Here is a 57,671-nt window from a genome sequence, read left to right as displayed (position 1 = left end):
TGCGCGACACATCGGGCACGTTCAAGCTGAGCGGCCAGCGCATGGAAGTGGGCGTAAAGCAGGGGGCGGCCTTTTTTCCCTCCGGCCGGTCCGTCGCGCTCAATGGCGGCGATTTCATCATTCCCGATGTCTACACCAAGCCGTTGATCGCGGAAATGAAGATCGAAGTTGGCGGCGAGGCAGACGCGATCGCCGAGCTCGTCACCTACAAGCCGATTCAGGCGCTGCAAAAGACACCGTTTGTCCCAGGCGACTTTACCGGCCCGCTAACCGCACAGGTCGGAGCGCGGTTTGGCCTTGTCACCGACCAGCACCCGCCACCGCCGCTCTGGCAAGTGGAGATGCAGCTTGAGGACGTCACCGTCACGCGCCCGATCGCCGGACGCGGCGTCTCCAATCTTTCCGGCACGTTCCGGGTCGACAACGAGCAAGCGGTTCTCGATGCCGATGCGGTTGTTGAAGGCGCAAAGGTCAAGATCGCGCTCACCGAACCGGTCGACAGCAAATCGAAGGTCAAACGCAAACGCGAAATCAGCGGCACACTCGATGCGGCAGCCCGGGAGAAGCTGACCCCCGGCCTGTCGAAGATCATCTTCGGGCCGATGGACGTCGATCTGGTGATCGACGAGGCTGATGTTCAGCACGTTACCGTCGATCTGACCAAGGCCAGGCTCTCGCTTCCCTGGATCGGCTGGAACAAAGGTGCAGGCATACCAGCCGAGGTGCGCTTCACATCCGACATCAACGACAGCGTTACAACCATCAAGGACTTTGCAATCGCCGGTGACGGTTTCGGCGCACGCGGTAATCTGCAGGTCGATGGCGCCGGCATCGTTAATGCAAAGCTCAGCAATGTCCGTCTGGCGCAGGGCGACGATTTCAACGTTGCCATCGATCGCCGCAAAGGCATCCATGTCGTGACGCTGAGCGGTGCCGCGGCAGACATTCGTCCGATCCTTGCCCAGATGAAGAGCGGCTCGAACGGCGACGGTGGCGCCGGTGACGACATCACCATCCAGGGTCAGCTCGGTCGCGTCGCCGGCTTCAACGGCGAAGTGCTTTCGAATGTGAACCTGGTCTATTCGGAGCGTGGCCAACAGATCGAAGACATCAATCTGTCGGCAGTCACCGGAAGCGGCCAGGCAGTAGTGGCGCGGCTCGCCAAATCCGGTGCCGACAACATTCTTGAACTGACCACCGGCGACGCCGGCTCGCTTGCTCGGTTCGCCGACATCTATAGCAACATGCGCGGTGGTCTGTTGAACATGAAGTTGCGTGATCGTGGCGGCCGGTCATGGCGCGGCTCGATCGACATCCGCAAGTTCCAGCTGGTCGGCGAGCAACGGCTGCAGTCGATGGTGTCGACGCCGGCTGGACAGGACGGACGGAGCCTCAACCAGGCGGTAAAGCGCGACATCGATGTCAGCACGGCGCGATTCGAGCGCGGTTTTGCCCAGCTTGCCCTCGACCGCAGCGCCATTCGGGTCGATGGCGGCGTCCTCAGGGGAACCGATGTCGGCGCGACTTTCCAGGGAACAGTGCGTGACGGCAACGGCATCATGGATATGACGGGTACCTTCATGCCCGCCTACGGTTTGAACCGAATTTTTGGCGAACTGCCGTTGATCGGCGTCTTGCTCGGCAATGGCCGCGACCGTGGCCTGCTCGGTATCACCTTCAAACTCAATGGCCCATTCAACCAGCCGAAGCTGACGATCAACCCGCTTTCGATCATCGCGCCCGGCGTCTTCCGCAGCATCTTCGAGTTTCAATAATAAGGCCGGCACAATGGCCGGCCTTCGAGATTCTCTAGGAGTGCACCGGCTTATGCGGGGCGAACGAGGATATGCTTCTTCTTGCCGAGCGACAGCTTGACGATGCCATCCGAGGTCACATCGCCACTGCCGATCAGGCGGCGCTCATCGCTGACGGCCTCGTCATTGATGCGCACGGCGCCGCCCTGAACGTGACGGCGGGCTTCGCCGTTGGACGAGGCAAGCCCCGCACGTACGACAAGCGTCAGCAGGCCGATGCCGGCTTCGAGTTCCGACGCAGGCACGTCGACCGACGGCAGGTTTTCGGAGACTGCCCCTTCCTCGAAGGTCTTGCGGGCGGTCTCAGCAGCTTCCTCCGCTGCCTGCCGTCCGTGCAAGATTGCGGTCACTTCCGTTGCCAGAATCTTCTTGGCATCGTTGATCTCCGATCCGCCTAAGGCAGCGAGACGATTTATTTCGGCCATGGGAAGAGTGGTGAACAATTTCATGAAGCGGATGACATCGGCATCCTCGGTATTGCGCCAATACTGCCAGAAGTCATAGATCGGCAGCAGGTCCTTGTTGAGCCAAACAGCGCCATTGACCGACTTGCCCATCTTCGCACCGGACGACGTCGTCAGAAGCGGCGAGGTGAGGGCGTAAAGCTGGGTCGTTCCCATGCGGTGGCCCAGGTCGATACCATTGATGATGTTGCCCCACTGATCCGAGCCGCCCATCTGCAATCGGCAGCCGGTGCGCTTGTGCAGTTCGACGAAGTCGTAGGCCTGCAGGATCATGTAGTTGAACTCGAGAAACGACAGCGACTGCTCGCGATCAAGCCGGGTCTTGACGCTGTCGAACGACAGCATGCGGTTGACCGAGAAATGGCGGCCAACGTCACGCAGGAATTCAAGGTAGTTAAGCCCGCGCAACCACTCAGCATTGTTGATCATCAGTGCCGGGGTCTCGGACTTGTCGTAGTCGAGGTAGTTGGCGAAGACATGCTTGAGAGAGGCAATATTGTCCTCAATTATCTCAACGGTCATCAGCTTGCGCGCCTCTTCCTTAAAGGAAGGGTCGCCAACCATGCCTGTACCGCCGCCCATCAGCGAAATCGGCTGATGGCCGGTTGCCTGGAACCAGTGCAGCAACATGATCTGTGTCAGGTGGCCAACATGCAGGCTCGAAGCGGTCGGATCGTAGCCGATATAGGCAGTCACGGTTTCCTTGCGCAGCAGTTCGTCCAAACCAGATTCGTCGGAAATCTGATGAATGAAACCGCGCTCGCTGAGGGTGTGGAGGAAATCGGACTTGAACTCGGACATGACCTGTCTCTTTCGGCTGGGTAGAACGTCTGCGCGCGGCGTTTAGCACTGTTTGGGCAAAAGTGCACGTCTTTGCTTGGCCGATGTTTTTGCTATGTAGATGGGCAACGCCTTGGAGGAATGCATGGGCAAGATCATGACCGCGATCGGCTTGATGAGCGGGACAAGCATGGACGGGATCGACGTGGCGCTGCTGCGCACCGACGGCGATGCGATCGTCGAGCAGGGACCTTCGGCGGGATACGCCTATGAGGCACGCTTCCGCGACCGGCTGAAACAGGGTCTCGAAGACGCAAAGTCGATCGCCAGCCGCGAGCAACGGCCAGGAATTTTGGCCGATCTCGAGCGGGAACTGACGCTCAGGCATGTCGAAGCGGTTCAGGCATTTCTCCGGCAGAACAACATCTTGCGCGAAAGTGTTGATGTTATCGGGTTTCACGGCCAGACCGTGCTTCACCGGCCAGACGATGCCCTGACCGTCCAGATCGGCGACGGGGCGCTGCTTGCCCGCGAAACGGGCATCGATGTCGTCTATGACATGCGCGCCAACGACATGGAGCATGGTGGCCAGGGCGCACCGCTCATTCCGGCCTATCATGCAGCACTCGCCCGGAACGCCGCAGCGAATGGCGAACTGGTTCAGCCGGTCGTTTTCGTCAACATCGGCGGCATCTCCAATCTGACATTCATCGGCGCCGACGTCGGACTGGTTGCCTACGACAGCGGGCCCGGCAACACGCTGATCGATCAATGGGTGGAGGCACATGCCGGCATTCCCTTTGACCAGGGCGGCATGATTGCCAGCGAAGGCAGCGTGCTGCCGGATCTTGCCGAACGCTATCTGCTCAATCCCTTCTTCTCCTCGGACAGGCGCCGTTCGCTCGATCGCAACGATTTCGCACCGCCAAAGGGAAAGGACGCCAATCTCGAAGACGGAGCGCGAACGCTCGCCTATGTGACGGCGGCTGCGATCATCAAATCGGCCAGTCATCTGCCAGCAGCGCCCCGAACCTACATCGTGTGCGGCGGCGGCCGGCTCAATCCGGTGATCATGCGGGATCTGGCATCGGAGGCGACAGCCCATGGTGCAAACGTGCTTGCGGCCGAAGCGGTCGGCTTCAACGGTGATTCGATGGAGGCAGAGGCCTGGGCCTATCTCGCGGTGCGTGCGCAGCGGGGGTTGCCGCTCACCTATCCCGGCACAACCGGGGTGCGCCAACCGGTCACCGGCGGCAAATTCGCATCCCGCACCGCAGGCTGACGGCAGGTACCGCCTGCCGCGATTCCCTTTGCCCGATTAATCAAATTTTCGCCTGCCACCGATAGTATCGTCCGGTGCTGCCACATGAGGTGGCACAAAGCGGCCCTGCCGTGGCAACAGACAATTCGGGTTCGTCGATGGGTGGTGCGATTTCTCTGCTGGCTGTGAACTTCGTTATCGCCCAGATATTCACTGCAGCATTTCTTGTCATTGCCGCCAAGAGCCGGTCCAGAAGGGCCGCGCTCTTTTGCGCCGGCGGCTTTGCCGTTGCCTCGCTCGCGGCGGTATTCGAAACCGTCGTGCCCTTCACATCCTTTCCCCGTTTTTTTGCCATCGGTGCATTTGCGAGCGTGCTTGCCGGTTTCTGTCTGCTGCGCTTCGGCCTTGGTCTGTTCTATCGCGTGCCAGCCAACTGGCAGGTGCTTGTCGCCTTCTTCCTGGCCTCGGTGACGCTCGACCTCGCGATCTATGATCTTCCTAGGGGAACGCTGCAGCATGCCGCCCCCTACCAGTTGCCATTCTTTGTCATCCAGGCGTGGTCGGCCTCCGTCGTCATCCGCTCCAAACGGCGCTCGGCGGCGGACTGGATCCTGCTCTCGCTGCTGGTACTGACCTCTGGCTACTATCTCCTGAAAATCTACGCGGCCGTCGCGGCCGGTTCCGGGGCAACCGCGCAGGATTATGTATCGAGCCCGTTCGCGCTGATTTCCCAGGCGCTTGGCGCCGTGCTGATCGTCAGCACCGGTCTTGCGATGCTCGGCGTCATGGTCAAGGAGATCGTCGATGATGCCCGCGCACGCTCGGAAATAGACCTCTTGTCCGGGCTCTATAACAGGCGTGGCTTCACCGAACGCGTCATCCCTATGCTCCAGCTGCGCGAGGGCCGTCAGCCGGGCACCTTGATTCTGGCCGACCTCGACCGTTTCAAACTGGTGAATGACAGCTACGGACACCACACAGGTGACGAGGTGATCCGCCAGTTTGCGCGCGTCCTGAAAGATGTCATGCCCAACCGCGCAGTTGCCGGTCGTCTTGGCGGCGAGGAGTTTGTGGTTTTCCTGCCCTCCACAGATCTGGAGGAGGCGCGGGTGGTGGCGCACGGAATGCGCGCTGCGATGATGTCGCAAAAGATCGACGGTCTTGCGGAGCAGGCGAGAGTGACGTCAAGCTTCGGCGTTGCGGCGATTGCCAAGGGTGAACCGCTCGAACAGGCGATGCAGCGGGCCGACAAGGCTCTCTATGCGGCAAAAGAAAACGGGCGCAATCGTGTGGAATGCGCCGAGGCGCTACAAAATGTGGTCAACCCATTGCCCCCACAATGGATCGGGCGGCCTTAAGAGCCGCCCGCATCGGTATCAGCGGATGCGCTTGGCAGCCGGCTCCGGCGTCAGTTCGCCGTTGAGGCGGCGGTCGAGATAATCCTCGCATTCCGCCATCAGGCCTTCGACCTGGCCGTTGAAGAAGTGGTTGGCTCCCGGCACGGTCTTGTGGGTGATGAGAATACCCTTCTGCGCCTTCAGCTTTTCGACAAGTCCGTTCACGTCCTTCTCGGGTGCCACCTTGTCCGAATCACCATTGATGATGAGGCCGGAGGACGGGCAGGGCGCCAGGAACGAGAAGTCATAGGTGTTCGGCTGCGGGGCGACGGCCATGAAGCCTTCGATTTCCGGACGGCGCATCAGGAGCTGCATGCCGATCCAGGCGCCGAAGGAATAACCGGCAACCCAACAGCTCTTCGAATCGGGATGCAGGCTCTGCACCCAGTCGAGCGCAGATGCGGCATCCGAAAGCTCGCCGGCGCCATGGTCGAACTCGCCCTGGCTACGGCCGATGCCCCGGAAGTTGAAACGCAGCGTCGTAAAGCCGCGCTTCTGGAACATGTAGAAAAGCTGGTAGACGATCTGGTTGTTCATCGTGCCGCCGAACTGTGGGTGCGGGTGCAGGATGATGGCGATCGGGGCGCTCTTCTGCTTCGAAGGCTGATAGCGGCCTTCGAGGCGGCCGGCAGGTCCGTTGAAGATAATTTCGGGCATTGGCTCTCCGGGGGTGTTCCTGGTTCGAATCTTGGTTTCGGATCGCGATGAGTCTTGACGAAAGCACTCAGCTTTTCTAAAACCTAGTTTAGAACCGTTCAAAACTTCTGTGCGGGCATTCCGCCGTGTGCTTCGTCTCATAAGGCAAGCGGTGCGGAAAATTCAAGGAAAATGCATCGTCGGTGGTTGTCGGCGGTGAGCCTATTGTTCTAGCGAAGGAAATTATGTCGACCTCGCGCATCTATATGGACTGGAACGCCACGGCGCCGCTTCTTGCCGAAGCGCGCGACGCGTGCCTGTCTGCGCTCGATCTGGTCGGCAATCCTTCCTCCGTCCATGGCGAGGGCCGGACGATCCGCACGCTGATCGAAAATGCCCGCCGCGACGTGGGCGCGCTTTGCGGCGCCAAGGCGGCAAGCGTGATCTTCACCAGCGGCGCGACCGAAGCGGCCAACATGGTGCTGACGCCCGATTTCCGCATGGGCCGCACGCCGCTGAAGATTGGCCGACTCTATGCCTCGGCGATCGAGCATCCTGCATTGCGCGAAGGCGGGCGGTTTGCGCGCGAGAACGTTTCGGAAATCCCGGTGACGACCGCCGGTGTCGTCGATCTCGAGGCCCTGCGTGCGCTTCTCGACACCCACGACCGCGAAAGCGGCCTGCCGATGGTCGCGGTGATGCTGGTCAACAACGAAACCGGCATCATTCAGCCGATCTCCGAGATTGCCGCGATCGTTCGCACCCATGGCGGTATTCTCCTCGTCGACGCCGTACAGGCGGCCGGTCGGCTGCCGCTATCTATCGAAGAACTGGGTGCGGATTTTCTCATCATCTCCTCGCACAAGATCGGCGGCCCCAAGGGCGCTGGCGCGCTTGTCGCCCGGGGTGAGATCATGATGCCGGCACCGTTGATCCGGGGCGGCGGCCAGGAAAAGGGCCATCGCTCAGGTACCGAGAACGCGGTTGCGATCGCAGGCTTTGCTGCAGCGGCGCGCAAGGCTGCCGACAACCTCGATGATCGCATGGCATCGGTCGCAGCGCTTCGCGATCGGCTGGAACAGGATATGCAGACCTCGGCGCCGGATGTGGTGATCCATGGCCGCGACGTTTCGCGCGTTGGCAACACCATCTTCTTCACGCTTCCTGGCATGAAAGCGGAAACCGGACAGATCGCCTTCGACCTCGAGGGTGTCGCACTTTCGGCGGGTTCCGCCTGCTCATCCGGCAAGGTCGGTCAGAGCCACGTGCTGACTGCAATGGGTTACGACCCCCGTCAGGGGGCACTGCGCATCTCGATCGGCCCGGCCACCACGGAGGCCGAGATCGAGCGTTGCGCGGCGGTGTTCGCCAAGGTCGCCGCAAGGCGCCGAACGACAGGTCAGGCCGCGTGAGAACGCGCGGTTGAACGAAATTGCGGAAAAGCAATTTTCCGCTTGGCAAACGGGGTGAAAAGCGCCTTTTAGCCATTACATAAGCGGTGCGCCAAGTTCGCATCGTGTTGACAAGCTACCGGACCTTGGATCCGGCAAGATTGGAGAACGACATGCCTGCCGTGCAGGAGACCATTGATCAGGTCCGTCAGATCGACGTGGACCAGTACAAATACGGGTTTGAAACCACCATCGAAGTCGAAAAGGCGCCGAAGGGCCTTTCCGAAGATATCATCCGTTTCATCTCTGCCAAGAAGAGCGAGCCGGAATGGATGCTGGAATGGCGTCTTGAGGCCTATCGCCGTTGGCTGACGATGGACGAGCCGACTTGGGCGCGCGTCAACTATCCGAAAATCGACTTCAACGACATCTATTACTACGCCGCGCCGAAGGGCACGACGGGTCCGAAGTCGCTCGACGAAGTCGACCCGGAAATTCTGAAGGTTTACGAAAAGCTCGGCATCCCGCTGAAGGAACAGGAAATCCTCGCCGGCGTGCAGAAGTCCAAGATCGCCGTCGACGCCGTCTTTGACAGCGTTTCGGTGGTGACGACCTTCAAGGAAGAGCTGAAGAAGGCCGGCGTGATCTTCATGTCGATCTCCGAGGCGATCCGCGAGCATCCCGATCTGATCAAGAAGTATCTCGGAACTGTCGTTCCGCCGACCGACAACTACTATGCGACGCTCAACTCCGCCGTCTTCACCGATGGTTCGTTCGTCTACGTGCCGAAGGGCGTTCGCTGCCCGATGGAGCTGTCGACCTACTTCCGCATCAACGAGAAGAACACCGGCCAGTTCGAGCGCACGCTGATCATCGCCGAAGAAAGCGCCTACGTTTCCTACCTCGAAGGCTGCACGGCGCCGCAGCGCGACGAAAACCAGCTGCACGCAGCTGTCGTCGAACTCGTGGCCCTCGATGAAGCCGAGATCAAGTATTCGACGGTCCAGAACTGGTACCCTGGCGACAAGCACGGCAAGGGCGGTATCTACAACTTCGTCACCAAGCGTGGCGATTGCCGCGGCAAGAACTCCAAGATCTCCTGGACCCAGGTGGAAACCGGCTCAGCGATCACCTGGAAGTATCCATCCTGCATCCTGCGCGGCGACGGTTCGCGCGGCGAGTTCTATTCGATCGCCGTATCGAACGGCCATCAGCAGATCGACAGTGGCACCAAGATGATCCACCTCGGCAAGAACACGTCGAGCCGCATCGTCTCCAAGGGCATCGCTGCCGGCGTTTCGGAAAACACCTATCGCGGCCAGGTTTCGGCCCACCGCAAGGCCGAGAACGCCCGCAACTTCACCCAGTGCGATTCGCTTTTGATCGGCGACAAATGCGGCGCGCACACCGTGCCCTACATCGAGGCAAAGAACTCGACGGCACAGTTCGAGCACGAAGCGACGACCTCGAAGATCTCCGAGGACCAGTTGTTCTACTGCCTGCAGCGCGGCATCCCGACTGAAGCGGCGATCGCGCTGATCGTCAACGGCTTCGTCAAGGAAGTGATCCAGGAACTGCCGATGGAGTTTGCCGTCGAAGCGCAGAAGCTGATCGGCATCTCGCTCGAAGGCTCGGTCGGCTGAGGCCTTGAACTGATTATTGAATGGCGCGCATCCGCTTTGCGCGCAAACAGACGTTCGTTTCCCAAGAGGACGATATAATGCTTGAAATCAAGAACCTGCACGCCCGCATCGCCGAAGACGGCACTGAAATCATCCGTGGCCTGAACCTGACGGTGAAGGCCGGCGAAGTCGCCGCCATCATGGGGCCGAACGGCTCCGGCAAGTCGACGCTGTCCTACATCCTGTCGGGCCGCGAAGACTACGAAGTGACCGAAGGCGAGATCCTTTACAACGGCGAGAACATCCTTGAGCTGGAGGCTTCCGAGCGCGCCGCCAAGGGCATCTTCCTTGCCTTCCAGTACCCGGTCGAAATCCCGGGTGTTGCCACCATGCAGTTCCTGAAGGTGGCGATGAACGAGCAGCGCAAGTATCGCGGCGAAGACGAGCTGACGACACCGGAATTCATGCGCCGTGTCAAGGAAGCCGCTGCCGAGCTCAAGATCGCTCCGGAAATGCTGCGTCGCCCGCTCAACGTCGGCTTCTCCGGCGGTGAGAAGAAGCGCGCCGAGATCCTGCAGATGGCGTTGCTCGAGCCGAAGCTGTGCGTGCTTGATGAAACCGACTCCGGCCTCGACATCGATGCGCTGAAGATCGTCGCCGACGGCGTCAACGCACTGCGTTCGCCCGACCGCGCCGTCATCGTCATCACCCACTACCAGCGCCTGCTCGACTACATCGTTCCGGACACGGTGCACGTGCTCTACAAGGGCCAGGTCATCAAGTCGGGCGACAAGGCGCTTGCACACGAACTCGAAGCCAACGGCTACGCTGATATCATCGAGGCTGCAGCCTAGGGCCTGTTGAAGGAGTGTTCGAATGAATATGCAACAGGCAATCAAGATGACGGCAGCCGAAACGGCGCTCGTCGATGCCTATACCGCGCAGATCGGCGATCTACCCGGCGACGGCTCGGTGCTGTCGGTTCGTGACACCTTGGTGCACGAACTGCGGACATCAGGCCTGCCGACGCGCCGCGTCGAGTCCTGGCACTATACCGATCTTCGCACGCTGCTGCGTGCGGTACCTGCCGCCGACCCGACGGCTTTTGCTGATCGCGTCGAGGCGCTTGTCGCCGGCTCGACAGTACTTGCGGTGCGCAACGGCCATGCCGACCTCAAGGGCAATGCGCCCGAGGGCGTGACGATGCGCTCCTACACCGACAGCCTGCTCGACGGGTCGGCTGCTGCCGGCCTTGCGGTGCTCGGCTCGGACGACGCAATCGGCCGCATCAACGGCGGCCTCGTGCGCGGTGGTATCGAGCTTGCGATCGCAGACGGAACCGAGCTGGAAGACCCGCTTGAAATTCAGTTGGTGCAGAGCATCGGCCAGTCGCACACGCGCTTCCCGGTTTCCTTCGGTGCGAACACCAAGGCGACTGTGATCGAACGTCACCTGTCAACCGATGCCGGCGAGAGCCTGGTCTCAACGGTCAGCGACGTTGCGGTTGGCGAGGGTGCCGACATCATCTGGATCATCCTGCAGCAGCAGGGAGCCGCAGACACCCATCTCGGGCAGATGCGCTTCGATCTCGCCAAGGACGCCAAGCTGTATCTTTTCGTCATCAATGCCGGCGGCAAGCTGGTGCGACAGGAGATCCACGGCAAGACGAGCGGCGAAGGCGCTGATTTCAAGCTACGCGGCATCAACCTGCTCGGCGGCGAAAGCCACACGGACGTCACCTTCACGCTTGGCCATAACGTGCCGCACACCACATCGACGGAAATCATCCGCAACGTGGTCTTCGATCGCGCCAAAGGCGTCTTCCAGGGCAAGATCCTGGTTGCCAAGGACGCGCAGAAGACTGACGCGCGGATGGCGTGCAACACGCTGCTTCTTTCGGACGATGCCGACCTTTCGTCCAAGCCCGAGTTGGAGATCTTTGCGGACGACGTGCAGTGCGGTCACGGCGCGACGGTTACTGACATCGACCACACGCAGCTCTTCTATCTGCTTGCGCGCGGTATTCCGGAAAACAAGGCGCGGGCGATGCTCGTCAACGCCTTCGTCGCCGAAATCGTCGAGGAACTCGACGACGAGCCGCTGGTCGAGGCGCTGGAAGGCGTAATCTCGGCCTGGCTCGTGAAGCATGCCTGACAGGCGCGACTGATTGGATTGAAAGACATGGAACACACTGTGCCGGTGCCAGCCTATGACGTCGAAGCGATCCGCAAGGATTTTCCGATCCTGTCCCGGACTGTCTATGGCAAACCGCTTGTCTATCTCGACAACGGCGCATCGGCGCAGAAGCCGCAGTCAGTCATCGACGCGGTGAGCCATGCCTACGCCAACGAATACGCCAACGTGCATCGGGGCCTGCATTTCCTCTCGAATGCCGCCACCGAGGCCTATGAAGCGTCGCGCGAGAAAGTGCGCCGCTTCCTGAACGCGCCATCGGCCGACAACATCATCTTCACAAAATCCTCCACCGAGGCGATCAATACAGTCGCCTATGGCTACGGTATGCCGAAGCTTAGCGAGGGCGACGAGATCGTGCTGTCGATCATGGAGCACCACTCTAACATCGTGCCTTGGCATTTCATCCGCGAACGCCAGGGCGCCAAGCTGGTCTGGGCGCCGATCGACGACGATGGCGTGTTCCACATCGAAGATTTCGTCAAGTGCCTGACGGAGCGCACCAAGCTCATCGCCATTACCCACATGTCGAATGCTCTGGGCACCGTTGTACCGGTCAAGGAGATCTGCCGGATTGCCCGCGAGCGCGGCATTCCGGTGCTGGTCGACGGCAGCCAGGGCGCAGTCCACATGCCTGTCGACGTGCAGGACATCGACTGCGACTGGTACGTGATGACCGGCCACAAGCTCTACGGTCCCTCGGGGATCGGCGTGCTTTACGGCAAGATGGACCGCCTGAAGGAAATGCGCCCGTTCATGGGTGGCGGTGAAATGATCGAGGAAGTGACCGAAGACCGCGTCACCTACAACGATCCGCCGCATCGTTTCGAAGCCGGAACGCCGCCGATCGTCCAGGCGATCGGGCTTGGCTACGCGCTCGACTACATGGAAAAGATCGGCCGGGCGGCGATCACCAGGCACGAAGCCGACCTGACCGCCTATGCGCGCGAGCGCCTGTCGAGGATCAACTCGCTGAAAGTGTTCGGCAATGCGCCTGATAAGGGCAGCATCTTTTCCTTCGAGATCGCAGGCGTTCACGCCCATGACATCTCGACGGTGATCGACCGCGCCGGCGTCGCAGTTCGCGCGGGCACCCATTGTGCGCAGCCGCTCTTGAAACGCTTCGGCGTCACCTCCACATGCCGCGCATCCTTCGGCCTCTACAATACGCGGGCTGAAGTGGACGCATTGGCTGACGCGCTTGAGTACGCGCGCAAGTTCTTCGCCTGATCGGGTTTGGAAAATGGTTCAGAGTTTCAACTCAAGCATCTGAACTGAAAGAGAAAGTCTAGGAGGCCGACATGAGCCTGGATGCAACGGAAGACAAGATCGACGTGCGCGAGGGCATCGTGCATTCGGAAATCCCGTCCGAAGAACTGGCACGTCTGAGCGACGATATCATCAGCGCGCTGAAGACCGTCTACGACCCGGAAATCCCCGCCGACATCTTCGAGCTCGGCCTGATCTACAAGATCGACATCGAAGATGACCGCATGGTCAAGATCGACATGACGTTGACCGCGCCGGGCTGCCCCGTCGCCGGCGAGATGCCCGGCTGGGTCGAAAATGCGGTGGGCGCCGTCGAAGGCGTGTCGGGAGTCGAGGTCTCTATGACCTTCGATCCGCCGTGGACGCCTGACCGCATGTCGGAAGAGGCACAGGTGGCCATCGGTTGGTACTGACCGCAAGGCGCCATATTGATCCGTTAAGCTGCGGACACTACATTTGATTCTGGAAGGCGCCGGGCCTTTACCCCGGTGACGACAAGGAGAAAAGGCCGATGGGCTTTGCCGTGATGAGCTTGACCGATGCAGCCGCCGGGCGCGTCAAGTCGATCGTTGAAAATGCAGGTGGCGATGCCCTGGGCATCCGCGTCGGCATCAAGAAGGGCGGCTGTGCCGGCATGGAGTATGCCGTGGATCTCGTCACCGAGCCCAATCCAAAGGACGATCTGATCGAGCACGCTGGTGCCAAGGTCTGGGTTGCGCCGGAGGCGGTGCTTTACCTGCTCGGCACCCAGATGGATTTCGAGGTGACGACGCTTCGCTCCGGCTTCACCTTCCACAACCCCAACCAGACGTCAGCTTGCGGATGCGGCGAATCGGTCGAGCTGAAGCCGGCCGATCTGGCAGCGCTTGCGGAGCGCGGCGACGCCGTGGTGCGCGCGAACTGATACGCTCCTTGTGTTTCGAGAGATGGCAGGCCCGGGTTTTCGCCGGGCCTTTTTTCTGCTGATATGCGGTCGCGTAACTGGGGGAGATGGGCGTGACGGCGTTCGACGAGGAACTTGTCTTCAATGCGCTCTATGAGACCTTTCCGGATCCGGTGATCATCCTCGACGCTGAGCGCATCATTCGCTCCGCCAACCCAGCTGCACTCACGCAATTCGGCTATGCGGCCGACGCGTTCATCGGCCAACCGGCGCGCCTTATCTATGCTGACGACGACGAATACTTGAGGCGGCTGCGCAATCGCGCGGCAAGGGTCGACGAGACGATCGCGCGCACCTCGACCTACAGCTATATCCGGCGCGACGGCTCGACATTCTCGGGCCATCTGCGCACCACGCCGCTGATCGATGCCGCCGGACGGGAACTGGCCCTGATCGGCATCATCCGCGACGTCTCAGATCTCGCCAAGGCCGTGCTTGAGAGACAGCGGGCGTCCGACATGCTCGACGCAGCATTCGACGTTATGCCGGAAGGTTTCGCAATCTTCGATGCCGAGGAAAGGTTGCTGGTCTACAATCGCGCCTATGTGACGATCTGCGGCCCAGCCGGCCCCTTGCTTCACCCTGGCATGACCGCCGAAGAGATCCTTCTGCTTGCGCAGAAGGAGGGGCACTATCCCGAAGCCTTGCCCGGTAACCCGGATTGGCCCGCCTGGGTGGCGCATCGGCTGCAGGACTTTCGTCAACCGGACAACAGGGCGAAGATCTACCGCTACGCCGGCGACCGCTGGCTGAGGGTTGAAAATATCAAGACCAAGGACGGAAACACCGTCGTCCTGCGCGTCGATGTGACCGAACTGAAGCGCGCGGAACTGACGCTCGAGCGCCAGCGACAGGAGCTCGAGCACAAGAACGAGGCCCTCGATCAGTTCACGGCAACGGTCTCCCATGACCTGAAGGCACCCTTGCGGCACATTTCGATGTTCTCCGAGATGATCGAGGATGAATTGGCCGCCGGCAATCAGGATGAGGTTTCGGCCAGCGCCCGCCATCTGCGCGACAGCGCAAGGCGGATGAACCGGGTGATCGACAGCCTGCTCGATTATTCGCAGATTGCCTATCAGATCAGCACATGGTCCGATGTCGACCTCGGCGACATCGTCGCCGATACTCTGGGCGTTCTCGGCGGTCACGCGCGCGAGGCGAATGTGGCCTTCGAGATCGGTCCGCTGCCGAAGGTCCAGGGCGATCCGGAACTGTTGCGCCGGCTGGTGCAAAACCTTGTTGGCAATGCCATCAAGTATCGACATCCGGATCGCGGGCCTATCGTGCGCGTCAACGGCCGCGCCGTCGGCCAGCAGGTGGAGCTTGCGGTCGAGGACAATGGCATCGGCATCGACCCGCGATTCGCCACGCGCATCTTCGAAGTGTTCCAGCGCTTGCACCACGACGAAAGCACCTATGGCGGCACGGGCATCGGCCTTGCGCTTGCCAAGCGGATCGCCGAAAGCCACAACGGATCGATCCATCTTGACACGAGCTTCACCGAAGGCGCACGATTTGTGGTGACGCTTCCCAAGCGCATGCGGAAGACCAAGTAAGGCGACAAGATTGGCCAAGTCACCGAAGCGATTGCTTGTGGTGGAGGACAACGTGCACGACGCGCGTTTCGTCACGCGTGCCCTTTCACAGACCGACGACACGCTCGACATCGTCCATGTCACCCACGCCGACGAGGCCGTGGCGCGCCTCGGGCACGAGCACTTCGACTATGTGCTTCTGGATATCAAGATGCCCGGTGTCGACGGGATGGAACTCTTGGAGCGCATTCGCAGCAATGAGGGCACATCGGTGGTGCCGGTCATCGTGCTGACGTCGTCCACCAATCCGAGCGACGTTTTCCGGTCCTACAAGGCCGGTGCAAACGCCTATGCGGCCAAGCCGTCGTCGCTTTCGGGCTACAGGCAATTCGCCGAGGCCTTCGTCCGCTTCTGGATAGAAAACACCCTGCCGCCGCGCGGCGTCGTGCTTGATCAGTAGGGTAAGATCGGGGCGCACCATCGGGCGCGCCCCGCTTGTCATCGGTTTATTCCGCTGCTTCCGCGTAGCTTTCCAGCGGCGGGCAGGTGCAGACCAGGTTTCGGTCACCGAAGACGTTGTCGACCCGGTTGACCGGCGACCAGTACTTGTCGACCCGGAAAGCGCCTGGCGGGTAGCAGGCCTGTTCGCGCGAGTAGGGACGATCCCAATCGCCGACCAGGTCTTCGACCGTGTGCGGAGCGTTCTTCAGCGGGTTGTTGACCTTGTCCATCCGGCCTTCCTCGATGGCGCGGGCTTCCTCGCGGATTGCCAGCATTGCCTCGCAGAAGCGGTCGATCTCAGCCTTGGTCTCCGATTCCGTCGGCTCGATCATCAGCGTGCCGGCAACCGGCCAGCTCATGGTCGGAGCGTGGAAACCGCAGTCGATCAGGCGCTTGGCCACGTCGTCGACGGTCACGCCGGCGCTTTCGACCAGCGGGCGGGTGTCGATGATGCACTCATGCGCGACACGACCCTTGGACGACTTGTAGAGCACTTCGTAGGCGCCCTTCAGCCGAGCAGCGATGTAGTTGGCGCTGAGGATCGCCACCTTCGTCGCCTGGGTCAGGCCTTCTCCGCCCATCATCAGGCAGTAGCTCCAGGAGATCGGCAGGATCGAGGCCGAGCCGAAAGGAGCAGCCGAAACCGCACCGTCATTGCCATCCGTTTCCGGGTGACCCGGCAGGTAGGGTGCCAGATGCGCCTTGACGCCGATCGGGCCCATGCCAGGACCGCCGCCGCCATGCGGGATGCAGAAGGTCTTGTGCAGGTTCAGGTGGCTGACGTCGGAGCCGATGTCGCCGGGGCGGGCAAGGCCGACCATGGCGTTCATGTTTGCACCGTCCATGTAGACCTGGCCGCCGTGCTTGTGCACGATCTCGCAGACCTCACGGACGTTCTCTTCGAACACGCCGTGCGTCGAGGGATAGGTGATCATGCAGCACGAGAGGTTTTCCGCGTACTGCTCGGCTTTTGCACGGAAATCATCCATATCGATGTCGCCGTTGTCGCTCACCTTGATGACGACGACCTTCATGCCGGCCATCTGGGCGGACGCCGGGTTCGTGCCGTGCGCCGAAGTCGGGATCAGGCAGACGTCGCGATGGTCGTTGCCCTGTGCCAGGTGGTATGCGCGGATCGTCAACAGACCGGCATATTCGCCCTGTGCGCCGGAGTTCGGCTGCATGGAAATCGCGTCATAGCCAGTGACGGCGCAGAGCTTATCCGACAGGTCTTCGATCATGTGCTGGTAGCCGGCCGCCTGATCCTTCGGAACGAAAGGATGGATTTCGGCGAATTCGGGCCAGGTGATCGGCAGCATTTCCGCCGTAGCGTTGAGCTTCATCGTGCAGGAACCGAGCGGAATCATCGCCCGGTCGAGCGCCAGGTCGCGGTCCGAAAGACGGCGGATGTAACGCGTCATTTCGCTTTCGGCGCGGTTCATGTGGAAGATCGGATGCGTCAGGTATTCGCTGGTGCGCAGCAGCGGCTGCGGCAGGCGATAGCCCGGCTCGAACTCTTCTACCTTGAAGTCACCACCAAAGGCGCGCCAGACGGCTTCGAGCGTGACGGGGCGCGAGCGCTCGTCGAGGCTGATGCCGATCTTGGTTTCGCCGATCTTACGCAAGTTCACTTCCTCGGCGACGGCAGTCTTGAGGATGATGCCCTGCAGCTTGCCGACATCGACGGTGATCGTGTCGAAAAACACGTCCGGTTCGACAGTGTAGCCAAGCTTTTCGAGGCCCATGGCGAGGCGAACGGTCTTCTGGTGAACGCTCTGAGCGATCGCCTTGATGCCCTTCGGTCCATGGAAAACAGCGTACATCGAGGCCATGACGGCCAGCAGCACCTGCGCGGTGCAGATGTTCGACGTCGCCTTTTCGCGGCGGATATGCTGTTCGCGGGTCTGCAGCGAAAGGCGATAGGCGCGGTTGCCGCGTGCATCGACCGAGACGCCGACGAGACGGCCGGGCATCGAGCGCTTGTGCGCGTCCTTGACGGCCATGTAGGCAGCGTGCGGACCACCGTAGCCGACCGGAACGCCAAAGCGCTGGGTGCAGCCGATGGCGATATCGGCACCCATTTCGCCGGGCGACTTCAAGAGGGCAAGCGCCAGCGGGTCGGCCGCGACCGTCGCGATCGCGCCGGCCTGGTGCAGGCGGGCGATCAGGCCGGTAAAGTCATGCACGTGGCCGTAGGTGCCCGGATACTGGAAGATGGCGCCGAAGACGTCGACCGGATCGAGATCGGTGAACGGATTGCCGATGACGATCTGCCAGCCGAGCGGCTCGGCACGGGTCTTCAACAGAGCAATCGTCTGCGGGTGGCAGCTCTCGTCGACGAAGAAGGCCTTCGCCTTGGACTTCGACACACGTTCGGCCATCGCCATGGCTTCGGCGGCAGCCGTCGCTTCGTCAAGCAGCGAAGCGTTGGCAACGTCGAGGCCGGTCAGGTCGCAGACCATCGTCTGGTAGTTGAGCAGCGCCTCGAGACGACCCTGGCTGATTTCCGGCTGATAGGGCGTATAGGCCGTGTACCAGGCCGGATTTTCCAGGATGTTGCGCTGGATGACCGGCGGCGTGATCGTGCCGTAATAGCCCTGGCCGATCAGCGACACGAGCTTCTGGTTGCGGTTGGCCGTTTCGCGCATCTTGTCGAGCGCTTCACGCTCGGTCATCGGCGCGCCCCAGGCCAAAGGCGTCTTCTGACGGATCGACGGCGGCACGGTGTCATCGATGAGCGCGTCGAGCGACGGATAACCGACGACCTTCAGCATCTCATCCATTTCCGCCGGCGACGGGCCGATATGACGCCGGTTGGCAAAGTCATACGGCTTGTAGTCGGTAAAGGTGAAGTCCTTGGGCATGCTCATCAGGCGACGAGCTCCTTGTAGGCCGCTTCGTCGAGAAGGGCGTCGGCTGCGTTCGGATCGGCGAGTTTCAGCTTGAAGAACCAGGCAGCGCCCTGCGGATCGCTGTTGACCAGCGACGGGTCGTCGACGATCGCCTGGTTGACTTCGACGATTTCGCCATCAAGTGGACAATAGACGTCGGATGCCGCCTTGACGGATTCAACCGTTGCCGCCGTGTCGCCCTTGGCAAAGGTGGAGCCAGTTTCCGGCAGTTCCACAAAAACGAGGTCGCCGAGCTGGCCGGCCGCGTGTTCGGTGATGCCGACCGTTGCTACGCCAGCTTCGACCTTCAGCCACTCGTGTTCGTCGGTGAACTTCAACATTTGCGCTCTCTCCTGATCAGCGTTTGTAGGTTTGTTTGACAAAGGGCAGGGCGGCGACGACGACCGGCAGATATTTGCCGCGCACCTCCGCATAAACCGTCGTGCCGTTGTCGGTATGGGTGGCGTCGACATAGCCCATGGCAATCGGGCCATCGACGGTGGGGCCGAAGCCGCCCGAAGTCACCTTGCCGACGAGCGTCTTGCCCTCGGTGTCGGCAAAAAGATTGGCACCACCGCGCACGGGCGCGCGGCCCTCTGGCTTCAGGCCGACGCGACGGCGCTTGGCGCCGTCTGCGAACTGGCCAAGAATCCGGTCCGCACCGGGAAAGCCGCCCTCGCGGGCACCGCCGGCGCGCCGCGCCTTCTGCATCGCCCACTCGATCGCGCCCTCGACCGGTGTGGTCGAAGTATCGATATCGTTGCCATAGAGACAAAGTCCGGCTTCGAGACGCAGCGAATCGCGCGCGCCAAGGCCAATCGGCTTGACATCAGGGTGTTCGAGCAACCGCTGCGTGACGTCGGCGGCCGATACCGAGGGAATGGAAATCTCGAAACCGTCTTCGCCGGTATAGCCGGACCGGGAGATGATGCAGGCTACATCGTGCAGGTCGGCTTCGGCGACATCCATGAAGCGCATGGCCGAAACATCGGCCCACAATTCGCCAAGAACTGCTTCTGCGTGGGGGCCCTGCAGCGCGATCAACGCACGGTCGTCGAGCATCGTGACTTCACAGGTGTCGGCGAGGCCCTTCTTCAGGTGCTCGAAATCGGCATCCTTGCAAGCGGCGTTGACCACCAGGAAGAGGTGGTCGCCGCGGTTGGCGATCATCAGGTCGTCGAGAATGCCGCCTTCGGCATTGGTGAAGATCGCATAGCGCTGCCGGCCTTCACCAAGGCCGAGCACATCGACGGGCACCAGCTTTTCCAGCGCCAGCGCTGCGTCCTCAATCTTGCCGGACTTTGGCCGAACGATGACCTGGCCCATGTGAGAAACGTCGAACAGACCTGCCGCGGTGCGCGTATGCAGGTGCTCCTTCATCACGCCGTCAGGGTACTGGACCGGCATGTCGTAGCCGGCAAAGGGCACCATGCGGGCACCCAGCGACAGATGCAACGCATGCAGCGGCGTATGTTTCAAATGGGAAATCTCTTCCAACTCCGGCCTCCAGGTCTGGCGCGCACGCGCGCCGGCTCACACTTCCGGCGTCAAACGCCGTCAAATTCGAGCCCCCTCTGTCCCTTTGCCTGAGATTGTTATCCCTTCGGCGAGCGCAAAAAAACGCTTCTCTCCAGAGTCCTACCGGCACCTTGCTGGTCCTTTGGCCTGAGAGTTTCCGGGGCGGTTGCTCCTTCGGCACCGGAACGAACCGGTTTCTCCCAACAAGATCGCCTCCAAATAACGGCGAACCTGTGAACTTGGCAAGGGGGCGGTGTCGCGGTCAAACACATTTTTGTCGCAGCACTTCCCATCGCCGGACTGGGGGTGCGTCAATTCTGTCTTTGCATTCTCCTCCGCTTGAGGATAACTCAGGATCGATACCGGGGACGACAATGACTAGGTGTAAGGGACATTTGCGGATCGCTGTGCGCATCGTCGCCGCTTTCGCGCTTGTTTTCCTGTCCTTCGCCCACAAGCCGGCGATGGCAAAAAGCCTGACGCCTGCAGAGATCGCAGCCTATCAGCTACCCGATGGCACCATCGCCGATATCTGCTTCGGCATGGATGGCATCGACAACGGCAAATCGCCATCGATGGCGCCGGTCTGCGAGGCCTGCCGGCTTGCGGTGGCTGCCCTGCTGCCGACGCCGCCGCAACATAGCGAACGCGCCGAGACCGGCAACTGGCTTGCCGATTTGCACCGCGCGCAAGACGAAATTACCGTCCGGCATCTGCGCCTTCTGCCGCCGCCGCGCGGACCTCCCCACCAGTCGTAACGCTTCCCCACGCATTCAATTTCAATGCGCCGCGATGGCGGCATCGACCACGACAGAACCGGGCTCTGACCGGCACGTGGTCAGGAGTGTACGACATGAACAAGACCGCACTGACTATATTTTCCCTCGGCCTGGCGCTTTCAACCGCTGGCGTCGCCCACGCCCATGCGACGTTCGAAACCGACAGCGCGCAATCCGAAAAGAGCTTCAAGGCGGTGCTGCAGGTTCCGCACGGTTGCGATGGCAAGGCAACGACCGAGGTGCAGATGAAGCTGCCGGAAGGCTTCGTCTTCGCCAAGCCGCAGCCGAAACCGGGTTGGGAGCTGGAGATCATCAAGGGCGACTACCAGAAGACCTATGACAATCACGGCGAGAAGGTCTCTTCCGGCCCAATCGAGATCCGCTGGAAGGGCGGCAATCTGCCCGAAGAGTTCTACGATACCTTCGTCGTCAAAGGTAAGATCTCGGGCTTCGACAAGGAAACCGTGCTTGCCTTCCCGACGGTTCAGCTGTGCGGCACGGACGGCAAGGTGGTGTGGGACGAGGTAGCAGCCGAGGGGCAGAGCGCCCATGACCTGAAGAGCCCGGCGCCCACGGTGACGGTGACGCTTGCCGCCGGTGGCGACGAGCATGCCGGACACGGCGGGCAGATGGCCACGGACGGCCCGGTCAAGCTGGGCGACCTTGAAATCTTTGGCGGCGCGGCCAAGGCGATGCTGCCGGGCGCCAAGGTTGGCGGCGGCTTCCTGACGATCAAGAACGGCGGCAGCGCCGACGATCGCCTGGTCGCAGTCGAGAGCCCGGTCGCGGGTCGCGTCGAGATCCACGAAATGGCGATGCAAAACGACGTGATGAAGATGCGCAAGCTCGATGACGGCGTTGCCATCCCGGCCGGCGAGACCGTCGAGCTCAAGTCCGGCGGCCTGCATCTGATGTTCATGCAGGTGTCGAAGCCGTTTGCCGAGGGTGAAACCGTGCCGGTTACGCTGGTCTTCGAGAAGGCTGGCAAGGTCGATGCCACGCTTGCCGTGGGAACGGCGGCCGGCGGCGCTGCGGCAACCGGCGGGCACAAGCACCACTGAAGGACCTGATGAGACGAAGGGCTTTGCCTCAGGCGGCGCCGTTCTCATCCTCTTGGCCGGCGGGATCTTCCTGCCGGCTTTCGTTTTCGCGCCATTCTGGCATGTCCCCGTCGTCGCGCATGTATTCGAGATATCGGCGTAGCGTTTCCGCCTCGCTCTGCTGCGGCAGGCGGCCATCGGCGCTCATCAGCATCAACGACAGGGGCAGGGCGCCCTTCATCTTGGGAATAGATGCCTGGGTGATCGTCGGCTCGCTGGAACGGCGGGTCGAAAGCAAGGTGATCGCCTCATCGGCCGGGCCATCGCCGGACACGCGCGCCTTCGGCTTGACGGCTTCCGCCGCATAAGCCGCTGTGGTCGCGGATACCGTGACGACCTGTACCACCTTGTTCCCCTGCCTTCCTTGCTATTAATCCTTTCCTTTTTGCGCTGTTTCGCTTGAAGCTGGGTGAAAATTGGCGGTCGCCTTTTAGTCGAATCCTAACGATTGCTTCTAAGGGCGGTGCGGATCGGTTTTCGAAGAGTCTATGTCGGGATGCGCCCATGCGATCCATCCCTCGGGCATGAAGGCCGGACACTTCGGGCATCCCCGACGGGGGAACGCACAGGTTGAAGACCACCCTGATTGCTCTCTTTGCCTCGACGCTTGGGTCAGTCGCCCGGGCGACGGCAGGCGTTGCCACCACAGGCCAGCAAAGACGAACGCCAGGCTGAGGTTGTACTGCAGCCTTCGCATATACTTGCGACATGCCTTAAATACGCGCACACTCACCCCGGATACAAAAGGCGTGCCCAGATTTCACAAGGGAGCAATTTGATGCCAGATCGCACCGCGCTCGAGCAAACCGTGCACTCGCTCTATGCAGCGCGCGATGCCAACGACCTTGAGGCCATGCTGGCCTGTCTGCATCCAACCTTCAGCTTCCGTATCGTCGGTAGCGGCCGTCTTGGGGCCATGACCCAGAAGGTCAGCAATCCGGAAGCAGTGCGCTCCGCTTTTCGCGGCCTGGTCGACGCCTGGGATTTGAGCCAGATGAAGACGGTTCAGCTCGACGTCGACGGTAACACGGTTTACGCCCATCGGGTTGGGCCCATCCGCTTCGTTCCTTCCGACACATGGTTCGATACGGAAATCCTGGACAGGTTCAGCTTCAGCGACGACCGGATGGCTGACCTGACGGAATTCGTCGACACCTTGCTTGTTGCCGAAACCGTCGGTCTTGTCGCGATGCCGGCGATCGCGGTGGATTATTCGTCGTCCACACGAGACAGTATCAGCCTCTGAATATCCGGATCCTGGCTGCGGATTGCCGTCATCAACGCACTCAACCGGCCGCGTAGGCCGTGAATCTGATCGAGCAGTTGCATGGCGACGTCGACGCCGTCGTCGTTGACGCCCATGGGGCCAGTCAGGTCCTGGATCAGGCGGGCGCGGGCAAGATCATCGTCTTCGAATATCCAACCTCTGTCGGCATGGCGCGGCACAAGCCAGCGCTGCTCGACCCAGACCCGTAGCACCGTGACCTCGATTTCGAGGTGTTCGCAAAACTCGCTGTCGTTCATGCGTTGCCTCCCAGGTTCTTGCGTGGATCCTCCGCCTTTCCGGCTGCCCAGCCCTCGACGAAGGCGGCGAGCGCCGGATCGGCCTGCGGCGCAAGCGTGATCTTCAGCGTCACATAGGCATCGCCGTGGCCACCGCCCGGCTTGCGCATGCCCTTACCCTTCAACCGCAAGACCTTGCCGGTGTTGGAGTTCGGCGGGATCGTGACGTTGACGGCGCCATCCATGGTCGGAACGCGGATCTTGCCGCCAAGCACGGCTTCGCTCAGCGAAATCGGGATCTCATAGCGCACATCCTCACCATCCACCTGGAACAGCGGATGCGGCCGCACACGGATGTCGATCAGCGCGTCACCGGCAGCCGCGCCGTTGGAGCCGGGCTCTCCCTTGCCGCGCAGGCGCAACGTCTGGCCGTCGCGTGTGCCCGGCGGAATCGTCAGATCAAGGGCCGGCCCGCCCCCCGGCAGGCTGATCTGCTTCTTGGCACCATTGACCGCCTCGAGCAGACTGATCTCCATCGAGAAATGTGCATCGCGCCCGCGCATCGATTGTTGGCCCCGACCACGACGAGAAAAGAAGTTGGAGAAAATATCGTCCGAATCGCCGAAATCCGAAAAGCCGTGAGCGCTTTCGTAGCGACCGGCGGTGTCGTTGGCGCCGGCATAATCGCGGTAGAAGTTCCGAGGCGCCGTTTCCGCGCCGGTTTCGTCGATCTCGCCGCGATCGTATTTGCCGCGCTTCTCCTCGTCGCTTAAGAGCGCATAAGCGGCCGAAACTGACTTGAAGCGATCCTCGGCTCCCTTGTCCCCGGGGTTGAGATCGGGATGTAGTTTCTTGGCAAGCTTGCGGTAGGCGCTCTGAATATCTTTCTGCTTGGCGTCCCGGCTGACGCCCAGGGTTTCGTATGGACTGCTCGGCATGGGTCTCCCTCAAACTGAAGCGATCGGCAGTGGATCGGGCTGTGCGGTACAGCTCACATATCCCAATCCAATCGGGTGATCGGTCGCTTGACTACAAGCATAGGGCACCCGTGCGGAAACGACAGGGAGAAAACGAACCGCGGCCGGTTTGTGCTCTCATTTCGCGAGTAGGCCGTTTCTGCTACAATCGGGATTTCGGAACCATTCGAAAAAGGCAGCGTTCCCATTGGGTGGTTTTTCAACGGAGGCCGACATGTCCGTGCGCCTGCAACTTGCCATCATGGTTGGACTGATGATCAACGCCGTGCTCTTCGGCATCGGTGCGGTGATCGTGCTTTCCATCCCGGTGCTCGCCGACAACGCCAAGTATTCTCTGCCAGTCGTGGTCGTCACATGTTTCATCCTCACGCCTTTCATCGCCTGGCTGATGGCTCCACGCCTCAGGCTGCGTTACTGGCGGGAGCGCGAGCAGCCGGGCAAACACCTGTCGACGTGAACCTTCGCCTCGGCTTTTCCCAGGGGCAGGCGGCTGAGTTCTACTGCATGTTTCCTTAAATCCTATTCGTTTTAAGGATAAAAACCTGCAGCAATTCAAAGTGCTACAGCGACCTTTGCGCGTCTAAGACGCGCGGCGCTGTAGAAGCTGAAAGAAGCGTGCTGCTGTTTGCCCCGCTCACCCTTGTGAGTGCAAAAGCGCCAACGATTTGCCGCGCCCAATATGCGCGCAGACGTTGAACACATCACAGGCAAGCACAAATTAGCTTTAAACAATCAATGCCCTTGATAGATGCCCGGTTGAGTATCATAGAATTGGCGGGTCAAATCGTCATGCGTCGCTTCGGCGTAGCGCACGGCCGAAGATCAAACGACGCTGAAGGAGCAAATGCCTATGAAAACTGCGATGTTGCTACTCGTTCTCTCCACCTTGGCGGCCTGTGCGCAAACCACGGGCGGCGGTGGTGTGAATTATGTCAGCGGCGACGGCGACTATTACCAGGGCATCGTTACACCGAAATAATCCGGTGAAGGCAGCCTGAAATCCCATGGAAGTGGGCTTTTCACCAAAAAGGCTTCGGTTGCACGGTTGCGCTCTCCCACGCACCGATCAACCGAAGCAACACTCGCACCAAGAACGGCAGAACTCTTGTCGACGCGCCACAACTCTGCGGCGCTCTCCGTAACTGATCCATCCCGCATTGATCATACGCAGCGAAGCTGCATGCCACCTGTCTTTGGCTGTCGGCTAATTCTCAAACCGCTTCTTCAGGAAGTAACGCGCTATTGCGCCCGGCGCGCCCTCCAGCTGGCCGAAAACCACAAAACCCAGCTTTTCGTAAAAAGGCCGCGCCTGGAATTCGAACGTATCGAGCCATAGGCCGATGTAGCCGCGATCCCGCGCGATCTTCTCCGCCTCGGCGATCAGTCGCTGTCCCAGACCTTGGCCGCGAAGGTTTTCCGGTATGGCGAGATAGCGGATGAAAGCCCAGCCATAGCCATCGGTCGCATAGAGCCCGCCGATTGCCGCCTTCGTTTCGGGATCCCGAATGAAGACGGCAAAACCGGGCTGATCGACCATGCCGCTATGCGCATCGTTATAGGCGTCAAGCGTCGTGACGATCGCACGCAGATCATCCTTGCTCGGATCTTCGAGGGTGATGTCGATGATGGGGGCTGTCATTTGGAACGAGCCAGATAAGCGGGGCGAATGGGTAAAGACTGCGGATGCACAATTGCGACGGTCGGCGGTGCCTCTCTAGCCGCAACAGATACATAATCTGTGCTGGCTGCCAAGTGTTTCATCCCGACGGCTCTGGCGCCTTACACGGTTGCGATACGCCTTCTCGTAGGACGATCGGCGATTTGGTGCTGAGCCACTCATCGTAACTGAGATGGCGCGTCTCGTAGCCGGGTTTGGCGACACACCACCGCCAAGAGAACACGTCGTAGCCATGCACGACCAGCGCCTCAACACGCCATTCACCTTCTTATGAAAGCGTGCGATTCCTGATGCGTCCGTCTCCGTCACCTCGGCAAGTCCGCGGCGATTATGAGGATGAACAATTGTCCAAAGATGCACCTTCGCGCCCGCAATCGGGACCTCGCTGGTGTCGTGGACGGAGACACGAGCTGCCGGCTTCAGTTGCTTGCAAATCGGGTAGGCGCAGCTAGCCGGCAAGACAAGCGGCAGCAGTAGCAATAGACGGAATGCACTCATTACACCTGCCTCTCCTGTCAGAGAGAAACCAAATCCGTAACGTTTCAAATGCGGGAAGCAAGGTCAGGCAGAAATCCGGAGCCTGCCCCAACACAAAAGGCGCTCTAAGGAGCGCCTTTTGTTTCTTCAATGTCTCACTGCACGCATCTTACACCACGTGGCTTCAGTGTCGTAGCTGATCAGCTGCAGCCGCTGGTGGCGCCGCAGGTGTCGCACTTCTCGCAGGTGCCGTTGCGCACCATTGTGAAGTTCTGGCACTCGGAGCACATGTTGCCGGTGTAACCCTGCATGATCGAGCGGGCGCGGCGTTCGGCTTCGAGCTTCTTGGCGTCCGACTTGGCCGATGCCGCTTCTGCGGCCGCCTTGTCGGAGAACAGAGCCGTCACTTCCGTTACCGTCTCGACTGTTTCCTCGGGGATCTCTTCGGCAAGTTCGGCGGCGCGCTCTTCGTAGTCGCGCTTGAAGGCAACGATTTCAGAAGTTGCGATCGACGTTGTCTGTTCGATCTTGCGGACGGTGTTGCCGGCAATCGAGGTTACCGTTGCACTGGAGGAGGCGCGGGCAGGGGCTGCTGTCGCCGAACCCTTCGGCTCACTGGTGCGATCAGCCGTGCCGCCGACGATGGTCGGCTTGTAGCCGCGGGTCCAGCCGGTGGAGATCAGGTTCGTCTTGCCTTCCTGGATACCCTTGCCGAGCGCCGTGTTGCTGAAGTCGGACGTGTCGACATGGGCCAGATCGTGACGGCCGAGGTAGGACACGGCCAGTTCGCGGAAGACGTAGTCTAGGATCGACGTCGCGTTCTTGATCGCGTCGTTGCCCTGCACCATGCCGGCCGGCTCGAACTTGGTGAAGGTGAAGGCCTCCACATATTCTTCGAGCGGAACGCCATATTGTAGGCCGAGCGAGATGGCGATGGCGAAGTTGTTCATCATCGCCCGGAAGGCAGCGCCTTCCTTGTGCATGTCGATGAAGATCTCGCCGATGCGGCCATCGCCGAATTCGCCGGTGCGCAGGTAGACCTTGTGACCGCCGACGACAGCCTTCTGGGTGTAACCCTGGCGGCGGTTCGGCAGCTTTTCGCGGGCGCGGATCACCTTCTCGATGACGCGCTCGACGATCTTCTCCGTGATGGTCACGGCCTGGGCAGCGGCCGGCGCCTGGATCAGATCCTCCAGCGCATCCTCGTCATTCTCGTCTTCGATCAGCGAGGCATTGAGCGGCTGCGACAGCTTGGAACCATCGCGATAGAGCGCATTGGCCTTCAGCGCCAGCTTCCACGACAGCATGTAGGCGTTCTTGCAATCCTCGACGGTCGCCTCGTTCGGCATGTTGATCGTCTTGGAGATGGCGCCCGAGATGAACGGCTGGGCGGCAGCCATCATGCGGATGTGGCTTTCGACCGAGAGGTAACGCTTGCCGATCTTGCCGCAGGGGTTGGCGCAATCGAAGACAGGCAGGTGTTCGTTCTTGAGGAACGGCGCACCTTCGAGCGTCATCGCACCGCAGACGTGGATGTTGGCCGCTTCTATGTCCTTCTTCGAGAAGCCCATGTGCTCCAGGAGGTTGAAGTCCATCTGGGCGAGCTGCTCGTCGGTAACCTTCAGCGCACCCTTGAGGAAGTCCGCACCGAGCGTCCACTGGTTGAAGACGAACTTGATATCGAAGGCCGACTTCAGGGCAGCGTTGACGGCCTCGACCTTCTCATCGGTGAAGCCCTTGGCCTTCAGCGTCGAGGGATTGATGGCAGGCGCCTGGTTGAGGTTGCCATGGCCGACGGCATAGGCCTCCATCTCGGCAAGCTGGCTCTCGGAGTAACCGAGCGAACGCAGAGCCTCGGGAACGGCGCGGTTGATGATCTTGAAGTAGCCGCCACCGGCGAGCTTCTTGAACTTCACCAGCGCGAAATCGGGCTCGATTCCAGTCGTGTCGCAGTCCATGACAAGACCGATCGTGCCGGTCGGCGCGATGACGGTTGCCTGGGCATTGCGGTAGCCGTGCTTCTCGCCGAGTTCCAGCGCCTTGTCCCAGGCGCTCATGGCGTGAATGACGAGGTCCTGGTCGGGGTTTTCGCCATGGATCAGCGCAACCGGGTTGACCGAGAGGCCTTCATAGCCCGTCGTCTCGCCGTAAGCGGCGCGGCGGTGGTTGCGGATGACGCGCAGCATGTTGTCGCGGTTCGGCGCGAAGCCCGGGAACGGACCGAGCTTGGCCGCCATTTCCGCCGACGTGGCGTAGGAAACGCCGGTCATGATCGCCGTCAACGCACCGGCAATGGCGCGGCCCTCGGTCGAGTCATAGGGAATGCCCGACGACATCAGAAGGCCGCCGATATTGGCATAGCCAAGGCCGAGCGTGCGGTATTCGTAGGACAGTTCGGCAATCTCGCGGGACGGGAACTGCGCCATCATCACCGAAACTTCGAGAACGACGGTCCACAGACGCACGGCGTGCTCGTAATCGGCGATGTTGATGCGCTTCGTCGCCGCGTCCTTGAACATCATCAGGTTCAGCGAGGCGAGGTTGCAGGCGGTGTCGTCGAGGAACATGTATTCCGAGCACGGGTTCGACGCGCGGATCGGACCGGCGGCGGGGCTGGTGTGCCAGTCGTTCATCGTCGTGTTGAAGTGCAGGCCCGGATCGGCCGACGCCCATGCGGCGTAGGAAATCGACTCCCAGAGGTCGCGTGCCTTCAGCGTCTTCATCACCCGGCCGTCCTTGCGGGCGGTCAGGTGCCAGTCGCCATCAGCTTCGACGGCGCGCAGGAAGTCGTCCTTGATCGAGACGGAGTTGTTCGAGTTCTGGCCCGAAACCGTGAGATAGGCTTCCGAATCCCAGTCGGTGTCGTAGGTCTTGAACTCAAGGTCCTTGTAACCCTGCTTGGCGAACTGGATGACGCGCTGGACGTAGTTTTCAGGCACCAGCGACTGCTTGGCAGCGCGGATCTCGCGCTTGAGCGCCGGGTTCTGCTTCGGGTCGTAGCAGGCGTCGTCCGTGCCGTCGCAGTTGACGCAGGCCTTCATGATCGCCTTCAGATGCTTGGCGACGACCTTCGAGCCGGTGACGAGCGCTGCAACCTTCTGCTCTTCCTTGACCTTCCAGTTGATGTATTCCTCGATATCCGGGTGATCGATATCGACAACGACCATCTTGGCGGCGCGACGGGTGGTGCCGCCCGACTTGATGGCGCCGGCTGCGCGGTCGCCGATCTTCAGGAAGGACATCAGGCCCGAGGACTTGCCGCCGCCCGAGAGCTTTTCGCCTTCGCTGCGCAGATGCGAGAAGTTGGAGCCGGTGCCGGAGCCATACTTGAACAGGCGCGCTTCACGCACCCACAGGTCCATGATGCCGCCCTCGTTGACGAGGTCGTCGGCAACCGACTGGATGAAGCAGGCGTGCGGCTGCGGGTGTTCGTAAGCCGACTTGGACTTGGTCAGCTTGCCGGTAAAGGGATCGACATAGAAGTGGCCCTGGCCGGGGCCGTCGATGCCATAGGCCCAATGCAGGCCGGTGTTGAACCATTGCGGGGAGTTCGGCGCAACGCGCTGGGTGGCGAGCATATAAGCAAGTTCGTCACGGAAGGCGGAGGCGTCTTCTTCGCTGGCGAAATAGCCGCCCTTCCAGCCCCAGTAGGCCCAGGTACCGGCCAGGCGATCGAAAACCTGACGGGCATCGGTTTCGGAACCGTACTGTTCGTCCTTCGGCAGCGCCTTCAGCGCATCCGTGTCGGGAACCGAGCGCCAGAGGAAGGAGGGGACATCATTCTCCTCGACGCGCTTCAGCTTCGCCGGCACGCCGGCCTTGCGGAAATACTTCTGGGCAAGGATATCGGCGGCAACCTGGCTGAACTGGGCCGGCACGTCGATATCGGCCAGACGGAACACGATCGAGCCGTCGGGATTCTTGATTTCACTCGTAGCCTTGCGGAATTCGATCTCCGCATAGGCGGATTGCCCAGCCTTGGTGAAACGACGTTCGATCAGCATTATCCCGTGTCCTTCGTGTTGCGAGCGCCCGCCACAGGCGCAAGTGTCCCCGCCCGACCGCGGAGGCATTCCGCAGCCAGTCTCAGCTTCCATCCATGAAGGGAAACCCAGATCTGGGTGACCCTGTATCTTGTGAGATAGGCTGCCTGCAAACACTAAATATAGTATCAACAGCTTCTTTATGCCAGCCAAAAGTTGCTCAAGCGGGCCCGAAAAAGCGCACAGGATTCCTCACTGCGGCTCAAGCGGGGAACCCGCGTTTGCCGCATGTCAGAACCGACGATTTCGTGAAATGAACCGGGCTCAAAACAATCCGGTCCGCCGCCGTCGCAACGTGAAATCCATTAACCGTGAATCGTCCCAAGGCGTCAAGGGGTGGTTTGTGACGGAAGTTTGAGCGCTAGATGTTGTGTGGATCGGCTGTGGAAAACGGGGACAGCGGCCAATGCCTTGTAAATCAGGCACTTCGGCAGGTTGCCTGTGACACTGCCGCAGCGGCAGGCGAAAAATCAAATTTTTGAAGGGTAAAAAAGCACATAAATAGCATCCCCAGGGGCAACCGCGATTGCACAACCAACGCCGATGTGAGGGGCACTACAAATTGATTCGTTTTCAGGTTTTGGGGGTGAGCAATTAGGGTCGCGTGGAGAGGCGCGGGAAGGTCCCCCGCGCCTGAACTTGACATCAATCAACGCGCTTTTGCAGCTCACGCGCGCCATTCGGCGCGTTCACCTTGCCCTCGGTGATGAAGAAGGCAAAGACATCGCGCGGCTCCTTCTTTGCCTTGCGATCGGGCGCGTTCTTGGCGAGATCACCCGGCTCCCCGCCGGCGGCAAAGGTTTTCGCGCGATCCGCCCAGAGATCAAGCTTGTCGGCGGCATAGCAGGTCTTGATATCGTCGCTGCCCTTCTGCAGGCGCAGATAGACGAAATCGGCAGTGACATCGGCGATCATCGGATAGTCCGCATGTTCTGCCAGAACGATGGCCACCTTGTATTTTTCCAGCAGGTCGACGAACTCGGGCGCCTGGAACGTTGGATTGCGCACTTCGACGACGTGGCGCAGCGGCAGACCGTCCTGCTTTTCCGGCAAAAGTTTGAGGAAGCCTTCGAAATCTTCCGGCTCGAACTTCTTCGTCGGCGCGAACTGCCACAGGATCGGCCCGAGATGGGGTCCTAATTCTGTCAGCCCCTGCGTCAGGAATTTCTGCATGGATTCACCAGCTTCGGCCAGAACCTTGCGATTGGTGACGAAGCGGCTGGCCTTCAGCGAGAAGATGAAATCATCAGGGACTTCGGCTGCCCACCTGGCGAAAGTTTCCGGCTTCTGCGATGAATAATAGGTGCCGTTGACCTCGATCGCTCGCAACTCCTTGCCGGCAAATTCGAGCTGGCGCTTCTTCGACAGGCTGTCGGGATAAAACGTGCCCTCCCAAGGCTCGAAGGTCCAACCGCCGATACCAACGCGGATCTTTCCGGATTTCGTCATCCCATCCTCCTCATGGCGGCGAATTCAAGCCGCAACTAGTTTCGTTCGGACGCCATCTGCCCCGCGGGCTTGGCCATATCCACCAGCGTCCACCCTGGCCGATAGGGGTTCGGGCGGCGACCCGTTTCTTGAAAACCATAGGCACGATAAAGCGCGATGTTTCGCTCCATCCGCGCATTGGTATAGAGCCGCACGTCTGCCACGCAGCATTCCTCCGCCTGTGCATCAACAAACCGCAACAGCTCGCTCCCTAGCCCCTGACGCTGGAAGGAGGGCGCAACGGCAATGCTGAAGATCAAAAGATGATCCGCATGCCGTTCGAAAACGGCAATCGCAGAAACCGCATCGCCATCGTCACGGATCCAGACCTCTTCGCGGGCGATGCGAGGCACGTAATCTTCGGTAACCGGCAAAGGCAGTCCACCGAGCAGGTCGGTATAAGGCGCGTAGGCGGCAACGGTGATATCCCGCACGGCGGGCAGGTCATCTAGCGTCGCCGGCCGCATCATCGCGAAGCCGGCGACGGTGTCGCTCCGCCTATTGCCCGAGACGCTCACTCGGCCGCCTCAACCTTTTTCATCGGACGACGCTCCAAAAGCTCCTTCAGGAACTGGCCGGTATAGGAACGCGGCTCCTTGACGACATCCTCCGGCGTGCCCTTGGCGATGACTTCGCCGCCGCCGTCGCCACCTTCGGGACCGAAGTCGATGACCCAATCGGCCGTCTTGATCACCTCGAGATTGTGCTCGATGACCACGACCGAATTGCCCTGGTTGACGAGTTCATGCAGAACTTCAAGAAGCTTTGCCACATCGTGGAAATGCAAGCCGGTTGTCGGTTCGTCGAGAATATAGAGCGTGCGTCCGGTGGAGCGCTTCGACAGTTCCTTGGCGAGCTTGACGCGCTGGGCTTCGCCGCCCGAGAGCGTGTTTGCCTGCTGACCGACCTTGATATAGCCAAGCCCCACCTGGTTCAGCGTCACCAGCTTGTCGCGCACTGCGGGAACGGCAGCAAAGAACTCCACGCCTTCCTCGACGGTCATGTCGAGCACATCGGCGATCGACTTGCCCTTGAAATGCACGTCCAGCGTTTCGCGGTTGTAGCGCTTGCCGTGGCAGACGTCGCAGGTGACGTAGACATCCGGCAGGAAGTGCATCTCGATCTTGATGACGCCGTCGCCCTGGCAGGCTTCGCAGCGCCCACCCTTGACGTTGAACGAGAAGCGACCGGGCTGGTAACCGCGGGCCTTGGCTTCCGGCAAACCGGCAAACCAGTCGCGGATCGGGGTGAAGGCACCGGTGTAGGTCGCCGGGTTTGAGCGCGGCGTGCGGCCAATCGGCGACTGGTCGATGTCGATCACCTTGTCGATGTGCTCGAAGCCGTCGATGCGATCGTGTTCGGCCGGGTTTTCGCGCGCGCCCATGATACGGCGGGCGGCGGCCTTGTAGAGCGTCTCGATCAGGAAGGTGGACTTGCCGCCACCGGACACGCCCGTAACCGCGGTGAAAATGCCGAGCGGAATGGACGCCGTGACGTTCTTCAGGTTGTTGGCGCGTGCACCGACGACGGTGATTTCCTTTTTCTTTTTCGCCTTGCGGCGTTCGCTCGGGACGGCAACCGACAGTTCACCGGAGAGATACTTGCCGGTCAGCGACTTCGGATTGGACATCACGTCGGCAGGCGAACCCTGGGCGATGACCTCGCCGCCATGGATGCCGGCGGCCGGGCCGATGTCGACGACATAGTCGGCCGTCAGGATAGCGTCCTCGTCATGCTCGACGACGATGACCGTGTTGCCGATGTCGCGCAAATGGCGCAGCGTCTCGAGCAGGCGGGCGTTGTCGCGCTGGTGCAGGCCGATCGACGGTTCGTCGAGCACGTAGAGCACGCCCGTCAGACCAGAGCCGATCTGCGATGCCAAGCGAATACGCTGGCTTTCACCACCCGACAGCGTGCCGGAGTTGCGCGACAGGCTGAGATATTCGAGACCGACATCGTTGAGGAACCGCAGGCGGTCGCGGATCTCCTTGAGGATGCGAACGGCGATCTCGTTCTGCTTGGTGTTGAGATGTCCCGGCAATGCCTCGAACCAGTCCCGTGCGATGCGGATCGACATCTCGGTGACCTGGCCGATATGCAGCGTGTCGATCTTGACGGCGAGCGCCTCCGGCTTCAGGCGGAAGCCAGCGCAGGCCGGGCAGGGGGCAGCCGACATATAGCGCTCGATCTCCTCGCGCGCCCAGGCGCTGTCGGTTTCCTTCCAGCGGCGCTCGAGGTTGGGCACGATGCCTTCGAAATTCTTGGTGGTGTTGTAGGAGCGAGCGCCGTCTTCATAATGAAAGACGATCTTCTCTTCGGTGCCGTGCAGGATGGCTTTCTGCGCGTCGACGGACAGTTCGCTCCAGCGATTGCCGAGCTTGAATCCGAAAACCTTGCCGAGCGCTTCCAGCGTCTGGTTGTAATAGGGCGACGACGATTTGGCCCAAGGCGCGATCGCGCCATCACGCAGCGTCCTGTTATGCTCTGGTACGATCAGCGCCTCGTCGATCTTCTGCTGGCTGCCGAGGCCATCGCAGGTCGGGCAGGCACCGAAGGGATTGTTGAATGAGAACAGGCGCGGCTCGATCTCGGAAATCGTAAAGCCGGAGACCGGGCAGGCGAACTTTTCCGAAAACAGCACGCGCTCATGGGTTTCGTTGAGCGACTTGTTGGCCGAGCCACCGGCCGCGGTTTCTTCCGGCGGCAGCGGCTTGTCGGCGAATTCGGCAACGGCGAGACCGTCGGCCAGCGTCAGGCATGTTTCCAAGCTGTCAGCAAGCCGCGAGGCGAGATCGGGCCGCACGACGACACGGTCGACGACGACGTCGATGTCATGCTTGTACTTCTTGTCGAGGGCAGGAACCTCGGCGATCTCGTAGAAGGTGCCGTCGACCTTAACGCGCTGAAAGCCCTTCTTCATCAGTTCGGCGAGTTCCTTCTTGTACTCGCCCTTACGGCCGCGCACGAGCGGCGCAAGAATATAAAGACGCGTGCCTTCGCCGAAGGCGAGCACACGGTCGACCATCTGGCTGACTGTCTGGCTTTCGATCGGCAGGCCGGTCGCCGGCGAATAGGGCACACCGACGCGCGCAAACAGCAGGCGCATGTAGTCGTAGATCTCGGTCACGGTGCCGACCGTCGAGCGCGGGTTGCGCGAGGTCGTCTTCTGCTCGATCGAGATTGCCGGCGACAGGCCGTCGATCTGGTCGACATCCGGCTTCTGCATCATCTCGAGGAACTGGCGCGCATAGGCAGACAGGCTCTCAACGTAGCGACGCTGGCCTTCGGCATAGATCGTATCGAAGGCGAGCGACGACTTGCCGGAGCCGGAAAGCCCTGTCATCACGATCAGCTTGTTGCGCGGCAGATCGAGATCGATGCCCTTGAGATTGTGCTCGCGCGCGCCACGAATGGAGATGGTCTTGAGTTCGCTCATCGGAAGCCAGCTTTTGCATGTCGGTTGAAAGCCCCCTATGTAATGACGCTAACGCCCATGTCGAGGCGCAATCGGCAAAACTGGTGGCCATTTCGATTCGGTTGACAGGATCATAGGGAAATATTAGAACAAAGAAAGAACAAACAACACGCAAATCGACTAAATCTGTTGTGGATTATGTATGATGCGGGGCGTATCCGCGGCAGCGGACCGCTAAGATACGCGTTCTTGAAATTCGAAAGCCGTGCCGGCGGCGCGGCAAAACCACGGGAAAAGCAATATGGCTGGTAGCGTCAACAAGGTGATCTTGGTCGGAAACGTCGGGGCGGACCCGGAAATCCGGCGCACGCAGGACGGCCGGCCGATCGCCAACCTGCGCATTGCCACATCGGAAACCTGGCGTGACCGCAACAGCGGCGAGCGCAAGGAAAAGACCGAATGGCACACCGTCGTCGTCTTCAACGAAGGCCTGTGCAAGGTCGTCGAGCAATACGTCAAGAAGGGCGCGAAGCTCTATATCGAAGGCGCGCTGCAGACCCGCAAATGGCAGGACCAGACGGGCAATGATCGTTACTCGACCGAAATCGTGCTGCAGGGCTTCAACTCGACGCTGACCATGCTTGATGGTCGCGGCGAGGGCGGCGGCTCCGGCGCCGGCCGTGGCGGCTCCAGCGATTTCGGTGGCGGCGCTGGCGGCGGCTACGACGACTACGATCAGCAGCCGCGCCAGTCCTCCGGCGGCGGTCGCTCCGGCGGCGGCCAGGGTGGTCAGGGCAGCCAGAGTGGCGGCAACTTCTCGCGCGATCTCGACGACGACATCCCGTTCTGAGCCACGCGAACACGGCGATTTTCAGTTGCGGACGCCCTTTGGTGAGCAGACTGGAACGGCACGGGCCTTTAATGGCAATATCGTGACATTGAAAAAGGGCCGGGAAACCGGCCCTTTTTGCGTTCGAATGAACGTTTCTGTCGGTTGGAGCATTTCCAGGAAAAGTGCGAAGCGGTTTTCCGTCCGGAAGTGCGTATGACCAGGAGACGGGACGCTTCCGCAACTCTATCCAAAGCGGAAGCGCTCAAACGTCCCGATGGCCTCAGACCGCCATTGCCGATTTCACGCCGTCGACGACGAACTGGACTGCAAGTGCCGCCAGGATGACCCCAAGCAGGCGCGTGAGGATTGCCCGGCCGGTGACGCCGAGAAAACGGTCGATGCGTTCGGCGATGACAAGCGCCAGGAAAAGACTGACCATCGACAGCGCGATGACGATCAACAGCTGCGTGCGCTCGACCGCCGTCGGGAACGAGCCGGCAAGCAGGATCGTCGCGGAGATCGCGCCCGGCCCGGCAATCAGCGGCAGGGCAAGCGGGAACACCGCGATATTGTGGATGTGGTCCTTGGTGGTGGCGTTTTCGCCGGTCTTTTCCTTTCGCTCCTGACGCTTCTCGAAGATCATCTCGAAGGAAATCCAGAACAGCAGCAGACCGCCGGCGATGCGGAAGGCACCGATGGATATGCCGAGCAGGCCGAGAATGCCGTTACCGAAGACGGCGAAGGCGGCAAGGATGAAGAAGGCGATCAGCGAGCCGCGTGTGGCGACCTGAAAGCGTTCCTGCCGGCTGAGGCCGACGGTGAGGCTCAGGAAGATCGGGGCGAGCCCCGGCGGATCGAGCGTGACGAGCAGGGTGGTGAGTGCGTTGACCAGGAGGTCGACATTGAACATCCGTTTCCCCTTCCGGATTGTCGCGTGCGTGCGCGCGCGCCCCGAGTTTTCCCGGTGGCAGATCGGCATTGTTAGGCAAGCGGAGGGGGCTTGGGAAGGGGTCGGTGGCCAAAGCTTGAGCAATAGCTTAATGAGGATGTGACGGAACCTTCTCACAGCCGTTCAGGCCGGGCAGCCGACTTTGTCGCCAGCACTTCCGATTTCCGCTGCAATGCCCTAGAAAAGCCTGTTCCGACGGCAAAAGACTGTTCACAACCACGGGCCAAAATTGGCGCTTCCAGGCGCATTCGGCTATAAATATCCGACTGATTCTGAACAAAGATCGTGATCACAATTGACTGAGCAAAGCACTCCCGGCGGCGGAAAGACTCCGCCAGGCATCGAGCCGATTTCCATCATCGAGGAAATGCAGCGGTCCTATCTCGATTACGCCATGAGCGTCATCGTCAGCCGCGCGCTTCCAGACGTGCGTGACGGCCTGAAACCCGTTCATCGCCGCATCCTCTACGGGATGAGCGAACTCGGCATCGACTGGAACAAGAAGTACGTCAAATGCGCCCGTGTCACCGGGGACGTGATGGGCAAATACCACCCGCACGGCAATTCGGCGATCTACGATGCGCTGGCACGTATGGCCCAGGATTGGTCGCTGCGGCTGCCGCTGATCGACGGCCAGGGCAACTTCGGCTCGGTCGACGGCGACCCGCCGGCGGCAGAACGCTACACCGAGTGCCGCCTGCAGAAGGCAGCGCACTCGCTGCTCGACGACCTCGACAAGGAAACGGTCGATTTCCGCGACAACTACGACGGCACGATGAGCGAGCCGGTGGTGGTGCCCGCGAAGTTCCCGAACCTGCTCGTCAACGGCGCCGGCGGCATCGCGGTCGGCATGGCGACCAACATTCCGCCGCACAACCTCGTCGAAGTCATCAACGGCTGTATGGCGCTGATCGACAACCCGGCGATCGAATTGCCGGAGCTGATGGAAATCATCCCGGGGCCGGACTTCCCGACCGGTGCGCTCATCCTCGGCCGCTCGGGTATCCGCTCGGCCTACGAGACCGGCCGCGGTTCGGTCATCATGCGCGGTCGTGCCCATATCGAACCGATGCGCGGTGACCGCGAGCAGATCATCATCACCGAGATTCCCTTCCAGGTGAACAAGGCGACGATGATCGAGAAGATGGCCGAACTGGTGCGCGATAAGCGCATCGAAGGCATCTCGGATCTGCGCGACGAATCGGACCGTCAGGGCTACCGCGTCGTCGTCGAACTCAAGCGCGACGCCAATGCCGACGTCATCCTGAACCAGCTTTACCGTTACACGCCGCTGCAGTCGTCTTTCGGCTGCAACATGGTGGCGCTCAACGGCGGCAAGCCGGAGCAGATGACGCTGCTCGACATGCTGCGCGCCTTCGTCTCGTTCCGCGAGGAAGTCGTTAGCCGGAGAACGAAGTACCTGCTGCGCAAGGCGCGCGACCGTGCGCATGTCCTGGTCGGTCTCGCCATCGCGGTTGCCAACATCGACGAAGTGATCAAGCTGATCCGGCATGCGCCCGATCCGCAGACCGCGCGCGAACAGTTGATGGAGCGCCGTTGGCCGGCGCATGACGTCGACAGCCTCATCCGGCTGATCGACGACCCGCGTCACCGGATCAACGAAGACAATACCTACAACCTGTCGGAAGAGCAGGCGCGCGCCATTCTCGACCTGCGCCTGCAGCGCCTGACTGCGCTTGGTCGTGACGAAATCGGCGACGAACTCAACAAGATCGGCGAGGAAATCAAGGATTACCTCGATATCCTGTCGTCGCGTCTCCGCATCATGACCATCGTCAAGGACGAACTCACCGCCGTTCGCGAGGAGTTCGGCACGCCGCGTCGCAGCGAGATCGCCGAAGGCGGTCCCGACATGGACGACGAGGACCTGATCGCCCGCGAAGACATGGTCGTGACCGTCTCGCATCTCGGCTACATCAAGCGCGTGCCGCTGACCACCTATCGCGCGCAGCGCCGCGGCGGCAAGGGCCGCTCCGGCATGGCAACCAGGGACGAGGATTTCGTTACCCGGCTATTTGTTGCCAACACTCATACGCCGGTTCTGTTCTTCTCCTCCCGTGGCATCGTCTACAAGGAGAAGGTCTGGCGCCTGCCTATCGGCACGCCGCAATCGCGCGGCAAGGCACTGATCAACATGCTGCCGCTTGAACCCGGCGAACGCATCACGACGATCATGCCGCTGCCCGAGGACGAAACGACGTGGGAAAACCTCGACGTCATGTTCTCGACGACGCGCGGCACGGTGCGCCGTAACAAACTGTCCGACTTCGTCCAGGTCAACCGCAACGGCAAGATCGCGATGAAACTGGAGGAGGATGGCGACGAGATCCTCTCGGTCGACACCTGCACCGAGCATGACGACGTCATGCTGACGACGGCGCTCGGCCAGTGCATTCGCTTCCCGGTCGACGACGTGCGCGTTTTTGCCGGCCGCAACTCGATCGGCGTCCGCGGCATCAACCTTGGTGACGGCGACCGCATCATCTCGATGGCGATCCTCGGCCATGTGGATGCTGAGCCATGGGAACGGGCGGCCTACCTGAAGCGCGCAGCCGCCGAGCGGCGCACGAACGGCGAGGAAGAAGAAATCGCTCTGGTCGGCGAGGAAGTCACCGAAGGTGGCGAACTCACCAACGAGCGCTACGAAGAGCTGAAGGCGCGCGAACAGTTCGTTCTGACGGTTTCGGAGAAGGGCTTTGGCAAACGTTCGTCGTCCTACGATTTCCGCACCTCGGGTCGTGGCGGCAAGGGCATCCGCGCCACCGACACCTCGAAGACGACGGAGATCGGCGTACTCGTCGCGGCCTTCCCAATCGAAGACAACGATCAGATCATGCTCGTTTCCGATGGCGGCCAGTTGATCCGCGTGCCGATCAATGGCGTCCGGCTTGCCAGCCGCGCCACCAAGGGCGTGACGATCTTCTCGACGGCCAAGGACGAAAAGGTCGTCTCGGTCGAGCGCATCAGCGAACCGGAAGGTGACGAAGAAGGCGAGGACCTGGTGGCAGCCGAAAACGGCGCACCGGAAACGCCGGAAGCCGAAGCCTGATAGGCGGCTCCAACCGACTGAAAAGCCCGCCGATCGGCGGGCTTTTTTATTGGGCAGCCATGATTTCCGGCGGGCGAATGTAGGTTCTCAGGCCCTTGGCCAGCGCATCGAAGACCACCCGGCAACGCGGCGCCGCCTTCAGGTTTTCGTGCATGACGAGCCATGTCTCGAGCTTCATTACGAACCCGTCTGCCAGTACCGGGAGAATATCGGGGTCGCGGGCAGCAAGCGCATTCTGACAGATACCGATGCCGAAACCGGCGCGAATGGCGGCAAGCTGCGCGAGGTTGCTGTCTGCCTTCAGCGCAAAGCGCACGTCCGGCAGGCCGGGTGTGCGGGCGATGATTGCCCGGATCGCCGCCGTCTCGCGGTCATAGCCGATCAGGCTGTGGCGGCTCAGATCGGCAAGCGTGGCCGGGGTGCCGCGCCGGTCGAGGTATCGCCGGTGGGCGTGAAAACCGAGCGGCACCGCGCCGATATGAAGCGCCACCAGCGCATCCTGACTGGGCACCGCCATGCGCACGGCGATGTCCGCCTCCTGCCGCAGGATGTCCTCGATCGCATCGGAAGCCGACAGCTCGATGGTCAGATCCGGATATTGCACATGCAGCTCGGCAAGGATCGGCGGCAACACCTCGATACCGATCACTTCGCTGGCACTGATGCGCACCGTTCCGCTGACCGTATCCTGCTGGCCGGAGGCAGCGCGAAGCAGGGCCGCTGATGTTGCTGCGAGCGCTTCGGCATAGGGTTGAAGCGCGCGGGCGGCATCGGTCGGCAACAGTCCCTGCGGCGAGCGAGTGAAGAGCGGAAAGCCGAGCATCTCCTCCATTGCATCGACATGGCGCCCGACCGTCGGTTGCGTCAGGCCGAGCTCGCGCGCCGCCGCCGACAGCGAGCCTTCTTTCAGCACCTTCAGGAAAGTCCGGTAGTAGTCCCAGCTCGGCTCGATCTTGCTCATACATAAAAGTATAGCAATGAAACAGAAAACGACAATTCCGTTTATCCCGGAATTGCACGACATTTCCTCCATCAGAACCGATGGAGCAGACGCAATGACCGACAATCTGGAAAAGGCAAGAACAGTCCTGGTATTGGGCGCGACCGGCGGCATCGGTGGTGCCGTCGCCCGCGGCCTCAGCCAGCGGGGATGGAAAGTGCGCGCACTCAATCGCAATATCGCCAAGGCCGCGCAGAAGGCGCCCGCGTACGAATGGGTGGAGGGCGATGCGATGAAGCGGCTGGACGTTCGCGCCGCCGCAGAAGGCGTCGAACTGATCGTTCATGCCGTCAATCCGCCCGGTTACCGCAACTGGGGCAAGCTGGTACTGCCGATGCTCGACAACACCATTGCCGCCGCGAAAGCGGAAGGCGCGCGCATTTTGCTGCCGGGCACGATCTACAATTTCGGTCAGGATGCCTTCCCGCTTCTGACCGAAGACAGCCCGCAGAACCCGCATACGGACAAGGGCATGATCCGCAAGGAGATGGAACTTCGATTGAAAGCTGCGTCAGACGCCGGTGTCGGCGTGATCATCCTGCGGGCTGGAGATTTCTTCGGCCCCGATGCCGCCAACAACTGGTTTTCGCAAGGGCTGGTCAAGCCGGGCAAGCCGCTGACCGCGATCAGCTATCCCGGAAAGAAGGGCGTCGCCCACCAATGGGCCTATCTGCCCGATGTGGCCGAGACGATGATCCGTCTGGTCGAGCGTGCCGAGGATCTGCCGGCCTTTGCCGTCTACCATATGGGCGGTTTCGTCGATGATGACGGCACGAAGATGATCGCCGCCATCCGGCGCGCAGCGGGACAGCAAAGGCTTCCGGCACGTGCCTTTCCATGGTGGCTGGTGACGCTGGCTTCCCCCTTCGTCCCGCTCTTTCGGGAGTTGCGCAAGATGCGCTACCTCTGGCGCCAACCGCTACGGATGCCGAACAATCGATTGCTGGACTTGCTCGGCGAGGAGCCGCGTACACCGATCGATGAAGCGGTGGCCAAAACCCTCAAGGCGCTCGGCTGCTTGCCGCAGAGTGCCGGACAAATCGGCGCCGGCGAGGGACTCACCCCAGCCAAAATGGCGATCAGTTCCTGAAGACCAAGCAAGCGCCACCATTTTTCCGAATGGTGGCGCAAAGCGCATTGGCTTCCACCTGGCTATCGCGGCCGATTCGGGCGGCATAACGAATGCGGCGGCCGAAGCTGGCATTGCGTTCGCGCAGGAGCAGGGCCTTCTCGCTACGGATCGGGGCCGGCAGACGTTTGACAGCGTTGACGAAGAGCCGCTGCGCCACCGATTTCTGAAAATGCGCCGCAAGCTGTACGCCCCAGGGCGCCCACTCCGCCTCATCGATCACGTCGATCTCGCGCAGTTGGCGGGTGCTGGCCAGCGCCACGCAGCCGTCGAGAAAATTCTTGCTCTTGTCGAGCGTCAGATCGAGTGTCTTTGGCGGATTGTCCCGCCAGTCCTCGACGCTGTAGGCGGTGATCGCCAGCACATAGTTGCGTGTCTCCGTCGGCAGCCAGTCCACTTCGAGGAAACGCTCCAGCCCATTTTCACCGGCATTGTAGGCGGCGGCGGCAAAACCGAGATTGCCGTAGCGCGACTTCAGCTCACCAAGATATTCGGCTGATTTTCCCAGAGCGGCAACGACATCGAAACTGTTGGAAAGGCCACGCATTTTCGCCGTTCCCGGCATGAACTGCGCGATGCCTTCCGCCCCTTTCGGGCTGACCGCATTCGGCCGAAACAGGCTTTCGCGCCAGATAAGGCGCGCAAAGAAGGCTGAAGGCAAGTCATTGGCGGCGGCATATTGATCGATGACGCCGCAAACATCGCGCTCGAAGCTTTCCTTGCTGATGCACAGCGATTTAACCGGGTCCGTCACCGACCGGCCGACATAGATGCACTTGGCGCGCACCGGCAGCTCGTCGATGCGAGCCTGAGCGATATCCGGCGACCCCATGCTCACGGCCATCAAAAGCGCCAGCAGCCCTCTGGCGGCAAACGCAAGACCTTTTGAGCTGCCGTTCCCCATGCCGTACCGCCCGCAATGCCTCATCGAAACAGACCGGCTTTATACATAGCATCTCGCGAGGTCAGGAAAAACAGGTCCTTCAGGCGGGTGAGCCGGTGGAGAGCACCAGTTGCATGAAGGTCAAGTCGAGCCAACGGCCGAACTTCGTTCCAACTTCGCGCATTCGACCGGTCTCTGTGAAACCCAGCCGTTGGTGAAGCCGGATCGAGGCGGCATTCTCCGACTCGATCCCCGCCACCATCACATGCTTGTTGAGACGTTCGGCCTCGGCGATCAAGGCAACCATCAGCTCGCGGCCGATGCCGCCGCCACGGCTTTTGCGGTGGACATACACGGAATGCTCGACCGTGTGCCGGTAACCGTCAAACGCACGCCAGTCGCCGAAGGAGGCATAGCCGACGATATCGCCGCTGTCTGCCACCGCGACCAGGACCGGGTATCCGGCATCGCTTCGCGCCCTGAGCCAGGCAGCTCGATTGGCGACATCGACGATCGTGTCGTTCCAGATGGCGGTCGTATTGGCCACCGCGTCGTTGTAGATGTCGCAGATGACCGGCAGGTCATCTTTCGTTGCTTGCCTGGTCAGCATGTTGCCCCGCATGTTCGTACACCATATGACTACGTCATGGATACTAAAGTGTACAGCCTTGATCAACGCATCAGTGATCGCATTCGTCTCGAGCGGGAAATCCGCGGCTGGTCACTGAGCGAGCTTGCGGAACGCTCCGGCGTCTCCCGCACGATGATCCACAAGATCGAGCGCGCAGATAGCAGTCCGACGGCAACATTGCTTGCGCGGCTTTCCGGTGCCTTCGGCCTGACCATGTCGACGCTGATCGCCCGCGCGGAAATTCAGGAGGGTCGCCTGTCGCGGCGCGAGCACCAGCCGGTCTGGCGCGATCCGCAAAGCGGATATCTCAGGCGGCATGTCTCACCGAACTCCGAGCTGCCGCTGGAACTGATCGAGGTCGAACTGCCAGCGGGTGCGGACGTGCCTATGCCGGCGGCCGCCTATGCAATGTTTCGCCAGTTGATCTGGGTGAAGCAGGGCGCCTTGACCTTCACGGAAGGCGAGGAGACGCATGCGCTGGCAGCAGGCGATTGCCTTGAGCTCGGACCACCCACGGACTGCATCTTCCGCAATGGCAACGATACGTTATGTGTCTATGCGGTGATCCTCTTAAGCAGCCGCTGACGCTACCTGTCGATTTCGGCTGCAGCGATCCGCGCGACCAGCATTTCGCCCTCGACATCGAAGTCGTCATCATCCTCCAGAAACCATGCGGCAGAGAGACCCGCATAGGCCAGAATCCAGGAAAGGATACGGCGCGGCGCCAGTCGAGTCGCCTCTGCGACAATAGCGAGATGGCGTTGCAGGCGACCGGGCTCGCTCACCACAGCCAGTTCCGGATTGCAGAAGAGATTGGCATAGTCGTAACCCGGATCGCCATAGACCGGCTTCGGGTCGATCGCCAACCAGCCACGGGCACTGAAGTCGAGAATGTTGCCGTGGTGAACATCGCCATGCAGCACGACCGGCGGATGCGGATCGGAAAACAAGGCCTCGGCCGCCGCAAGCGAACGCGCCAGCACGCCGCCATGGGTTCGTGCTGCCGGCGCCAGTGCCGCAAACCATCTCTCAAGCGGGACGAGATCGGGAATGGCCGCATCGCGGGGCGCATGGAGCGCAGCCACCGTCCCGCAGATGATCCGTGTCGCCACCTCGTCGCTTCCCGTCATCGCCATATGAAACAGCGATCGCCGGCTGTCGGTACGCTCCATCACAAGCGCATCCTCGTCGTCGGCATAGACTTCGGCAGCACCCTGGCCGGCCCACCAGAGCATCGGCAACCGGCCGAGCTTCTCTTCCACCTCGTGAGCGACCTTCAGCATTGCCGGCAGGCCGCGCCAGCGCACCGGCAGCAGTTGGCTCGATCGCGTTGAGACCCGGTCACCGTCCGGCTGCAGCGACCATTTTTCGAGGTAGGGAGCAAACATACAAGGAGGGATGGTCCGTTGGCGATCAAGCCCCGCCGACCGGCGGGGCTTGAGGGATGTGGTGGTATCAGGCGACCTGTTCAAGAGACGGGTAGTCGGTATAGCCCTTTGCGCCGCCGCCATAGAACGTCGCTTGATCCGGCGCATTCAACGGAGCGTTCTCCTGCAGGCGCTCGACAAGGTCAGGATTGGCAATGAACGGCTTACCGAAGGCGACCAGATCGGCCTCGCGACTTTCAACTGTCTTTGCCGCCAGATCGCGATCATATCCGTTGTTGGTCATCCAGGCAGCCTTGCCGCCGGCAGCGGCATAGACGGCGCGTAGAGCGTGGTAGTCGAACGGACGCTCGCCCTGTTGGTGATCGCGCGGACCGCCGGTCGCACCCTCGATGATGTGGAGATAGGCGAGGGGATAACGGGCCAGGTTCTTGACGACATAGCTGAACAGCGCCTGCGGCTCCGGATCGAAGGCGTCGTTGGCGGGCGTCACCGGCGAGAGACGGATGCCGACACGGCCGGCGCCGATCTCCGAGGTGATGGCATCAACTACCTGGAACAGGAAGCGGGCGCGGTTCTCGATCGAACCGCCATAGGCGTCGGTGCGCTGGTTCGAACCGGAGCGCAGGAACTGATCGATGAGATAGCCATTGGCGGCGTGGATCTCGACACCGTCGAAGCCGGCATCGATCGCGGCGCGGGCAGCCTTGCGATAGTCCTCAACGATCCCGTCGAGTTCGCTGATGTCGAGCGCACGCGGTTCGGAGGTTTCGGCAAACGAACCCGTGCCATCGGGATTGATCAGATAGGTCTTGGACTTTGCCCTTATCGCTGAAGGTGCAACCGGCTTGCCACCGTCCGGCTGCAGCGAATCATGTGAGATCCGGCCGACATGCCACATCTGTACGACAATCCGGCCACCCCTGGCATGCACGGCATCGGTGACCTTGCGCCAGCCCTCGAGGGCTTCGGATGTGTAGAGCCCGGGCACATCGGCATAACCCTGGCCCTGCTGGGTGATCGCAGTTGCCTCGGTGATCAGCAGGCCAGCCGATGCGCGCTGTTCGTAATAGGTGGCGTTGAGTGTGTTCGGCACGGCCTTCGGCGAACGATTGCGCGTCAACGGCGCCATGACGATGCGGTTCTTCAGGGTGATGTCACCAATGGTGATGGGATCGAATAGGGTAGCCATTGCAGGTCCTTTCGGTTTCAGTTTGGTCTTGGGGGGGGGTGTCAGAGACTGCCGATGTCCTTCAGGAACGCGGCAATCGTCTCTTCGTTGCGCCTGTAGAAAACCCATTGGCCGAGACGGCGGGTTGTCACCAGGCCAGCGCGCTGGAGAATGGCGAGATGGGAGGATACGGTCGATTGCGACAGGCCGCAGCGCTCGAACTGCCCCGCGCAAACGCCCATCTCAAACGGATGCTCCTGGGTCGGAAAGTGCACCTCGGGCTCCTTCAACCAAGCAAGGATGCTCACTCTTGCCGGGTGTGCCAGGGCCTTGAAGATTTCGTCTCGATCCATCGTCTATCGCCATATCGTGTTTTATCGATAGATGTATCGGCTACACTCGATATTCAAATCACAAGAGCGTGAGGAGGAAATGAGCAAAAAAAGAGGGCCGCAAGAAAACTTGGGCCCTTGTAGTTGTGAAGGTAATTAGAACCTCCAGAGGGGAACAGCTGCTGCGGTGGCGGGGAGGAGAAAGCCACCAAGAATGCATCAGCTACATTTTGATATGGGAAGCGAAGTACCAGCTTTCAATAGCCGGCTGTGAATTTCGTCACGGCTCGCCCGTGTCCACACAGTAGACAAAAAAAGAGGGCCACAAGATGACTTGGGCCCTTATAGTTGTGAAGGTAATTAAACCTCCAGAGGGGAACAGCTGCTGCGGTGGCACTGGGAGGAGAAGCCACCAAAGATGCATCAGCTGAGGGTGGTATGCTGCTTTTTTGGGCGAGCAGCAATCATTTAATATGCATGTCAGCCATGCCATGTGCGCATCACTGCTCATTTTTGCACCGCACAAACAAAATGCGGCGCACCAAATGCGCCGCACGATCTAAATTACGATTATAAAACAACGAGCTAATCAGCCATCCGGCAAATGCTCACAAATCGAGCAATGGCGCCTTTGGCGTCAGAAGCTCCAGTTCCTGGCCTTGGCGACGATGTAATCGCGGAAGACCTTGAGCTTGGCAGCATTCTTCATCTCGTCGGGATAGCAGAAGTAGGTGTCGAACGACGGAATGTCGGCACTGATCGGAAGTTGTATCAGGCCTGGATCGCGGCCGACGATATAGTCAGGCAGCATCGCTATGCCGATGCCGAGCAGGCAGGCGCGCTTGATCGAGGTCTGGCTGTTGATCTGCAGATGCGAGGTCCGCGGGTTGTCGGAATCGCGGCCGGCGATTTCGAGCCAGTTGACGTCGAGCAGGTAGTTTGGCGCAGGTTCGCCGAAGGTAATGATGCGGTGGTTGTCGAGATCGTCGAGCGACTGCGGTTCGCCGTGCTTGTTGATGTAGGAGGGCGCCGCATAGACGTGCATATGCACGGTGAAGAGCTTGCGCTGGATCAGGTCGGATTGCTGCGGCTGGCGCAGGCGTATGGCGCAGTCGGCATGGCGCATGTTCACGTCGAGCTCCTCGTTATCGAGGATCAACTGTACCTGGACATCAGGGTGCAGCGACATGAACTCCTGGATCTTGTCGGTCAGCCAGCCCTGGCCAAGGCCTACGGTCGTCGTGATGCGCAGCTTGCCGCTCGGCTTGTCGGTCGTCTCGCTCAGCTGAACCTTGACGCTTTCGAGCTTCATCAGCACTTCGTGCGCAGTCCGGTAGAGGATCTCGCCCTGCTCGGTCAGGATCAGGCCGCGCGCGTGGCGGTGGAACAGCTTGATGCCGACATCCTGCTCAAGCGAGCTCACCTGACGGCTGATCGCCGACTGAGAGAGATGGAGCTTGTCTGCCGCATGCGTGAACGACCCAGCCTCGGCCGCCGCGTGAAAAATGCGCAGTTTGTCCCAATCCAGCGACATGAAGTCCCCCATATGAAACCACCCCGGGGGACGGGATCATGTCCTCCGCGTGCGGCTGATGCATCTGTTCCCATACGGGAAGGCTCCTTGCCTGGAGCTTCCCGATTCGCAGCTTCTATTCGGCTGCAATTGCGACGGGCATATGACCCGCCAGGTATTTCTCGGCCTCGAGCGCCGCCATGCATCCCATGCCTGCAGCCGTCACGGCCTGGCGGTAGATGTCGTCGGTGACGTCACCTGCGGCAAAAACGCCGGGTATATCGGTCGCCGTCGAATCAGCGGCCGTCCAGAGATAGCCATTGGACTTCTGCCGGAGCTTGCCCTTGAACAGTTCGACAGCCGGCGCATGACCGATTGCGACGAAGACGCCGTCGGTCACCATGTCGCTCGTTTCGCCCGTCTTGGTGTTGCGCAGCTTCACGCCATTGACCGATGCAGGCATCGGCGGCTTGGGGGCGGCACCAAGATATTCGACGACCTCGTGGTCCCAGATGATCTTGACGTTGGGCTTGGCGAACAGGCGCTCCTGCAGGATCTTTTCGGCGCGGAACGAATCGCGGCGATGAACGACGGTGACGGTCTTTGCGAGATTGGAGAGGTAAAGAGCCTCTTCAACGGCCGAATTGCCGCCGCCGACGACGATGACGTCCTTGTTGCGATAGAAGAACCCGTCGCAGGTGGCGCAGGCCGAAACGCCGAAGCCCATGAAAGTCGGCTCGGTTTCGATGCCGAGCCACTTTGCCTTGGCGCCGGTGGCAATGATCAAGGCGTCAGCCGTCCAATCGTTGCCGCTGTCGGTCTTGACGCGGAAGGGGCGAACGGAAAGGTCAACATCCGTGACCAGATCATTGACGATCTCGGCGCCAACATGCGTCGCCTGCTTCAGCATCTGCTCCATCATCCACGGACCCTGAACCGGATCGGCATAGCCCGGATAGTTCTCCACATCGGTGGTGATCATCAACTGGCCGCCTTGTTCCATGCCGGCGATCAGGACCGGTTCCAGCATCGCGCGCGCCGTGTAGATGGCGGCGGTATAACCGGCCGGGCCGGAGCCGATGATCAGCGCTTTTACGTGGCGGGCAGTCATGGTCTTGTCCTTCGCTCACCGAATGGCCGAAGGGCCCTGTCCGGTTCCGTTACATCACAGGCAAATAGTGCCATACTTTAGGTATTCCCCCCCGGGACTTTCAAGGGCGGTCGCGGTGATACACACAAGTGCTTGAGCCCAAGGCGCCGATTTGACACCAGATCAGGCATTTTTGCACCGCTTGCGTCCCCCTTCTTCACGTCACAAGCCCGTGATGACATCGCATGAGAACCGGATCCAGCGAACGGAACATGAGATACAGGGATCGAGGGCAACACGACTGCCCCCTTACACGCCTGACGGAAGACCTAGGACGGGCGCGAAGGCGTGGATCGCCACAGGTTTTTCGACGAACGCCCCCAAAAGAATCGACGTCAACCGGGCGCGACCGCCTCTGAACGCCGGTTTTCCCGCGAATAGTCGGCGCAGATGCTTGTTGTCGGATCGGTTTGGCGATATTTCACGCGGATTCACTTTGCTGGAGAGGCATATGGGGTTGAATGCAAGCCGCGTTTGGCTCGACCGCGAACTCGCCGCGTTCGGCAATTCACGACCGGAGAGTAGCCTCGCCTTCAGTGCGGGAACCGGATCGCAAACATACGCCTCCACGCCTCCAAGATCGCCCGCCGATAACACAAGGCTCACGCGCTACGAGCGAGAACTGCACACGCAGGGTCCGTCACTACGTGCAGGTCGAACGGACGGTCGACTGTCGATCAATTCTCTATGGCCAACCTGATAAAATCGGCTCGGTGACGACAACCTACCGGGCAATCCAAGCAAAGATACTCCTCTTCGGCTTTGCCCCATGCATCAAAGTCGCTTTGTGAAAAGGACGAACCTTCATGACGAAACAAGTCGAGCTCGACGCAATCGATCTCAAGATCCTTCGCGAGCTCCAGCGTGACGGCAGGATGACCAATGTGGATCTCGCCCAGCGTGTTGGCATTTCGGCGCCCCCCTGTCTGCGACGGGTGCGCAAACTCGAGGAAACCGGCGTTATCAAGGGCTACCACGCGCTGCTGAACGCACCGGCGCTCGGCTTCGATCTGGTGGGTTTCTGCATGGTGGGTCTCAAGCGGCAGTCGGAGGCGGATCTCAAGGCATTCGCCGCGGCAACCGCGGAATGGCAGATCGTGCGCCAGGCATGGACAGTCTCGGGCGAAAGCGACTTTCTGCTTCATTGCGTCGCCGAGAACCTGACCGCGTTCCAGGATTTCGTCATCGAGGTTTTGACCGCCAACGAGCGCGTCGATACGGTTCGCACGATGTTGACCATTCGTCAGGTCAAGGATATCGGGCTGGTCCAGATCTAGGATCCGGAACACTTGCGGATCCGCAACGGCAGCGAGGCTCCCTTGGAGAACGCAGACACGACCGAAGTTGAGTGGCGTCATCCATGAGCAAACTTCCGCTTTCCGCCTTCATCATTTGCCAGAATGAAGAGGCCTACCTCGGCAACTGCATCGAGAGCCTCGAGCAGTGCGCCGAGATCGTCATCGTCGATTCGGGATCGACGGATGGCACTGCCGCGCTCGTGCAATCCTTCATCGATAATGGATGGCCGATCCGCTTCATGCACGAGCCCTGGCGGGGCTATGCGGGCCAGAAACAGTTCGCGCTGGACCAGTGCACGCAACCCTGGTGCTTCAACATCGACTCCGACGAACGCCTTGATGAACCGCTGAAGGCGCTTCTGCCGTCGCTGCTTGACGGGCCGGCCGAGACGGTCGGCTGGCGCGTGGCGCGCCGCCCCTATTTGATCGGTTACGGTTATACGCCGGTGCGCGTGCATGAGAGGCGAAATCTGCGCCTGATCCGCAAGGGCAGGGGACGCTACGACCTCAGTCAGAAAGTGCACGAGGGTATCGTACCCGATGGTCATGTTGGCGCCGCCAGCAAAGGCAGCCTGCTTCATTATCGTCCGCTTGTTATCGACGAACAGATCCTGAAGGAAAACAAGTACTCCACGCTGAAGGCGGATCAGCAGGCAGCGGCCGGAAAACCACCGCGGCCATACAAGATGCTGTTCAGCCCACCGCTTTACTTTTATCGTCTCTATTTCCGAAACGGGCTTTGGCGCTGTGGCTTTCCGGGCTTCATCGAAGCCATGACGGGCGCCGTATACGCATTCTTGACCGCCGCAAAAATCTATCAGAGGCACGCACTCAGTAAGCGTCCCAACAACGATGATGCCGCTCTGCATTGAAAGCATCCAGGTGATTTTATGAAAGTGATGCATATCCATTTTGGCAAGGACGGTGGAGCGGAACGGTTCTTCGTCAATCTCGTCAACGCATTGCATGATCGTGGTGTCGAGCAGCGCATGCTGATCAGGCCCGACAGAAGCTGGCGTCAAGAGCTGGAGCATTGCGGCAAGATCTACGAAGGCGTCTTTCGCCGAATTTCGCTCTCGCGCTTTGTCCTTCAGGCACGCATGCAGCGGATATTGCGGGAGTTCCAACCCGACGTGATCATGGCCTGGCAGCTTCGCGCAAGCCGTTTCATGCCTGTCTACAACAAGGCCTTCCGCATTTCCCGACTTGGCGATTATCCGGAGCACCTCGGTTACTACACGAATGTCGAGACGCTCGTCTGCATAACACCCGATATCGCCGATCGCGTCAGAAAGCTCGGCTGGAAGCGTGGGGTCGAAGTGATCGCCAACTTCACACGGGCAACGCCGGCGGCCGCGATAGAGCGCCGAGACCTCGAAACGCCGGAGGATGCCTTTGTCGTCGTCGGCATGGGGCGGTTCGTGCCGCGAAAGGGCTTCGATCATCTGCTGCGCGCCGTCGCCAAGGTCAATGGCGCCTATCTTTGGCTGCTGGGCGATGGTCCCGAACGCGCCAACCTCGAACGGCTTGCAGAAGAACTCGGCATAAGGGACCGTGTGCGCTTTCCTGGCTGGAAGACGAACGCCTATGGCTACCTGTCGGCGGGCGATGCCTTCGCGATCACATCATTGCATGAGCCTTTGGGCAACGTCTGCTTTGAGGGGTGGGGTGCGGGAGTAGCCACTATTGCGTCTCGCGCCGAGGGGCCGTCCTGGGTCATGACGGATGGCCAGGACGCACTGATGGTTGATTGTGCCGATGCGGAGGGTCTGGCAATCGCTATCGAACGGCTGCGCGACGACCCGGCGCTTCGCACGCGCCTCTGCGAAGGTGGGCGCGATACGCTTGCCAAGCGTTTTTCGGAGCAGGTGATCTCAGAGACCTACCTCGAGCTGTTTGCCCGGGGTTCGAAGCAAACATGAAACTCGTCCATTTTCACTTCGGCAAGGATGGTGGCGCCGAGCGTTTCTTCGTCCATCTCGTCAATGCCTTTGCCGAGCGCGGCGTTGAACAGAAGGCGATCATTCGACCGGATCGGATCTGGCGCAAGGACATCAGCCCTTCCGTCGGAATCAAAGAGAGCCATTTCCGGAACCTGTCGGTCGACCGCATCCTTCTTCCATGGAAGACAGCACGGCTCGCCAAGACGTGGAAGCCGGATGCTCTTATGGCATGGGCGCCCCGTGCCAGCGAATTGATGCCGAACTACAAGGGTTGCATCAAGATCTCGCGGCTCGGCGACTACCCGCCGCGGCTCGACTACTTCCGCAACACCGACTGCCTCGTCTGCAACACTCCTGGCATCGCCGCGCATGTGCGCGAAATCGGTTGGAAGCGCGACGTCGAGGTTATCTCCAATTTCACCAATACCGAACGCGTCGCTGCCGTCAGCCGCGCCACGCTGGATACGCCGAACGACGCGCCGGTCGTCATGTCGATGGGCCGCTTCGTTGAGCGCAAGGGCTTCCATACGCTGATCGAAGCGATCGCCAAGGTGCCGGGTGCGTATCTCTGGCTTGTCGGAGATGGGGAAGAGCGCGAAAACCTCGAAAAGCTTGCCATCGATCTCGGTGTTTCGGGCCGGGTGCGATTTGCCGGCTGGCAAAAGGACACGCGTGCGTTCCTGGCCGCCGCAGACATCTTCGTCATGGCGTCAAGCCATGAACCACTCGGCAACGTTATTCTCGAATCCTGGGCGCAGGGCACGCCAGTCGTTTCAAGCCGCTCTGAAGGACCGCAATGGTTCATGCGCGACGGTGAAAACGGCCTGATGGTCGATATCGGCGATGCCGAGGGTTTCGGCCACGCCATCGAGCGCATAGCAAACGACCGACAGATCGGGTCGCGTTTGGCAGAACGCGGCTACGAAACGCTGATGAACCAGTTTTCCAAACAGGCCATCACCAACGCCTATTTGAAGCTGTTCGCCTCGAAGAAATAGGCGGCAGTCGGCCACTAGGCCGGTCAGCGCATCAGCCGTTCGTACACTGAATTGATGGCGGCCGCTTCGCCTTCGATCGCAAACGAAGTGGCGGTGCGGACAAGGCCATTCGCACCCGCTGCTGTGCGCCGCCGGTCACCATCCATGAACGCGGCCGTCGCCTCGACCATGGCTTGAAGGTTATCGGCCGGGACGATCGTCCCGGTTTCGCCTGCACCGCTCACAACCAGTTCGGAAAATGCGCCGACATCGGTCGCCACGACGGGAACGCCCGTTGCCATGGCTTCGAGCGGTGTCAGACCGAATCCTTCCCAGCGCTGCGGCGCGACGAAAAGATCGAGCGCCCGGTACCAGTCGGGAATGTTGGTGTGTTCACCGACAAACAGGATACGCTCGGCAAGCCCGGCTTTGGCGACGCGCTCCTTGAGCTCGTTTTCAAATGCCACATGCGGACCCGTCGCCCGACCGGCAACGATCGCGCTCCAGCTTGGACGGCAGGGCAGGAGGGCGATCATGCTATCAACGAAGAGATCGGTGCCCTTCTGACGGCGGACCCGCCCGAAGCAGCCGACGAATTTCTGGGCCGGATCGACGCCAAGTGCGGCCTTCGCCTGATGCTGATCGACGGGCGGCTGGAACCGTATGGTATCGATCCCGTGCAGGATGACGTCGTTCGGCACTTCGAGATAGGCGGCTGTCTTGCCGCTTGTCGCGATCACCGCATCCATACGGCCGATCAGAAATTTACTCCAGCCCGTATGGCGGCGCTGGGATGCCGAGGTGAAGGCAATCTTCAACTTCATGCGCAGGAGATCGCGCAGGATGATCGCCGGCAACATCTCGACGTTGCGCCGAGCGTGCCAGACGCGGCAGCGCCGGCCGTCGGGCGCTTTCCAGAGATGCAGGAGATCGAGAAACCTGATCGAAGGCAGACTGTCGGGAAGACCCGGACCGAGCACCGCGATCTTCTGACCCAGCGCGCGCTGGATCGGGATGAGTTGGATGATTGTCGAGGTAACGCCCGAGAGGCGCCGCTTGAAATTGGGAGCGATCACCTCGACGTCCCGGATGTCAGCCACGGAATCGCTCTCCTTGCGCATGCGACAGTCAATGTCTTGGAGGCAGGGGGATCGGGGCGAAGCGGAACCGTCGCCCCAAAGGGGCGATCAGCCCCAGTTTACCGCGAGGATTTCGTAGGCCTTGGAACCGCCGGGTGCGTTCACTTCGATGGAATCGCCGACTTCCTTGCCGATCAGCGCGCGGGCGATCGGCGACGAGATGGAGATGCGTCCAGCCTTAACGTCCGCTTCCTGATCGCCAACGATCTGGTAGGTTTTTTCTTCCTCGGTGTCCTCGTCGACGAGCTTCACCTTGGCACCGAACTTGATCTTGGAGCCGGACATCTTCGACAGGTCGATGACTTCGGCGCGCGCGATCAGGTCTTCGAGTTCGCCGACGCGACCCTCGTTGTGGCTCTGAGCCTCTTTGGCGGCATGGTACTCGGCATTTTCCGACAAGTCGCCATGCGCGCGTGCTTCGGCGATGGCCTCGATGATTCGTGGTCGCTCTTCCTGCTGGCGCCAGCGCAGCTCCTCCTGCAGGTTGACGAATCCACCCTGTGTCATCGGCACTTTGTCGACCATTTCAATGTCCTTCATCAAGCACGAGGCGCCGCTTGGGGGCGGCGCCAACGCAAAAGAAAACGGTCTCCGGCGCGCAAGCACCGGAACCGTCCGAAATATCCGAACCGTTCTTATAGCAGAAAGGAAACTGCCAATGCCAGATTTTTCGCCATGATCCACCGCGTCCTTCACTTGGGGGGCGCAACTTGCAGACGCTCCTACCAATTTGACATCCTCGATAATGGGCTTTACCTCAACCGCGGTTGAGGTCGTAACAGTTCTGTTTCCGAAACGACGAACACACGGAAATGACAGGATGAGCACGACAAAAGACGACCGCGACGCAGGGAAAGCCGAGGGCCATTCAGAAGCGGAAGGGCGTTGGGTCGAGTTGTTGCAACCCAACCATCTGGCGGCGACCGTGACGCTTTGCCTCGGTGTCGCGCTCTTTGCCTTCAACGAGTTCTTCATCTCGACCGCGCTCCCGACGGCAGTCGAGGAATTTGGCGGTGCGGCACTGCTCTCCTGGGCCTTCACCCTCTATCTCGTCTTTGCAATCATCGGCGGGGCATTGGCTGCCAATCTCAAGGCGCGCTTCGGCGCCCGCAATGCGTTGATCGCAGCAGCGCTTGTCTTCGTCACCGGCACAGTGATTGCGACGCTGGCGACGAGCATGCCGCAGGTCCTGGTCGGAAGGCTGTTTCAAGGGCTGGGCGAGGGCATCATTGCCGCTATTTGCTATGCACTGATCCCGGAGCTTTTCCCGCCTCGGCTCGTGCCGAAGGTCTTCGGTGCAGAGGCCATCGTCTGGGCAAGTGCTGCCTTTGCCGGTCCGCTCATTTCAGGATTTCTCACCGAACACTGGTCATGGCGTGCGGCCTTCTTCGTCAACATTCCCGCCGCCGCCATCTTTATTGCGCTGGTCCTTGCCATCGTACCCAGACGGTCGGCTTCGGCGCAGATCGTGCAACCCATTCCGCTTTTTCGCCTGATCGCATTTGGCCTGGGCATACTGCTGATCTCGGTTTCGAATATGCTCCAGAACGGATTTGCCATGGCGGCGCTCGTGGTCGTAGCGATCGCCGTTCTCGTCAACACTGTGCATCTCGACCGTCGCTCCAGGCACTCAATTCTCCCGCTTGGCGCATTTTCGATCGGGCGCCCGCTCGGCACCGGCCTCTGGATCATTCTGCTGATGCCGTTGGCGCAGGCTTCCGGCTCCGTCTATCTCGTCTACGGCTTGCAACACCTCTGGAATTTCGGCCCGACGGCCGCCGGATTCTCGAGCGCGCTGATGGCGATGTCGTGGAGCTTGACCGCCATTCTGGTGGCGAGCCTGCGCTCGCATGATCTGCGTGTACGATTGATCTGGGTCGGGCCACTGCTGCTTTGCCTCGGGCTCATCGGCCTGACGGTCGCGATCGCGACAGCGGAGTTTCGGTTGGTTTTCGCAGGTCAAATTGCCATTGGTGCCGGCTTCGGCGTCTGCTGGGGCACGCTCAGCCAATTGCTGATGGATGTGTCGCCGCCCCCTGAGCGAGACAAGACTTCGGCACTGCTGCCGACGCTGCAATCCGCAGGTTACGCAGTCGGCGCAGCCGTCTTCGGGCTGACCGCCAACATACGCGGCTTCGATGAAGGCGCACGGTTGGCCGTCATGCGCGACGCGCTGTTAGCGGTGTTTGCCTTGAGTTGCGTGATCTCGGTTGCGTCGTTGTTCTTCGGCATCAGGACTGTCCGGCTTGCGCGCAGCCGAAGGCCAACACGCAGCGAGGCTCGGGCACAGCGGCCCGTGACGGTCGATTGATCACCAGGCCGTGGGCAGGGCGGCGGCGGTTTCGGTGGGGCGGCGGAATACGCCAAGGCTGCCTCGACCGATCAAAGCGTCCTGTTCACGGCCACGACCGTCTGACGGCGCAATCGTCGCCAGAATCTCGCCGCTGCCCGAGCGCACATGGACCCTCAGCGATCCATAGTCGGCATCGCGGCCAATCTTGTCGGCAATTCGCTGGCCGTAATACAGGGCGGAACCTTCGTCGAAGTGGCTGATGCCGTCCTCGTCGACAAAGCGCTCGTCGCCCCAATAC

At 60.9% G+C, this 57,671-nt stretch carries 51 protein-coding genes and 1 riboswitch (2 of these 52 running past the window's edge); of the genes, 26 read left to right on the top strand and 25 right to left on the bottom strand.

The annotated features are described in order from the left end of the window. Positions 1–1,775 carry the 3' portion of a DUF3971 domain-containing protein gene (locus tag C6558_RS28505; RefSeq protein ID WP_084814275.1) on the top strand. It extends 1,621 nt beyond the left edge of the window, so only the last 1,775 of its 3,396 coding nucleotides appear in the window; its start codon lies off the left edge, out of view; it ends in the stop codon at positions 1,773–1,775. Positions 1,776–1,825: 50 nt separating this feature from the next. Here C6558_RS28505 and tyrS read toward each other — a convergent pair whose 3' ends face one another. Further along, positions 1,826–3,079 carry a tyrosine--tRNA ligase gene (gene tyrS / locus C6558_RS28500; protein ID WP_057208646.1) on the bottom strand — a complete coding sequence of 418 codons (1,254 nt, stop codon included), beginning with the start codon at positions 3,077–3,079 and terminating at the stop codon, positions 1,826–1,828. Positions 3,080–3,203: 124 nt separating this feature from the next. Here tyrS and C6558_RS28495 point away from each other — a divergent pair, with 124 nt between their 5' ends. Both C6558_RS28495 and C6558_RS28490 read left to right on the top strand, forming a co-directional pair. Next, the gene (locus C6558_RS28495; protein WP_057208644.1) at positions 3,204–4,340 is read left to right on the top strand and encodes an anhydro-N-acetylmuramic acid kinase; all 1,137 of its coding nucleotides are present in this window, start codon (positions 3,204–3,206) and stop codon (positions 4,338–4,340) included. A 137-nt stretch (positions 4,341–4,477) separates the two neighbouring features. Continuing rightward, a complete protein-coding gene (locus C6558_RS28490; protein ID WP_057208642.1) occupies positions 4,478–5,677 on the top strand; it encodes a diguanylate cyclase in 1,200 nt (399 codons plus the stop codon). A gap of 18 nt (positions 5,678–5,695) precedes the next feature. Here the strand turns inward: C6558_RS28490 and C6558_RS28485 are convergent, their stop codons facing one another. Further along, on the bottom strand, positions 5,696–6,373 hold the full coding sequence (locus C6558_RS28485) for an alpha/beta hydrolase (protein ID WP_025427123.1): 678 nt from the start codon (positions 6,371–6,373) through the stop codon (positions 5,696–5,698). A gap of 224 nt (positions 6,374–6,597) precedes the next feature. On the opposite strand from C6558_RS28485, the gene C6558_RS28480 reads away from it, so the two are divergent. The 9 genes from C6558_RS28480 (at position 6,598) to C6558_RS28440 (ending at position 15,768) form a co-directional block, all read left to right on the top strand. Further along, a complete protein-coding gene (locus C6558_RS28480; protein ID WP_025427122.1) occupies positions 6,598–7,764 on the top strand; it encodes a cysteine desulfurase family protein in 1,167 nt (388 codons plus the stop codon). A gap of 152 nt (positions 7,765–7,916) precedes the next feature. Further along, the gene (gene sufB, locus C6558_RS28475) at positions 7,917–9,386 is read left to right on the top strand and encodes a Fe-S cluster assembly protein SufB (RefSeq protein ID WP_025427121.1); all 1,470 of its coding nucleotides are present in this window, start codon (positions 7,917–7,919) and stop codon (positions 9,384–9,386) included. 77 nt (positions 9,387–9,463) lie between these two features. Continuing rightward, the gene (gene sufC / locus C6558_RS28470; protein WP_025427120.1) at positions 9,464–10,219 is read left to right on the top strand and encodes a Fe-S cluster assembly ATPase SufC; all 756 of its coding nucleotides are present in this window, start codon (positions 9,464–9,466) and stop codon (positions 10,217–10,219) included. Positions 10,220–10,241: 22 nt separating this feature from the next. Continuing rightward, positions 10,242–11,519: a Fe-S cluster assembly protein SufD gene (gene sufD, locus C6558_RS28465; RefSeq protein WP_025427119.1), complete on the top strand. Its 1,278-nt coding sequence runs from the start codon at positions 10,242–10,244 to the stop codon at positions 11,517–11,519. A gap of 27 nt (positions 11,520–11,546) precedes the next feature. Further along, positions 11,547–12,788 carry a cysteine desulfurase gene (locus tag C6558_RS28460; protein WP_057208634.1) on the top strand — a complete coding sequence of 414 codons (1,242 nt, stop codon included), beginning with the start codon at positions 11,547–11,549 and terminating at the stop codon, positions 12,786–12,788. 71 nt (positions 12,789–12,859) lie between these two features. Further along, positions 12,860–13,240 carry an SUF system Fe-S cluster assembly protein gene (locus tag C6558_RS28455; RefSeq protein ID WP_025427117.1) on the top strand — a complete coding sequence of 127 codons (381 nt, stop codon included), beginning with the start codon at positions 12,860–12,862 and terminating at the stop codon, positions 13,238–13,240. A gap of 98 nt (positions 13,241–13,338) precedes the next feature. After that, a complete protein-coding gene (gene sufA / locus C6558_RS28450) occupies positions 13,339–13,731 on the top strand; it encodes a Fe-S cluster assembly scaffold SufA (protein ID WP_025427116.1) in 393 nt (130 codons plus the stop codon). A 92-nt stretch (positions 13,732–13,823) separates the two neighbouring features. Continuing rightward, entirely contained in the window at positions 13,824–15,329 is a 1,506-nt protein-coding gene (locus C6558_RS28445) for an ATP-binding protein (protein ID WP_158071672.1), read from the top strand. Positions 15,330–15,339: 10 nt separating this feature from the next. Further along, on the top strand, positions 15,340–15,768 hold the full coding sequence (locus C6558_RS28440) for a response regulator (RefSeq protein ID WP_025427114.1): 429 nt from the start codon (positions 15,340–15,342) through the stop codon (positions 15,766–15,768). Between the two features lie 46 nt (positions 15,769–15,814). On the opposite strand, the gene gcvP is transcribed toward C6558_RS28440, so the two are convergent. Genes gcvP through gcvT form a run of 3 tightly spaced genes read right to left on the bottom strand, consistent with a single transcriptional unit; the run spans position 15,815 to position 20,197 of the window. Continuing rightward, positions 15,815–18,679 (bottom strand): aminomethyl-transferring glycine dehydrogenase, encoded by a 2,865-nt coding sequence (gcvP, locus tag C6558_RS28435; protein ID WP_025427113.1) that lies wholly within the window; start codon positions 18,677–18,679, stop codon positions 15,815–15,817. Next, the gene (gene gcvH, locus C6558_RS28430; protein WP_025427112.1) at positions 18,679–19,041 is read right to left on the bottom strand and encodes a glycine cleavage system protein GcvH; all 363 of its coding nucleotides are present in this window, start codon (positions 19,039–19,041) and stop codon (positions 18,679–18,681) included. The genes gcvP and gcvH overlap by 1 nt, the downstream gene beginning before the upstream one ends. Positions 19,042–19,057: 16 nt before the next feature. After that, a complete protein-coding gene (gene gcvT / locus C6558_RS28425) occupies positions 19,058–20,197 on the bottom strand; it encodes a glycine cleavage system aminomethyltransferase GcvT (RefSeq protein WP_025427111.1) in 1,140 nt (379 codons plus the stop codon). Positions 20,198–20,343: 146 nt separating this feature from the next. Then, a riboswitch (glycine riboswitch) is annotated at positions 20,344–20,431 on the bottom strand. Positions 20,432–20,592: 161 nt separating this feature from the next. On the opposite strand from gcvT, the gene C6558_RS28420 reads away from it, so the two are divergent. Then, a complete protein-coding gene (locus C6558_RS28420) occupies positions 20,593–20,976 on the top strand; it encodes a hypothetical protein (RefSeq protein WP_057208627.1) in 384 nt (127 codons plus the stop codon). Between the two features lie 95 nt (positions 20,977–21,071). Beyond that, positions 21,072–22,058 carry a copper chaperone PCu(A)C gene (locus tag C6558_RS28415; RefSeq protein WP_025427109.1) on the top strand — a complete coding sequence of 329 codons (987 nt, stop codon included), beginning with the start codon at positions 21,072–21,074 and terminating at the stop codon, positions 22,056–22,058. A 28-nt stretch (positions 22,059–22,086) separates the two neighbouring features. On the opposite strand, the gene C6558_RS28410 is transcribed toward C6558_RS28415, so the two are convergent. Further along, a complete protein-coding gene (locus C6558_RS28410; RefSeq protein WP_025427108.1) occupies positions 22,087–22,443 on the bottom strand; it encodes a hypothetical protein in 357 nt (118 codons plus the stop codon). A 432-nt stretch (positions 22,444–22,875) separates the two neighbouring features. On the opposite strand from C6558_RS28410, the gene C6558_RS28405 reads away from it, so the two are divergent. Further along, positions 22,876–23,343, top strand: coding sequence for a nuclear transport factor 2 family protein (locus C6558_RS28405; protein WP_025427107.1), 468 nt, complete (start codon positions 22,876–22,878; stop codon positions 23,341–23,343). On the opposite strand, the gene C6558_RS28400 is transcribed toward C6558_RS28405, so the two are convergent. Together C6558_RS28400 and C6558_RS28395 are read right to left on the bottom strand one after the other, a co-directional pair. Next, positions 23,307–23,621: a chaperone modulator CbpM gene (locus C6558_RS28400; RefSeq protein ID WP_057208621.1), complete on the bottom strand. Its 315-nt coding sequence runs from the start codon at positions 23,619–23,621 to the stop codon at positions 23,307–23,309. The genes C6558_RS28405 and C6558_RS28400 overlap by 37 nt on opposite strands. Beyond that, positions 23,618–24,538, bottom strand: coding sequence for a DnaJ C-terminal domain-containing protein (locus C6558_RS28395; protein WP_025427106.1), 921 nt, complete (start codon positions 24,536–24,538; stop codon positions 23,618–23,620). The genes C6558_RS28400 and C6558_RS28395 overlap by 4 nt, the downstream gene beginning before the upstream one ends. A 253-nt stretch (positions 24,539–24,791) precedes the next feature. On the opposite strand from C6558_RS28395, the gene C6558_RS28390 reads away from it, so the two are divergent. Together C6558_RS28390 and C6558_RS41455 are read left to right on the top strand one after the other, a co-directional pair. Beyond that, positions 24,792–25,034, top strand: a complete 243-nt coding sequence (locus tag C6558_RS28390; RefSeq protein ID WP_025427105.1) for a hypothetical protein — start codon at positions 24,792–24,794, stop codon at positions 25,032–25,034. A 393-nt stretch (positions 25,035–25,427) separates the two neighbouring features. Continuing rightward, entirely contained in the window at positions 25,428–25,556 is a 129-nt protein-coding gene (locus tag C6558_RS41455; RefSeq protein WP_255569869.1) for a hypothetical protein, read from the top strand. A gap of 225 nt (positions 25,557–25,781) precedes the next feature. Here C6558_RS41455 and C6558_RS28385 read toward each other — a convergent pair whose 3' ends face one another. The 5 genes from C6558_RS28385 to uvrA form a co-directional block, all read right to left on the bottom strand. After that, a complete protein-coding gene (locus C6558_RS28385) occupies positions 25,782–26,216 on the bottom strand; it encodes an N-acetyltransferase (protein ID WP_025427104.1) in 435 nt (144 codons plus the stop codon). A gap of 716 nt (positions 26,217–26,932) precedes the next feature. Beyond that, positions 26,933–30,736, bottom strand: a complete 3,804-nt coding sequence (locus C6558_RS28380; protein WP_057208619.1) for a vitamin B12-dependent ribonucleotide reductase — start codon at positions 30,734–30,736, stop codon at positions 26,933–26,935. Positions 30,737–31,420: 684 nt separating this feature from the next. Further along, on the bottom strand, positions 31,421–32,224 hold the full coding sequence (locus C6558_RS28375) for a DUF72 domain-containing protein (protein WP_025427102.1): 804 nt from the start codon (positions 32,222–32,224) through the stop codon (positions 31,421–31,423). Positions 32,225–32,259: 35 nt separating this feature from the next. After that, positions 32,260–32,733 carry a GNAT family N-acetyltransferase gene (locus tag C6558_RS28370; protein ID WP_107028032.1) on the bottom strand — a complete coding sequence of 158 codons (474 nt, stop codon included), beginning with the start codon at positions 32,731–32,733 and terminating at the stop codon, positions 32,260–32,262. A gap of 44 nt (positions 32,734–32,777) precedes the next feature. Next, positions 32,778–35,699 (bottom strand): excinuclease ABC subunit UvrA, encoded by a 2,922-nt coding sequence (uvrA, locus tag C6558_RS28365; protein WP_025427100.1) that lies wholly within the window; start codon positions 35,697–35,699, stop codon positions 32,778–32,780. A 280-nt stretch (positions 35,700–35,979) separates the two neighbouring features. Here uvrA and C6558_RS28360 point away from each other — a divergent pair, with 280 nt between their 5' ends. Further along, entirely contained in the window at positions 35,980–36,528 is a 549-nt protein-coding gene (locus C6558_RS28360; RefSeq protein WP_025427099.1) for a single-stranded DNA-binding protein, read from the top strand. Between the two features lie 262 nt (positions 36,529–36,790). Here C6558_RS28360 and C6558_RS28355 read toward each other — a convergent pair whose 3' ends face one another. Then, complete coding sequence (locus C6558_RS28355; RefSeq protein WP_025427098.1) at positions 36,791–37,420, bottom strand: MarC family protein; 630 nt, start codon at positions 37,418–37,420, stop codon at positions 36,791–36,793. 334 nt (positions 37,421–37,754) lie between these two features. On the opposite strand from C6558_RS28355, the gene gyrA reads away from it, so the two are divergent. After that, positions 37,755–40,529 (top strand): DNA gyrase subunit A, encoded by a 2,775-nt coding sequence (gyrA, locus tag C6558_RS28350; RefSeq protein WP_025427097.1) that lies wholly within the window; start codon positions 37,755–37,757, stop codon positions 40,527–40,529. 46 nt (positions 40,530–40,575) lie between these two features. Here the strand turns inward: gyrA and C6558_RS28345 are convergent, their stop codons facing one another. Then, the gene (locus C6558_RS28345) at positions 40,576–41,490 is read right to left on the bottom strand and encodes a LysR family transcriptional regulator (protein WP_025427096.1); all 915 of its coding nucleotides are present in this window, start codon (positions 41,488–41,490) and stop codon (positions 40,576–40,578) included. Between the two features lie 94 nt (positions 41,491–41,584). On the opposite strand from C6558_RS28345, the gene C6558_RS28340 reads away from it, so the two are divergent. Beyond that, positions 41,585–42,619, top strand: coding sequence for an NAD(P)H-binding protein (locus C6558_RS28340; RefSeq protein WP_025427095.1), 1,035 nt, complete (start codon positions 41,585–41,587; stop codon positions 42,617–42,619). On the opposite strand, the gene C6558_RS28335 is transcribed toward C6558_RS28340, so the two are convergent. Beyond that, on the bottom strand, positions 42,609–43,490 hold the full coding sequence (locus C6558_RS28335; RefSeq protein ID WP_245449234.1) for a lytic transglycosylase domain-containing protein: 882 nt from the start codon (positions 43,488–43,490) through the stop codon (positions 42,609–42,611). The genes C6558_RS28340 and C6558_RS28335 overlap by 11 nt on opposite strands. Positions 43,491–43,641: 151 nt before the next feature. Next, positions 43,642–44,151, bottom strand: coding sequence for a GNAT family N-acetyltransferase (locus C6558_RS28330; RefSeq protein ID WP_025427093.1), 510 nt, complete (start codon positions 44,149–44,151; stop codon positions 43,642–43,644). A gap of 36 nt (positions 44,152–44,187) precedes the next feature. Between C6558_RS28330 and C6558_RS28325 the strand changes: the two genes are divergently transcribed. Further along, entirely contained in the window at positions 44,188–44,757 is a 570-nt protein-coding gene (locus C6558_RS28325) for an XRE family transcriptional regulator (RefSeq protein WP_025427092.1), read from the top strand. 2 nt (positions 44,758–44,759) lie between these two features. Here the strand turns inward: C6558_RS28325 and C6558_RS28320 are convergent, their stop codons facing one another. The 5 genes from C6558_RS28320 to trxB all read right to left on the bottom strand — a co-directional run bounded on the left by C6558_RS28320 (position 44,760) and on the right by trxB (position 49,684). Continuing rightward, positions 44,760–45,560, bottom strand: coding sequence for an aminoglycoside phosphotransferase family protein (locus C6558_RS28320; RefSeq protein ID WP_025427091.1), 801 nt, complete (start codon positions 45,558–45,560; stop codon positions 44,760–44,762). 67 nt (positions 45,561–45,627) lie between these two features. Then, entirely contained in the window at positions 45,628–46,749 is a 1,122-nt protein-coding gene (locus C6558_RS28315) for an alkene reductase (RefSeq protein ID WP_025427090.1), read from the bottom strand. A gap of 41 nt (positions 46,750–46,790) precedes the next feature. After that, entirely contained in the window at positions 46,791–47,081 is a 291-nt protein-coding gene (locus C6558_RS28310) for a helix-turn-helix transcriptional regulator (RefSeq protein WP_025427089.1), read from the bottom strand. Between the two features lie 616 nt (positions 47,082–47,697). Next, on the bottom strand, positions 47,698–48,594 hold the full coding sequence (locus C6558_RS28305; protein ID WP_038577011.1) for a LysR family transcriptional regulator VtlR: 897 nt from the start codon (positions 48,592–48,594) through the stop codon (positions 47,698–47,700). 115 nt (positions 48,595–48,709) lie between these two features. Continuing rightward, entirely contained in the window at positions 48,710–49,684 is a 975-nt protein-coding gene (trxB, locus tag C6558_RS28300) for a thioredoxin-disulfide reductase (RefSeq protein ID WP_025427087.1), read from the bottom strand. Positions 49,685–50,529: 845 nt separating this feature from the next. On the opposite strand from trxB, the gene C6558_RS28295 reads away from it, so the two are divergent. The 4 genes from C6558_RS28295 to C6558_RS28280 all read left to right on the top strand — a co-directional run bounded on the left by C6558_RS28295 (position 50,530) and on the right by C6558_RS28280 (position 53,962). After that, positions 50,530–51,000 carry an Lrp/AsnC family transcriptional regulator gene (locus tag C6558_RS28295; RefSeq protein WP_025427086.1) on the top strand — a complete coding sequence of 157 codons (471 nt, stop codon included), beginning with the start codon at positions 50,530–50,532 and terminating at the stop codon, positions 50,998–51,000. 83 nt (positions 51,001–51,083) lie between these two features. Beyond that, a complete protein-coding gene (locus C6558_RS28290) occupies positions 51,084–51,893 on the top strand; it encodes a glycosyltransferase family 2 protein (protein WP_025427085.1) in 810 nt (269 codons plus the stop codon). Positions 51,894–51,911: 18 nt separating this feature from the next. Beyond that, on the top strand, positions 51,912–52,943 hold the full coding sequence (locus C6558_RS28285) for a glycosyltransferase (RefSeq protein WP_025427084.1): 1,032 nt from the start codon (positions 51,912–51,914) through the stop codon (positions 52,941–52,943). Further along, positions 52,940–53,962, top strand: a complete 1,023-nt coding sequence (locus tag C6558_RS28280) for a glycosyltransferase (RefSeq protein WP_057214353.1) — start codon at positions 52,940–52,942, stop codon at positions 53,960–53,962. Before C6558_RS28285 ends, C6558_RS28280 begins: the two co-directional genes overlap by 4 nt. Before the next feature lie 23 nt (positions 53,963–53,985). Here the strand turns inward: C6558_RS28280 and C6558_RS28275 are convergent, their stop codons facing one another. Both C6558_RS28275 and greA read right to left on the bottom strand, forming a co-directional pair. After that, a complete protein-coding gene (locus tag C6558_RS28275; protein WP_025427082.1) occupies positions 53,986–55,041 on the bottom strand; it encodes a glycosyltransferase family 4 protein in 1,056 nt (351 codons plus the stop codon). An 87-nt stretch (positions 55,042–55,128) separates the two neighbouring features. Continuing rightward, positions 55,129–55,605, bottom strand: a complete 477-nt coding sequence (gene greA, locus C6558_RS28270) for a transcription elongation factor GreA (RefSeq protein WP_025427081.1) — start codon at positions 55,603–55,605, stop codon at positions 55,129–55,131. Between the two features lie 295 nt (positions 55,606–55,900). Here greA and C6558_RS28265 point away from each other — a divergent pair, with 295 nt between their 5' ends. Then, complete coding sequence (locus C6558_RS28265; protein ID WP_084814273.1) at positions 55,901–57,391, top strand: MFS transporter; 1,491 nt, start codon at positions 55,901–55,903, stop codon at positions 57,389–57,391. Here the strand turns inward: C6558_RS28265 and C6558_RS28260 are convergent, their stop codons facing one another. Continuing rightward, positions 57,392–57,671: the 3' portion of a hypothetical protein gene (locus C6558_RS28260; RefSeq protein WP_038576103.1), read on the bottom strand. The gene runs 41 nt beyond the window's last position; only the last 280 of its 321 coding nucleotides appear in the window; the start codon falls outside the window, past its right edge; its stop codon occupies positions 57,392–57,394.

It is taken from the genome of Ensifer sp. NM-2 (assembly GCF_003024455.1).
GTDB lineage: Bacteria > Pseudomonadota > Alphaproteobacteria > Rhizobiales > Rhizobiaceae > Ensifer > Ensifer canadensis.
The sequence above is the reverse complement of the archived record's forward strand: the minus strand, read 5'-3'. Positions and strand labels throughout refer to the sequence as shown.

Coding starts and splice junctions, on each gene's coding strand:
- tyrS (WP_057208646.1), bottom strand. CDS start 3,079: ATGTCCGAGTTCAAGTCCGATTTCCTCCACACCCTCAGCGAGCGCGGT.
- C6558_RS28495 (WP_057208644.1), top strand. CDS start 3,204: ATGGGCAAGATCATGACCGCGATCGGCTTGATGAGCGGGACAAGCATG.
- C6558_RS28490 (WP_057208642.1), top strand. CDS start 4,478: ATGGGTGGTGCGATTTCTCTGCTGGCTGTGAACTTCGTTATCGCCCAG.
- C6558_RS28485 (WP_025427123.1), bottom strand. CDS start 6,373: ATGCCCGAAATTATCTTCAACGGACCTGCCGGCCGCCTCGAAGGCCGC.
- C6558_RS28480 (WP_025427122.1), top strand. CDS start 6,598: ATGTCGACCTCGCGCATCTATATGGACTGGAACGCCACGGCGCCGCTT.
- sufB (WP_025427121.1), top strand. CDS start 7,917: ATGCCTGCCGTGCAGGAGACCATTGATCAGGTCCGTCAGATCGACGTG.
- sufC (WP_025427120.1), top strand. CDS start 9,464: ATGCTTGAAATCAAGAACCTGCACGCCCGCATCGCCGAAGACGGCACT.
- sufD (WP_025427119.1), top strand. CDS start 10,242: ATGAATATGCAACAGGCAATCAAGATGACGGCAGCCGAAACGGCGCTC.
- C6558_RS28460 (WP_057208634.1), top strand. CDS start 11,547: ATGGAACACACTGTGCCGGTGCCAGCCTATGACGTCGAAGCGATCCGC.
- C6558_RS28455 (WP_025427117.1), top strand. CDS start 12,860: ATGAGCCTGGATGCAACGGAAGACAAGATCGACGTGCGCGAGGGCATC.
- sufA (WP_025427116.1), top strand. CDS start 13,339: ATGGGCTTTGCCGTGATGAGCTTGACCGATGCAGCCGCCGGGCGCGTC.
- gcvP (WP_025427113.1), bottom strand. CDS start 18,679: ATGAGCATGCCCAAGGACTTCACCTTTACCGACTACAAGCCGTATGAC.
- gcvH (WP_025427112.1), bottom strand. CDS start 19,041: ATGTTGAAGTTCACCGACGAACACGAGTGGCTGAAGGTCGAAGCTGGC.
- C6558_RS28420 (WP_057208627.1), top strand. CDS start 20,593: ATGACTAGGTGTAAGGGACATTTGCGGATCGCTGTGCGCATCGTCGCC.
- C6558_RS28415 (WP_025427109.1), top strand. CDS start 21,072: ATGAACAAGACCGCACTGACTATATTTTCCCTCGGCCTGGCGCTTTCA.
- C6558_RS28405 (WP_025427107.1), top strand. CDS start 22,876: ATGCCAGATCGCACCGCGCTCGAGCAAACCGTGCACTCGCTCTATGCA.
- C6558_RS28400 (WP_057208621.1), bottom strand. CDS start 23,621: ATGAACGACAGCGAGTTTTGCGAACACCTCGAAATCGAGGTCACGGTG.
- C6558_RS28395 (WP_025427106.1), bottom strand. CDS start 24,538: ATGCCGAGCAGTCCATACGAAACCCTGGGCGTCAGCCGGGACGCCAAG.
- C6558_RS28390 (WP_025427105.1), top strand. CDS start 24,792: ATGTCCGTGCGCCTGCAACTTGCCATCATGGTTGGACTGATGATCAAC.
- C6558_RS41455 (WP_255569869.1), top strand. CDS start 25,428: ATGAAAACTGCGATGTTGCTACTCGTTCTCTCCACCTTGGCGGCCTGT.
- C6558_RS28385 (WP_025427104.1), bottom strand. CDS start 26,216: ATGACAGCCCCCATCATCGACATCACCCTCGAAGATCCGAGCAAGGAT.
- C6558_RS28380 (WP_057208619.1), bottom strand. CDS start 30,736: ATGCTGATCGAACGTCGTTTCACCAAGGCTGGGCAATCCGCCTATGCG.
- C6558_RS28375 (WP_025427102.1), bottom strand. CDS start 32,224: ATGACGAAATCCGGAAAGATCCGCGTTGGTATCGGCGGTTGGACCTTC.
- C6558_RS28370 (WP_107028032.1), bottom strand. CDS start 32,733: ATGATGCGGCCGGCGACGCTAGATGACCTGCCCGCCGTGCGGGATATC.
- uvrA (WP_025427100.1), bottom strand. CDS start 35,699: ATGAGCGAACTCAAGACCATCTCCATTCGTGGCGCGCGCGAGCACAAT.
- C6558_RS28360 (WP_025427099.1), top strand. CDS start 35,980: ATGGCTGGTAGCGTCAACAAGGTGATCTTGGTCGGAAACGTCGGGGCG.
- C6558_RS28355 (WP_025427098.1), bottom strand. CDS start 37,420: ATGTTCAATGTCGACCTCCTGGTCAACGCACTCACCACCCTGCTCGTC.
- C6558_RS28345 (WP_025427096.1), bottom strand. CDS start 41,490: ATGAGCAAGATCGAGCCGAGCTGGGACTACTACCGGACTTTCCTGAAG.
- C6558_RS28340 (WP_025427095.1), top strand. CDS start 41,585: ATGACCGACAATCTGGAAAAGGCAAGAACAGTCCTGGTATTGGGCGCG.
- C6558_RS28335 (WP_245449234.1), bottom strand. CDS start 43,490: ATGGGGTCGCCGGATATCGCTCAGGCTCGCATCGACGAGCTGCCGGTG.
- C6558_RS28330 (WP_025427093.1), bottom strand. CDS start 44,151: ATGCTGACCAGGCAAGCAACGAAAGATGACCTGCCGGTCATCTGCGAC.
- C6558_RS28325 (WP_025427092.1), top strand. CDS start 44,188: ATGGATACTAAAGTGTACAGCCTTGATCAACGCATCAGTGATCGCATT.
- C6558_RS28320 (WP_025427091.1), bottom strand. CDS start 45,560: ATGTTTGCTCCCTACCTCGAAAAATGGTCGCTGCAGCCGGACGGTGAC.
- C6558_RS28315 (WP_025427090.1), bottom strand. CDS start 46,749: ATGGCTACCCTATTCGATCCCATCACCATTGGTGACATCACCCTGAAG.
- C6558_RS28310 (WP_025427089.1), bottom strand. CDS start 47,081: ATGGATCGAGACGAAATCTTCAAGGCCCTGGCACACCCGGCAAGAGTG.
- C6558_RS28305 (WP_038577011.1), bottom strand. CDS start 48,594: ATGTCGCTGGATTGGGACAAACTGCGCATTTTTCACGCGGCGGCCGAG.
- trxB (WP_025427087.1), bottom strand. CDS start 49,684: ATGACTGCCCGCCACGTAAAAGCGCTGATCATCGGCTCCGGCCCGGCC.
- C6558_RS28295 (WP_025427086.1), top strand. CDS start 50,530: ATGACGAAACAAGTCGAGCTCGACGCAATCGATCTCAAGATCCTTCGC.
- C6558_RS28290 (WP_025427085.1), top strand. CDS start 51,084: ATGAGCAAACTTCCGCTTTCCGCCTTCATCATTTGCCAGAATGAAGAG.
- C6558_RS28285 (WP_025427084.1), top strand. CDS start 51,912: ATGAAAGTGATGCATATCCATTTTGGCAAGGACGGTGGAGCGGAACGG.
- C6558_RS28280 (WP_057214353.1), top strand. CDS start 52,940: ATGAAACTCGTCCATTTTCACTTCGGCAAGGATGGTGGCGCCGAGCGT.
- greA (WP_025427081.1), bottom strand. CDS start 55,605: ATGGTCGACAAAGTGCCGATGACACAGGGTGGATTCGTCAACCTGCAG.
- C6558_RS28265 (WP_084814273.1), top strand. CDS start 55,901: ATGAGCACGACAAAAGACGACCGCGACGCAGGGAAAGCCGAGGGCCAT.